The organism is Streptomyces sp. NBC_00433 (genome assembly GCA_036015235.1).
Taxonomy (GTDB): domain Bacteria; phylum Actinomycetota; class Actinomycetes; order Streptomycetales; family Streptomycetaceae; genus Actinacidiphila.
On the sequence record CP107926.1, the window covers coordinates 8,271,236 to 8,325,806 of the forward strand.

Below are 54,571 nucleotides of genomic sequence, written 5' to 3' on the forward strand. Positions count from 1 at the left end.
GGCCGTGGTCTCCGAGGCGGGCGCCTCGGTCTACTCCGCCTCGGCCTACGCCTCGGCGGAACTGCCCGAGCTCGACGTGTCGCTGCGCGGCGCGGTGTCGATCGCCCGCCGCCTCCAGGACCCGCTGGCCGAGCTGGTCAAGATCGACCCGCGGTCCATCGGAGTCGGGCAGTACCAGCACGACCTGTCCGAGGTGAAGCTGTCCCGCTCCCTCGACGCGGTGGTCGAGGACTGCGTCAACGGCGTCGGGGTCGACGTGAACACCGCGTCCGTGCCGCTGCTGCGCCGGGTCTCCGGCATCACCGAGGGCCTGGCCGCCAACATCGTCACCCACCGCGACGCCAACGGCCCCTTCCGCACCCGCAAGGACCTCAAGGACGTCGCCAGGCTCGGCCCGAAGGCGTACGAGCAGTGCGCGGGCTTCCTGCGCATCCTCGGCGGCGACGACCCGCTCGACGCCTCCGCGGTGCACCCCGAGGCCTACCCGGTGGTCCGCAGGATCGGGAAGACCGCGGGCACCGCCATCGCCGAGCTGATCGGCAACGGCACGGTGCTGCGCAATCTGCGCCCGCAGGACTTCGTGGACGACTCCTTCGGCCTGCCGACCGTCACCGACATCCTCGCCGAGCTGGAGAAGCCGGGCCGCGACCCGCGTCCCGCGTTCAAGACCGCGGCCTTCAAGGAGGGCGTGGAGGAGATGAAGGACCTGCGTCCGGGGATGCTGCTCGAAGGCGTCGTCACCAATGTGGCGGCCTTCGGCGCGTTCGTGGACGTCGGCGTCCACCAGGACGGTCTCGTGCACGTGTCGGCGCTGTCCCGCAGCTATGTGTCGGACCCGCGCGACGTGGTGAAGTCCGGCGACATCGTACGGGTCAAGGTGCTCGACGTGGACCTGCCCCGCAAGCGGATCTCGCTGACGCTGCGGCTGGACGACGAGCCCAAGGCGGCCGCCGGCGGCACCGAGAGCGGTGGCAGCGGAGGCGGCAACAGCGGAGGCGGCGGCGAGCGCCGCGGCAAGGCGCCGCGGCAGGGCGGCAGGTCCGGGCAGGGCGACCGGCGCGGCGGCGGCTCCGCGCCGCAGCAGGCCGGCGGCGCGATGGCCGACGCCCTGCGGCGTGCGGGCCTGACCGGCGGCAGGTGAAAGAGGGAACCAGAACGGTCTGGGGCGCGTTGAGGTGGGTAGGCGGTAGGCAATGATGGCGAGGCGCCCAGCCGCGGGACGCCGTGAACGGAGGCGGGGACAATGTCGGGTCGTACGAAGGTCGCCATCGGCGGTGTGGTGCTCGGGCTGATCCTGCTGCACTGGATCCCGCTGTGGCTGTTCTTCCTGATCATCGTCGGTATCCCGGTCGCCGGGTATCTGGCCCTCGACTCCTCGCAGCGCCGCAGGCTGCGCCGTGTGAGCCGCCGGCAAATCGGTCGCTGACCTGGTCATTCCCCCGATAGGGTGAGTCATCGGGTCAGGGCATCCGATCGAGGGGAAGACCATCCGATGAGTCATGCCACCGTCACGGCGGTCAGCAGCGACGCGGACCACCGGTTCAGCAAGTCCAACCGGCCCGGCATCCGGCTGCTCGCCGGCCTCGGCGTGGAGGGCGACGCCCATCTCGGCGCCACCGTCCAGCACCTGTCCCGTGTCGCCCAGGACCCGACGCAGCCCAACCTCCGCCAGGTCCACCTGATCCATGCCGAGCTGTTCGACGAGCTGCGCGAGGCGGGCTATGCGGTGGCCCCCGGCGACCTGGGTGAGAACGTCACGACCCGCGGCATCGACCTGCTCGCCCTGCCCGTCGGTACCCGGCTGCACCTCGGCCCCGAGGCGGTCGTGGAGGTCACCGGGCTGCGCAATCCCTGCCGGCAGATCGACCGCTTCCGCACCGGCCTGCTCAAGCAGGTCGTCGGTCGCGACACGTCAGGCGCCCTCGTCCGCAAGGCCGGCGTCATGGCCGTCGTGCTGACCCCGGGCACCCTCCACCCCGGCGACCCGGTCACCCCCGAGCTGCCCCCGCCCCCGCACCGCCCGCTGGAAAGGGTCTGACCCGCCATGCCCCGCCCCCCGTCCCCGCTGCGCTCCGTGGAGGCGCTGATCGCGTACGCCGCCGGCGGCCCCCGGGTGAAGTATCTGCACTTCTGGGGCCACCAGCCGCAGCGTGACGGCAGCATCGGCCCCGGCTGCCTCAGCCAATGGTGGCCCGCTCCCTTCACCGTCGACGGCGTCACCTATGCCACCGCCGAGCACTGGATGATGGCCGGCAAGGCGCGGCTTTTCGGCGACGCGGACGCCGAGCGGCGCGCTGTCGCCGCCACCCACCCCAAAGCGGCCAAGGACATCGGCCGCTCGGTGCGCGGCTTCGACGACGCCGTCTGGCGGCGGGAGCGGTTCGCCCTGGTCGCCGAGGGCAGCAGCCACAAGTTCGGGCAGCACCCCGACCTGCGGCGCTTCCTGCTGGCGACCGGCGGCCGGGTGCTGGTCGAGGCCAGCCCGCTGGACCGGGTGTGGGGCATCGGGCTGGCGGCCGACGACGAGCGGGCGGACGACCCGGCGCGCTGGAAGGGGCTCAACCTGCTCGGCTTCGCGCTGATGGACGCCAGGGACCGGCTCGCAGGCCAGGACGGCCCAGGGGCGTGACCGCGGGCCCGCCGGACGTGCCCGCGGTCACGCCCGGTCCTCCGCGTCGTGGGAGGACCGGGCGGGGCGGGCCGGGTGGTCACGGCCTACTTGAGGTAGGGGCCGTCCGTGCCGATCTTGCCCGGTGCGGCATTGGTGGCGACGGTTCCGAAGTCCGACGCGCTGACGGTGCCCTCCACCCGGTCGCCGTAGTAGGCGCGGCCGGTGGTCGCCAGCGGGCAGCGCCGTCCTTGACGGTGATGGTGCCGGTGCCAGTGCCCAGGGCCTAGTTCTCGCCGCCCTTGTTGTCCCAGGTGCCCTGGCCGTTGTTGAAGGTGGCCTGCCACCCGGTGCACATGTGAGTGACGCAAAGAGGTGCGTACGGGTCCGGTGCTCCGCCGCACGTAAGGTGCTGGAGGGTGCGGCGGTCGCATCCGATCCGCACCGGTCGCAGAGGAGTGGCACGGCACATGACAGAGCGTCTGGTGGTCATCGGCGGCGACGCGGCGGGCATGTCGGCCGCCTCCCAGGCGCGGCGCCGCAGGGCGGCCGACGACCTGGAGATCGTCGCCTTCGAACGCGGGCCCCACGCCTCGTACTCCGCCTGCGGCATCCCGTACTGGATCGGCGGCGCGGTGCAGGGCCCCGACGCGCTGGTGGCCAGGACCGCGGCGGAGCACCGCGCCCGCGACATCGACCTGCGGCTCGGCACCGAGGTCGTCGCGATCGACCTGGAGCGCGGCCGGGTCCGCAGCCGGGACGCCGACGGCGGCGAGCGGTGGACCGGCTACGACCACCTGGTCGTCGCCACCGGCGCGGTGCCCGTACGCCCGCGGCTGCCCGGCATCGACGCGCCCGGCGTCCACGGCGTGCAGACCCTGGAGGACGGCGAGGCGGTGCTGCGCGGCCTGGACCGCACGGAGGTTCGCCGCGCCGTGGTGATGGGCGGCGGCTACATCGGCGTGGAAATGGCCGAGGCGATGCTGCGGCACGGTCTCGACGTGACGCTGATCGACCGCAATGAGCAGCCGATGACGACCCTCGACCCGGACATGGGGCGGCTGGTGCGCGACGCCCTCGAAGGCCTCGGGGTGCTCGTGGTCTCCGGCGCCCCGGCCCGCGCGGTGCTCACCGGCGACGACGGCCGGGTCCGGGCCGTCGCCACCGACGACGCGGAATATCCCGCCGACCTGGTGGTCCTCGGCCTGGGCGTACGCCCGCAGACCGGCCTGGCCGCCGAGGCGGGGCTGCCGCTCGGCGCACACGGCGGCCTGCTCACCGACCTCTCCATGCGCGTGCGCGGCACCGAGCGCGTCTGGGCGGGCGGCGACTGCGTCGAGGTGCTCAACCTGGTCTCCGGCGCGCTCCAGCACATCGCGCTCGGCACCCACGCCAACAAGCACGGCAAGATCATCGGCACCAACATCGGCGGCGGCTACGCCACCTTCCCCGGCGTGGTCGGCACCGCGGTCAGCAAGGTCTGCGACGTCGAGATCGCCCGCACCGGCCTCAAGGAGTCCCAGGCACGCGACGCGGGACTGCGTTATGTGACCGCGGTCATCGAGTCCACCAGCCGCGCGGGCTACTACCCGGACGCCGCCCCGATGACGGTCAAGATGCTCGCGGAGCGCCGCACGGGGCGGCTGCTCGGCCTGCAGGTGGTCGGCGGTGAGGGCGCGGCCAAGCGCGTGGACGTCGGGGCGGTCGCACTGACCGCGGGCATGACCGTCGAGCAGATGGTCGGCCTTGACCTGGGCTATGCGCCGCCGTTCTCCCCGGTGTGGGACCCGGTGCTGGTCGCGGCGCGCAAGGCGGCCCACGCGGTGGCGGCGGACATCGCGGCGGGCTGACCGGTCAGGACGGCGCCGAGGCCAGCTTGTCGAGGGCTTCGAGCAGCGGCGGGAGTGCGGGACCGCGACCCACGGGCAGCACCTCGCCGGGCGCCTCGTCGAGCAGGACGAAGGCGACGTCGTCGGTCCTGGCGACCAGGCTCCAGCCCGGCCCGTCGGCCCGCAGCGAGCCGCCGGTGGTGCGCACGCGTCCCGGCGGCGGGGGAGTGCGGAGGTAGTCCTCCGCGCCTTGCAGAGCGCGGCGTACGCCGTCGCGGGAGATCGAGGGCGGGGGCGCCGCCTCCTCGGCCGCCGCGGGCGCTTCCGCCGGTGCGTCGTCTGACGATTCGGCGGGGGCATCCGGCGCGTCGGCCGAGGCCGGGTGTGTTTCGTGCTTCGCTGTGTCCGCGGGCGCTGCCGCCGCCTCGCGCACCTCCTGCACGAGTGCCGCCGCGGACTCGGCTTCCGGTTCCGTCTCCGGCCCGGCCGCCGGCATCAGCTGGTCGCGCCACTCGTACCACCGGATCGCGATCTCGTCGGCGCCCAGCCGCCGCTGCGGCGGTCCCCACACAGAGACGTCCGGCGGCGTGAGCGCGGGTCCCGCCTCCTCGTCCTCGGGATCGTGCGGCGCGGGGATCCCCGGTACGGAGACGGCGACCGGCAGCGGCCAACCGGGCAGTGACGCGGCCAGCGTGCCCTCGTCGGGGGCGAGTTCGTATTCGAGCCCGCAGTCCCAGGCGGCGAGCGCGCAGGCGACCATGGCGGCGTCGGTGGTCGCGACCGTCCAGCGCGCGCCGCTGCCGTCCTGACCGAACATCAGGCCGTAGCCGTCGGCCAGCGGGGTCAGGCCCAGGTGCGCGCACGCGGCGGGGTAGTCGTCGCCGAGCACCCCGGGAAAGCGCTCCGGCGTGAGCATCGCGGCCGTCAGCACGAACAGTTCGTCGTCTTCGTCCGTGTGGTCCGCCGCGGCCATGTGGCGCCCTCCCTCTGATTCCGGTCCGCGCACCTTAACCAGCGGGTAACGTCCGCGTCGAGGGGGGTGGGCACGCGCGCCCGGGGAACTGCCGGCGCCGGTCTGCCCGCCGCTCCACCGCCGGACTCCGCCCACCGCTCACGCGGCGGCGTCGAGCGCTGCCAGCGTGGTCCGCAGCCAGCCGAGTTCGGCCCTGCTGGTGGCGCGGGCGATGACCAGTACACCCTGCCGGAAGGGGTCGTCCACCTCTTCCGCGCTCACCGGTCGGTCGTCGGCGTAGAAGAAGCTCGACGGCTCCTCCAGGAAGGCCAGCCTGCGACGCAGCACCGCGGCCTGCGCGGCGGGGTCGGCGAGATGCCGCAGGAAGGCGAGCACGGTGAACCAGCGGTTCTCGTTGCTGATGTCCAGGGGCTCGGGCTCGGCGAGCCGGCGCATCAGCTCCGCCCTGCCCTCGTCGGTCAGGCTCAGCATGTGCCGCGGCGCGGCGACGGCGCCGGGCTGCGGGTCGCGCCGCAGCCAGCCCGCCTTCTCCAGCCGTTTGATCGCCGGATAGAGCGTGCTCTCCGCGATCGGCTTGATGTGCCCGGTCAGCGCGGCCACGCGTTTGCGCAGCTCGTAGCCGTGCAGCGGCGTCTCGTGGAGGAAGCCCAGGATCGAGAGTTCCAGCATTCCGTCATTCTGTCACCTTCCCGCTGTACATCGTTGACGTAATACATCGGAACCGATGTATAGTCCTGCTGTCGTGACGGCACGGCACCCGGTGAGAGAGGCGGCAGTGATGCGGCAGACGGAATTCGGCCCCGAAGGCGCGTACATCCGGTGGACCGAGGCGGAGGGGCCCGGCCCGGCCCGCGTCCATGTGCACGGCCTGGGCGCGGCGACGGGCCCCTACACGGCCCACCTGTCCGCGTATCCCGAACTCGCCGGGCGTCGCACGCTCTACGTCGACCTGCCGGGCTTCGGCATCAGCGACCGCCCCGCCGGCTTCGGCTACTCCCTGGAGGACCACGCGGCAGCGCTCGCGGCGGTCCTGGACGCCGCCGGGGCGCGCGGCGCCGAGGTGGTCGGGCACAGCATGGGCGGCTCGGTGGCGATCGTGCTGGCCTACCGCAGGCCCGACCTGGTCTCCAGGCTCGTGCTGGCGGAGGCCAACCTCGACCCGGGGCCCGTGCCGGGTGCCGCGAGCAGCGGTGTGGCCCGCTGGTCCGAGGAGGAGTTCGTGCACGGCGGCGGCTTCGCCGCCACCTTGGAGCGGGCCGGCTGGCTGTGGCGCTCCACCATGCGCCTCGCCGACCCGCTGGCCCTGCACCGCAGCGCGTGCGGTCTGCTCCGCGGCACGGAGCCGACCATGCGCGCCATGCTGACCGGCCTCGACATCCCGCGCACCTACCTGGTGGGCGAGGCGGGCGACGAGGTCGCCGACCAGGCGGGCCTGACCGCTTCGGGCGTCCGGGTGGTCGGGGTGCCGGGCTCGGGGCACTGCATCATGTTCGACAACCCGAGGGCCTATGCGGCGGCGATCAGTGCCGCTGCCTGACCGCGAGCGCGAGATAGCGCTCCTCGGAGTCGTCGAGCAGCGACAGCTCCCAGCCCGTCGCGGACAGCAGCGGGCCGAGCTGCGGCCGCGCCCTGATGTCGTCAGCACGCAGCCGGTGGCCGCGGCGGGCCGCGAGCGCGGCCCGCCCCAGCGGATGGAAGAGCGCCAGCCGGCCGCCCGGCCGCGTCACCCTGGCCAATTCCCGCAGGCCGGCGGCCGGGTCGGGCAGGTGGTGGACAAGGCCGGCCGCGAGGACCACGTCGAAGGCCCGAGCTCGCACCGGCAGCCGCGCGCTGTCCGCCTCGACCAGCGCGCCGTCCGTCTGCCTCCCGAGCCGGACGGCCTCGCGCAGCATCTCCGGCGTCAGGTCGACGCCCACGACCTCGCCCGCCGGGCCGACCGCCGCCCGCAGCAGCGGCAGAGCCCGCGCGCTGCCGCAGCCCGCGTCCAGGGCCCGGCCGCCGAGCGGTGGCTCCAGGGCCGCGACCGCCGCCGTATAGGCGGGTGTGTCGTCGGGATGGCGGGTCTCCCAGCCCTCGGCGCGCTCGGCGAAGAAGCGGCGCACCCGGTGTCGTTCGCTTCCGATACTGGCCATGCATCATGGTGGCATGATCACTCTGCGTTCCGTGGCCCTCTTCGTCCTCGCCGCCCTGCTGGAGATCGGCGGCGCGTGGCTGATCTGGCAGGGGGTGCGCGAGCACCGCGGCATCGGGTGGATAGGCGCGGGCGTTGTGGCCCTGGGCCTCTACGGATTCGTCGCGACCCTCCAGCCGGCCGCCGACTTCGGCCGCATCCTGGCCGCGTACGGCGGTGTCTTCGTGGCGGGCTCGCTCATCTGGGGCGTGGTCGCCGACGGTTACCGTCCGGACCGCTTCGACGTCGGCGGAGCGGTGATCTGCCTGGTCGGAGTGGGCGTCATCATGTACGCGCCGCGCGGCGGCTGAATTCCGCCCTTCCCGGTCGACTCCCGGCACTTCGAAGGGCGCGGCGCGCCGAGGCGGGGTTGCCGAAGCGGGCCCGGCGCGACAGGCTCTAGGGCAGGGGAGACGGGAGGCAGGGCGATGACGGTGAGCAACAGGCTCGCGTGGCTGCTCGACGATCTGACACAGCGCGTTCCGCACGTGCGGCACGCACTCGTCCTGTCCAACGACGGTCTGGTCACCGGCGTCAGCGGCGGCCTCGACCGCCCGGCCGCCGAGCATCTGGCCGCCGTCTCTTCGGGCTTCCACAGCCTCGCCAAGGGTGCGGGCCGGCAGTTCGGGACCGGCGGGGTCCGGCAGACGATGGTCGAGTTCGACGAGGGCTATCTCTTCGTGACCGCGGCGGGCGACGGCAGCTGCCTGTCGGTGCTCAGCGGCATGGAGGCCGATGTCGGCCGGGTCGCCTACGAGATGACGCTGCTGGTGCACCGGGTCGGCGAGCACCTCGGCGTCGCCGCCCGCGGGCCGGGCTCGCCTTACTGACCCGGTGGCCGCGGCCGTGGCTTCGGCCGTTGTGCGGGCGGGCTGAGCTGGGGAAACAGGAGTTATCCACAGGGTTGGGAACGGGTGTTCGCCGTACGCGCTAGAGTCGTCACTGTCAGTAGTTGAACAAGACGGGGAGTGACGACGGTGACGACGACGAAGACAGGTGCGGCCGGCAGGGCGACCTCCGCGAGCGGTATCGGCAGGGCGGGCGCGGCGGTGCCGCGTGGTCAGGGTCCGGGCGGCCCGCCGACCCTCGCCCTGGACCGGGCGCGCGAGAAACTGGACCTGGACCACGCGGAGTTCGAGCTGGCGCTGCTGCTCGGCGAGATCGCCACGGTCGGCGGCGGCACGGGCTGGCCGCGGGTGCCCGAGCAGGAGATCGCCCGGGTGCGGGCGGCCGAGGGCGGCACGGGGGCACTGCTGGCGAGGATCCAGCTGGTCCACACCACGGACGGCGCCGAGCTGCTGGGGATCAGCCGCGACCGGCTGCTCCGGCTGACCAGGGCCGGTTGCGTCCGGCCGGTGCGCTGGTATGTGAACCGCTACCGCGCGCTGGTCTGGCTCTATCTCGCCAGCGAGCTGCGGGACTTCGCGGCGGGCAGCCCCGCGCTGCTGTCCGGCCGGCTGCCCGCGGCGGTGCGCGAGTCGGCTGACGACGGCGAGGACCAGCGGCCGCGCGGCTGGCGGTCACGCCGGGTCGCCCAGCTGGTCAGGGACGCGCCGGGCCCCTGGGAGGAAGCAGCGGCGTGGGCGGCGCTCCTCGGGCCCGAGATGACCGAGTCCGCGGTGCCCGATCCGTACGAGCGGGCGCGGCTGCGCAGGATCCACCCGGCGCTGCCGCCGGGCCGTCCCGGGCCGCTGGCGGACGCGGCGCTGATCGGGCGGCTCACCACCGCCGACCACCCGGACGAGATCGCGCTCGGCCTGGTCGCGCTCGCCGACGCCCTGGGCCGGGCCCGGGACCGCGACCCGGTGCCGCGGCACCAGCCCCAGCCCCACCCCCACCCCCATGCCCAGTCGCCGTCGCGATCCCGGTCCGGGCGGCGGCCGTCCGGCGCGGTCCGCGCCGAGCTGCCCGCCATGCCCGAGGAGCCACCGGCGCCGGTGGCGGCTGCGGTATCGCCGGCGCCCTGGCTGGTCGAGGACCGGCCGCGGCGGAGTCTGCGCAGGCTGCTGCGGGGCCGCAGGCAGGTCACCGACGGGTGAGCGCCCCGTGCGGCCGGGCACCCGGCCGGGCACCCGGGGCGCCGACCGGCGGCGGGGCCGGGGCCCTCACAGCTCGCCGACGCCGGTGAGTCTGATCACCGCCCGGCCCTCCTCGTCGGAGGCCGCCAGGTCCACCTCGGCCGAAATGCCCCAGCCGTGGTCGCCGTTGGGATCGGCGAAGGTCTGGCGCACCCGCCACAACCCGTGCTCCGGCTGCTCCTCGATCTGCAGCAGCTTCGGGCCGCGGGCGTCGGGGCCCGTGCCCAGGTCGTCGTATTCGTCCCAGTAGGCGTCCATCGCCTCCGCCCACGTGTCGGCGTCCCAGCCGGACTCTGCGTCCAGCTCGCCGAGCTGGTGGTATTTCTCCAGCGCCGCAAGCTCCACCCGGCGGAAGAGCGCGTTGCGGACCAGCACCCGGAAGGCGCGGGCGTTCGCGGTGACCGGCTTGACCTGGTCGGCGCGCTCGGCGGCCTCCTCCGCGCTCTCCTCCTCGGGGTTGGCCAGCTGCTCCCACTCGTCCAGCAGGCTGGAGTCGACCTGCCGGACCAGCTCACCGAGCCAGGCGGTCAGATCCTGGAAGTCCTCGGACTTGAGGTCGTCGGGCACGGTGTGCTCCAGCGCCTTGTAGGCGCCGGCGAGATAGCGCAGCACGATGCCCTCGGTCCTGGCCAGCTCGTAGTACGAGGTGAATTCGGAGAACGTCATCGCGCGCTCGTACATGTCGCGCACCACGGATTTGGGGGACAGCGGATGATCACCGACCCACGGGTGGCTCTTGCGGTACACGCCGTAGGCGTGCAGCAGGATCTCCTCCATCGGCTTGGGGTAGGACACGTCCTGCAGGCGCTCCATGCGCTCCTCGTACTCGACGCCGTCGGCCTTCATCGCGGCCACCGCGTCGCCCCTGGCCTTGTTCTGCTGGGCGGCCAGGATCTGCCGCGGGTCGTCCAGCGTCGACTCCACGACCGACACCATGTCCAGCGCGTAGGAGGGCGAGTCGGGGTCGAGCAGTTCGAAGGAGGCCAGCGCGAAGGTCGACAGCGGCTGGTTCAGCGCGAAGTCCTGCTGCAGGTCCACGGTGAGCCGGACGATCCTGCCCTCCGCGTCCGGCTCGTCGAGCCGCTCCACCACACCGCCGGCCAGCAGCGAGCGGTAGATGGCGATGGCCCGCCGGATGTGCCGCAGCTGCGCGCGGCGTTCCTCGTGGTTGTCCTCCAGCAGGCTGCGCATCGCGTCGAAGGCGTTGCCCGGGCGGGCGATGACCGACAGCAGCATCGCGTGGGTGACCCGGAAGCGCGACGTCAGCGGTTCGGGGTCGGAGCCGATCAGCTTCTCGAAGGTCGCCTGCGACCAGCCGACGAAGCCCTCCGGCGCCTTCTTGCGCACCACCTTGCGGCGCTTCTTCGGGTCGTCGCCGGCCTTCGCGAGCGCCTTCTCGTTCTCGATGACGTACTCGGGCGCCTGCGCCTCCACGAAGCCCGCGGTGTCGAAGCCGGCCCGTCCGGCGCGGCCGGCGATCTGGTGGAATTCCCGGGCGCGCAGCACCCGCACCCGCTGCCCGTCGTATTTGGTGAGCGCGGTGAAGAGCACCGTGCGGATCGGCACGTTGACGCCCACGCCGAGCGTGTCCGTACCGCAGATCACCTTGAGCAGTCCCGCCTGCGCCAGCTTCTCGACCAGCCGGCGGTATTTCGGCAGCATCCCCGCGTGGTGCACCCCGATGCCGTGCCGGACGTAGCGGGACAGGTTGCGGCCGAAGGTGGTGGTGAAGCGGAAGTTGCCGATCAGATCGGCGATCGCGTCCTTCTCGGCCCTGGTGCACATGTTGATGCTCATCAGCGCCTGCGCCCGTTCGACGGCCGCGGCCTGGGTGAAGTGCACGATGTAGACCGGCGACTGACGGGTCTCCAGCAGTTCGGTCAGCGTCTCGGTCAGCGGGGTGCCGCGGTATTCGTAGCTCAGCGGCACCGGACGGGTCGCCGACCGCACCACGGTGGTGGGCCGCCCCGTGCGACGGGTCATGTCCTCCTCGAAGCGGGACATGTCACCGAGCGTGGCCGACATCAGCAGGAACTGCGCCTGCGGCAGCTCCAGCAGCGGGATCTGCCAGGCCCATCCGCGGTCCGGCTCGGCGTAGAAGTGGAATTCGTCCATGACCACCTGGCCGACGTCGGCGGCTCTGCCGTCCCGCAGCGCGATCGAGGCCAGCACCTCGGCGGTGCAGCAGATCACCGGCGCGTCGGGATTCACCGAGGCGTCGCCCGTCAGCATCCCGACGTTCTCGGTGCCGAAGAGCTTGCAGAGGTCGAAGAACTTCTCCGAGACCAGCGCCTTGATCGGCGCGGTGTAGAAGGTGACCTCGTCGCGGGCCAGCGCCGCGAAGTGCGCACCCGCCGCGACCAGGCTCTTTCCGGATCCGGTCGGGGTGGAGAGGATCACGTTCGCACCCGAGACCACTTCGATCAGCGCCTCCTCCTGGGCCGGGTAGAGCGAGATGCCCTCCCCCTCGGCCCACGTCGAGAACGCTTCGAAGAGGGCATCGGGGTCGGCATCGGACGGCAGCTGATCGATAAGGGTCACCCCACCATCTTGCCTGTCCCAGGCGTCACAGGCGGAACCGGAGGCGGCAGCCGTGATCATCGGCGATAAGGTGTGCCGTCAACTATGCGTCAAATCCGCCTGCGGGCGGCATTTCAGGGGGACGGAGCAGCACCATGATGGGACCTGCGCACTCACTGTCCGGAGCGGCGGCCTGGCTGGGCGTCGGGGCGATAGCGGCGGGTCTCGGCCACCCGATGCCCTGGCCGACAGTGCTGGTGGGCGCGCTGATCTGCGCGGGTGCGGCGCTGGCCCCCGACCTGGACCACCAGGCGGCGACGATCTCCCGGGCCTTCGGCCCGCTGTCCCGGGCGCTGTGCAAGATCGTGGACAGGCTGGCGCACGCCACGTACAAGGCGACCCGCAAGCAGGGCGACCCGCGGCGGGCCGGCGGGCACCGCACCCTGACCCACACCTGGCTGTGGGCGGTGCTGGTGGGCGCCGCCTTCTCGGCGGCGGCGGTCCTCGGCGGCCGCTGGGCGGTGCTGGTCATCCTCTTCATCCACATGGTGCTCGCCGTGGAGGGCCTGCTGTGGCGGCAGGCCAGGATGTCGAGCGACGTGCTGGTCTGGCTGCTCGGGGCGACCAGCGCCTGGATGCTCGCCGACGTGTTGGACAACCCGGGCAACGGCAAGGACTGGCTCTTCACCCAGCCCGGCCAGCACTACCTGTGGATCGGCCTGCCGATCGTGCTGGGCTCCCTGGTGCACTGCATCGGCGACGCGCTGACCGTGTCCGGCTGCCCGGTGCTGTGGCCGATCCCGATCGGCCGCCGCCGCTGGTATCCGGTCGGCCCGCCGCGCTTCATGCGCTTCCGGGCCGGCAGCTGGGTGGAGCTCAAGGTCCTCACCCCGGTCTTCTTCGTCGTCGGCGGTGGCTGCGCCCTGGGCGCCCTGGGCATCATCGGCTGACCTCCCGCCCGGCGGACCTGCCGGGCGGGAGGGAGGCAGGGGCGCGGTCAGCCGTGCCAGGACCGCCACAGGGCCGCGTAGGCGCCGTCCGCGGCGACCAGCTGGTGGTGGCTGCCCAGTTCGCTGATCCTGCCGTCCTCGACCACGGCGATCACGTCCGCGTCGTGCGCGGTGTGCAGCCGGTGCGCGATGGCGACCACCGTACGGCCGTCCAGGACCCGGGACAGCGAGCGCTCCAGGTGCCTGGCCGCCCGCGGGTCAAGCAGCGAGGTGGCCTCGTCGAGGACCAGGGTGTGCGGGTCGGCGAGCACCAGCCGGGCCAGCGCGAGCTGCTGGGCCTGGGCGGGTGTGAGGACGGCGCCGCCCGAGCCGACCTCGGTGTCCAGGCCGTCCGACAGCGCCCGCGCCCAGCCGTCGGCGTCCACCGCGCTCAGCGCCTCCCACAGCTCGCCGTCCACCGCGGAGGTCCGGGCGAGCTGCAGGTTGTCGCGGAGCGTGCCCACGAAGACGTGGTGCTCCTGGTTGACCAGGGCGACATGCTCGCGGACCCGCTCGGCGGGCATCCTGGCCAGCTCCGCGCCGCCGAGGGTGACCTCGCCGGTCCGCGGCGCGTAGATCCCCGCGAGCAGCCGGCCCAGCGTGGACTTGCCCGCGCCCGAAGGCCCTACCAGGGCCAGCCGGGTGCCTGGCGGCACCTGGAGGCTGATGCCGTGCAGGACGTCGCTGCCCTCGCGGTAGCCGAAGCGCACCCGGTCGGCGGCGACCTCGCGGCCCTGCGGGGAGATCCGGTCGTCGCCGGCCGACTCCTCGACCTCGCGCACCCCGACCAGCCGGGCCAGCGAGACCTGGGCGACCTGGAGTTCGTCGTACCAGCGCAGGATGAGGTTGACCGGGTCCACCAGCATCTGGGCGTAGAGCGCGCCGGTGGTCAGCTCGCCGACCGTCACCCACCCGTTCAGCGCGAAGGCACCGCCGATCATCAGCACCGAGGTCAGGATCAGCGTGTGGGTGGCGTTGATCACCGGGAAGAGGACGGTGCGCAGCCACAGCGTGTAGCGCTCCCACGCAACCCACTGGCCGATCCGCTGCCGCGACAGCGCCTCCCGGCGATCGCCCAGGCCGTGCGCCTCGATGGTGCGTCCCGCGTCGACGGACTCCGTGAGCACCGCGGCCACGGCGGCGTATCCGGCGGCCTCGGAGCGGTAGGCCTGCGGGGCGCGGCGGAAATACCAGCGGACACCCACCAGCAGCAGCGGCAGCGCGACCAGCACCGACAGCGCGAGCGGCGGCGAGGTCACGGCGAGCGCGCCCAGCAGCAGCCCCGCCCAGACCACGGCGATGGCCAGTTCCGGCACGGCCTCGCGCATCGCGTTGGCCAGCCGGTCGATGTCGGTCGTGATCCGGGAGAGCAGGTCGCCGGTGCCCGCCCGCTCCAGGACGCCGGGCGGCAGCGACACCGCCCGGACCAGGAAGTCCTCCCGCAGGTCGGCCAGCATCAGTTCACCCAAGACCGCCCCGCGCAGCCGGACCAGCCGGACGAAATACGCCTGCACGGCGAGCGCGGCCAGGAAGAAGGCCACCGCCCGGCCCAGGTGGACGTCCCGCCTGCCGTCCGACAGGTCCTGCACCAGGCCGCCGAGCAGATACGGGCCCACCATCGACGCCAGCACCGCCACCGTGTTCACGCCCACCAGCAGGGCGAAGGCGCCGCGGTGCCGCCGGGCCAGCTCGCGGACGTAGCCGCGTACGGTGGCCGGCGAGCCCACCGGCAGGGTGCTGCTCTGCTGCGGCGCGGCCGGATCGTGGTCCGGCGGTCGCACGCCGATCATGCGGACTCCTCCATCGTGGCGGTGGTGCGTGCGGCGCCCGCGGGCGCGGGGACCGGGCCGGTGCCGGGGTCGGCCTCCCGGGTGACGACGGCGCGGTAGCGCGGCTCGGTGCGCAGCAGGTCGTGGTGGCCGCCGGCGGCCACGGCGGTGCCGTCGTCGACGAAGACCACCCGGTCGGCGCGGTCGAGCACCAGCGGGCTCGACGTCAGGACGACGGTCGTGCGCCCGGCCCTGAGAGCGCCGAGGGCGCGGGCGATCCGCGCCTCGGTGTGGGCGTCGACCGCCGACGTCGGCTCGTCCAGCACCAGCACCTCGGGGTCGGCGACCAGCGAGCGGGCCAGCGCGAGGCGCTGCCGCTGCCCGCCGGACAGCGAGCGCCCGCGCTCGGTGATCCTGGCGCGCATCGGGTCCGCCGCCCCGGCTCCGCCGCCCGGGTCCACCAGCGACTGGGCCAGCGCGTCCAGCACGTCGCCGCACTGGGCCGCGGCCAGCGCCGCGTCCGGGGCGACACGGCCGGAGGAGGGCACCGCGAGCAGTTCGGCCAGCGTGCCGGACAGCAGCACCGGGTCCTTGTCCTGCACCAGCACCGCGGCCCTGACCGCCGCCAGCGGCAGCGCGTCGAGCGGGTGGCCGCCGAGCGTCGCCGAAGGGTCCGCGCCGACCCCCGAAGGGCTGTGGCCGCCCAGCCGGTCGGCCAGCCGCCCCGCGGCGTCCGGGTCGCCGCACACCACCGCGGTCAGCTGCCCCGGGGCTGCCCGCAGCCCGGTCAGCGGGTCGTGCAGTTCCCCGGCCAGCTCGGGAAGGGCGGCGGCAGGCACCGCGGGCGGGGCCGCGTCGTCCTGTCCGCGCCGCAGCGCCAGCACCCGGGCCGCGCGCTTGGCCGAGGGGCGGGAGAAGGACCACGCCATGGCGATCTCCTCGAAATTGCGCAGCGGCATCATCAGGAAGGCCACGGAGCCGTAGACGGTGACCAGCTCGCCCACCGTGATCCGGCCGTCGAGCGCGAGCCTGGCCCCGTACCAGGCGACGCCCACCAGCAGCAGGCCGGGCAGCAGCACCTGCACCGCGCTGATCAGCGCCCACATGCGGGCGCTGTGCACCGCGGCGGTCCGCACCTGCTGCGAGGCGCGGCGGTAGCGCTCCAGGAAGAGCTCCTCGCCGCCGATGCCGCGCAGCACCCGCAGCCCCGCGACCGTGTCCGAGGCCAATTCGGTGGCCTTGCCCGCCTTCTCCCGCTGGAGGTCGGCACGCCGGGTCGCCGCGGGCAGCAGCGGCAGCACCGCGAGCGCGAGCACCGGCACGGACGCGGCCACGATCACGCCGAGCGCGGGCTGGTAGACCACCAGGGCGACGGCCACCCCGACCGTGGCGAGCAGGGCCGAGGTGAAGCGGGCCAGGGCCTCGACGAACCAGCCGATCTTCTCGACGTCGCCGGTGCTGACGGCCACCACCTCGCCCGCCGCCACCCGCCGGGTCAGCACCGCGCCCAGCTCGACGGTCTTGCCCGCCAGCAGCTGCTGGACGCGGGCCGCGGCACTGATCCAGTTGGTCACGGCGGTGCGGTGCAGCATCGTGTCGCCGAGGGCGGTGAGCAGCCCGAGCAGCAGCATCAGCCCGCCGGCCAGGCCCAGCCGCTCACCCGAGCGGTCCACCACCGCCTGGACGGCGAGGCCCACGGCGGCGGGGAAGGACGCCACCGCGGCCATGTGCAGGGTGCCCCAGGCGGCGGCGAGCACCTGTCCGCGCCACTGCCTCGCCTCCAGCCAGAGCAGCAGGCGGAAGCCCGACCGGGCGTCGGGCACGCCCGGGTCGGACAGCGGAAGATCGCGTAGGGACGTCATGATGTCCTGGGGTTCGGAGCGGTGGATCGCGGAAACGGACGGACCTGCGGGGCGGATCGGGAGAATGCGCGCGAATGTGCCGTCCTGAACCGTGCAACTTTCGCGAAGTCGCCCACGCCGGGTCAAGCGGTTTTCCACCGCCGGCAACACGGCGGCAACAACTTGCAGTAAGGCGACGAAAGTTCTTCCGTCGGCGACCTTGACGTGTACGCATCGGCGGCGGGAGGCTCCTGGGCGGAACCCGAGGGACCGGAGTTCCGGTCGTTCCCCCCACCCGGCGGCCAGGCGCGTGGCTGCCTTCGCAGGGCACCGCTGTGCCCGCTCACCGAAGGAGCCGCCCATGAGATCCCGTGCCCTGAACGGTTCGCTGGCCGCCGCCGTCGCGGCAGCCGGACTGTTCGCCGTCTCCGTCCAGCAGGCGCACGCGACGCCGCCGGGAGCCAGGGACGTCACGGCGACGCTCTTCCAGTGGCGCTACGACTCGGTCGCCAAGGCCTGCACCGACCAGCTCGGCCCGGCCGGCTACGGCTACGTCGAGGTCTCGCCCGCCACCGAGAACATCCAGGGCGACCAGTGGTGGACCTCCTACCAGCCGGTCAGCTACAAGCTGCAGAACCGCCTCGGCAACGAGTCGTCGTTCGCGAGCATGGTGAACACCTGCCACGCCGCCGGCGTGAAGGTCGTCGCCGACGCGGTGATCAACCACATGTCGGCGGGCTCCGGTACCGGCACCGGCGGGACGAACTACAGCAAGTACAACTACCCCGGCTATTACCAGGACCAGGACTTCCACACCTGCCGGACGAACATCTCCAACTACCAGGACCGCTCCAACGTCCAGAACTGCGAGCTGGTCGGCCTGGCCGACCTCGACACCGGCAGCGACTACGTGCGCGGCACCGTCGCCGGCTATCTGAACCACCTGATCTCGCTCGGCGTGGACGGCTTCCGCATCGACGCCGCCAAGCACATGGCGGAGACCGACCTCGCGGCGATCAAGTCCGAGCTCAGCAACCCGAACGTCTACTGGGCGCAGGAGGCGATCTACGGCGCGGGCGAGGCCGTGCAGCCCGGCGAGTACGTCAACACCGGCGACGTGGACGCCTTCCAGGGCGCCTTCGACGTCAAGCGGATCTTCGGCGGGCAGCAGTTGGCGTCACTGAAGACCTGGGGCGCGTCCTGGGGCTCCGGCTATGTCGCGAGCGGCAAGGCCCGCACCTTCGTCGACAACTGGGACACCGAGCGCAACGGCTCGACGCTCAGCTACAAGGACAACGCCACCTACACCCTGGCCAACGTCTACGTGCTGGCCTGGCCCTACGGCTCGCCGAACGTCTTCTCCGGCTACGAGTTCTCCGACAACGACGCGGGCCCGCCGAACGGCGGCACCGTCAACGCCTGCTACAGCGACGGCTGGAAGTGCCAGCACGCGTGGCCGCAGATCTCCGGCATGGTCGGCTTCCGCAACGCCGTCGCCGGCACCGCGGTGACCAACTGGTGGGACAACGGCAACAACGCCATCGCCTTCGGCCGCGGCAGCAAGGGCTTCGTCGCGATCAACCACGAGGGCGGCGCGCTCACCCAGACCTTCACCACCTCGCTGCCCGCAGGCACCTACTGCGACGTCCAGCACTCCGGCGCCACCTACTCCGTCGGTTCCGACGGCAGGTTCACCGCCGCCATCGGCGCCAACGACGCGGTCGCCCTCTACGTCGGGGGGCCGTGCGGCACCACGGGCGGCACGACCGGCGGCTCCACCGACCCCGCGGCGGGAGCGTCCTTCGCGGTGAACGCCACCACCGTCTTCGGCCAGAACATCTACGTCGTCGGCGACAACTCCACCCTGGGCAACTGGAACACCGGCAGCGCCCTGCCGCTGTCCTCGGCGAGCTACCCGGTGTGGAAGCTGGACGTCGCCATGGCCGCGGGCACGTCCTTCCAGTACAAGTACATCCGGAAGGACGGCAGCGGGAACGTGACCTGGGAATCGGGTGCCAACCGGACGGCCACCGTGCCGGCCGGCGGGAAGGCCGTACTGAACGACACCTGGCGCAACTGACCGCGAAAGCGGCCCGAGCGCAGCCGATTCACCCCTCTGCGGCAGGACCCGGCACACTGTGGTCTTCCACTGATCTTGACCACAGAGGGGAACCCCCACTCATGAAGGGCTTCCGCACCTTCCTGCTTCGCGGCAACGTCGTAGACCTCGCTGTCGGCATCGTCATCGGCGCCGCCTTCACCGCCCTGGTGAACGGCTTCGTCAAGGCGTTCCTGACCCCGATCGTCGGCCTCGTCAGCGGCGCCACCGGTGACTTCAGCGCCAGGACCTTCCACGCCTCGGGAGTCACCTTCCCGTACGGCACCTTCATCGACGCGACGATCAGCTTCGTGATCGTCGCTGCGGTGATCTACTTCCTGGTCGTGCTGCCGATGAACCGGATGCAGGAGAAGTTCTTCCCGAAGGCCGCGAGTGCCCCGATGCGCGAGTGCCCGGAGTGCCTGACGGCGATCCCGGCGGCGGCCAAGCGGTGCAGCGCCTGCACCGTGCCGCTGTCGCCGGGCGTGGGCGTCCAGGGCGGGCCGGTCGACCTCCAGAAGTAACCGCCCGCCCCAGCAGGAACCAGGAGCCGCGGCGCTGCCTCAGCAGTGCCGCGGCTCCGCAGTCTCGTCCCGGTCGAGCGCCGCGAGCAGCTCGGTCAGCGCCGCACGGCTCGCGTCGTCCAGCGGCGCCAGGATCTCGGCGGCCGCCGTACGCCTGGCGTGCCTCAGATCGGCCAGCGCGCGGCGGCCGCCGTCGCACAGCTCGATCCTGATCACCCTGCGGTTGTGCGGATCGGGCACCCGGCGCAGCAGCTCCTGCTCCTCCAGCGCGTCCACCAGCGTTGTCACCGCCCGCGGCACCACGTCGAGGCGCTGGGCGAGATCAGCCATCCGCGGCGGCTCCTCGCAGTGCGCGAGCGTCCGCAGCAGCCGGGCCTGCGCGGGTGTGATGCCCAGCGGTTCGAGCAGCCGGCGCTGGGCCCTGTGCAGCCGGCGGCTCAGCCGCAGCAGCTGGTCGGCGAGCCGCCCGGTGACCTCGTCCGCGGCTGCTTGCGCGGGCACGGCGACCGGCGGCGCGGCCTCGGTGGTGCGGGTGTCCATGGAATACAGCGTAGCAGGACTTAGTTCATTGTGAGCATAGGTAACAATGACCTACACTCTTTGTCGAGAGTTCCGTAGGCACGACCCTGCCGTCACGTCCCGAGGAGTCCTTTGCGCCCCGAAAACGATCTCGCATCCCGGTGGACGCCACCGAAGAAGAAACCCACCGAGCCCACCGACGTCCGCCGCATCACGCGGCTCTTCCGCCCCTACCGCGGCCGGCTGGCCGTCGTGGGCGTGCTGGTCGGCCTGTCCTCCCTGGTCTCCGTCGCCTCGCCGTTCCTGCTGCGGGCGATCCTGGACACCGCGATCCCGCAGGGCCGCACCGGCCTGCTGAGCCTGCTGGTGCTGGGCATGATCGGCACCGCGGTCGCCACCGGCGTCTTCGGCGTCCTGCAGACCCTGATCTCCACCACCGTCGGCCAGCGCGTCATGCACGACCTGCGGACCGCCGTCTACGAGCGGCTGCAGCGCATGTCGCTGGCCTTCTTCACCCGCACCCGCACCGGCGAGGTGCAGTCCCGGATCGCCAACGACATCGGCGGCATGCAGGCCACCGTCACGTCCACCGCGACCTCGCTGGTCTCCAACGCCACCGCCGTGATCGCCTCGGTCGTGGCGATGGCCGCGCTGGACTGGCGGCTGACCATCGTCTCCCTGCTGCTGCTCCCGCTGTTCGTCTGGATCGCCCGCCGAGTCGGGCGCGAGCGCAAGAAGATCGCCACCGAGCGGCAGAAGCAGATGGCCTCGATGTCCGCGATCGTCACCGAGTCGCTGTCGGTCAGCGGCATCCTGCTCGGCCGCACCATGGGCCGCGCCGACTCGCTCACCCGCGACTTCTCCACCGAGTCCGAGCGCCTGGTGGACCTCGAAGTGCGCTCCAACATGCAGGGCCGCTGGCGCATGGCCATCATCGGCATCGTGATGTCCGCGATGCCCGCGCTGCTGTACTGGACGGCCGGGCTGACCACCGGGCACGGCGGTCCCGCCATCTCCATCGGCACCCTGGTCGCCTTCGTCTCGCTCCAGCAGGGCCTCTTCCGGCCCACCGTCTCGCTGCTGGCCACCGGTGTGCAGGTGCAGACGTCGCTGGCGCTCTTCCAGCGCATTTTCGAATACCTCGACCTGCCGCTCGACATCACCGAGCGCCCCGGCGCGCGGGACCTGGGGACCGTGCACGGCGACGTCGCCTTCGAGGGCGTGGACTTCGCCTATGACCCCGAGTCCGGCTCCCCGACGCTGACCGGCATCGACGTGAGCGTGCCCGCGGGCGGCAGCCTGGCCGTCGTCGGCGCGACCGGCTCCGGCAAGAGCACCCTGAGCTACCTGGTGCCGCGGCTCTACGACGTCTCGGCGGGCCGGGTCACGATCGACGGCACCGACGTCCGCGACCTGACCTTCGACACGCTGGCCGCCGCGGTCGGCGTGGTCTCCCAGGAGACCTACCTCTTCCACGCCTCGGTCGCCGAGAACCTGCGCTTCGCCAAGCCGGACGCGACCGACGAGGAGATCCACGCCGCCGCACGGGCCGCGCAGATCCACGACCACATCACCGGACTGCCCGACGGCTACGACACCTTGGTCGGCGAGCGCGGCTACCGCTTCTCCGGCGGTGAGAAGCAGCGCCTGGCCATCGCCCGTACGATCCTGCGCAATCCGCCGGTGCTGATCCTCGACGAGGCCACCAGCGCCCTGGACACCAGGACCGAGCAGGCCGTCCAGGACGCCATCGACACCCTGTCGGCCGGCCGCACCACCATCACCATCGCCCACCGGCTGTCCACCATCCGCGACGCCGACCAGATCGTCGTCCTCGACGCCGGGCGGATCATCGAGCGCGGCACCCACGACGAACTCCTCGCGGCGGGCGGGCGCTACGCCGCGCTGGTCCGGCGCGACACGCAGATGGCCGTCAGCGCGCCCTGACCGGGGCGCCGCGGGCCGTTCGTCAACGGGGGCCGGACGGCGGCCCCACCAGGATGACGTCGAGGGTGCGGGGGCCGTGGACGCCTTCGACGCGGTCCAGTTCGATGTCGCTGGTCGCGGAGGGGCCGGAGATCCAGGTCAGGGGGTGGGCCGGGGTCAGGCGGGGGAGGGCTTGGGGGAGTGAGTCGACCACTTGGTCCGGGGTGTTCACCACGCAGATGTGGTGGTCGGGGACGAGGGTCAGGATGCGGCGGCCCTGGTCGGGTGAGGTGTCCAGGACGATCGTGCCGGTCTCGGCGATGGCCAGGGCGCAGCCGGTGATGACGGTGTCGACGGTGTCGAGCGTGCGGGCGGTCAGTTCGCCGTGGTCGTGGTGGATCTCGACACCGGCGGTGGCGCTGAGCCAGTCGGCCGGGACGCCCGGTGGGACGACGGCGTTTCGGGTGCCGTGGTCGGCCAGCAGGTGGGCGATGGTGGCGGGCAGGCCCGCGGCGTGGGTGCGGTGGACGTGGGCGCGGTAGTCCGCGAGGTTGTCCGCCAGCAGGTCGGCGGACTGCTCGGGGGTGCGGTCGGCGTGGGTGGTGAGGTAGGTCCGGGGGATGGTGCCGGGGTCGGGCGTGCTGCCGGGCCGGTCGCCGAGGGCTTGGCGGACGCGGCGCAGGACCTCGTCCCGACTGGTGTTCGCGGTCACTGCTGGGAGTCCTTCGGGTCGGGTTCGCGGTGTTGCCACCAGTCGCGGAAGGTACGGGCGGGGACGGTGGGCAGATCCCGGGTGGCGGTCCAGGCGCTGGCTGTCCTGCCGGGCACGCGCCGCGGGTGGAGGGCCCTGGTGCGGGTGGCGAGGCGCTGGGTGGCGGTCCACGCGGCGGGGTGGTCCAGTGTCCAGGCGGCGGCGCGCATTGCGGCGCGTTCGGTGGCGTGTCCTTTGGCGGGTTTGATGGTGGCTTTGGTGCCGTGGCGGGTGGTGGGTCCGCCTTGGGCGATGCGTTCGCGGAGGTGGACGAGGACTTCGGGGATGTCGATGGCGACGGGGCAGACGTCGTAGCAGGCGCCGCAGAGGGTGGAGGCGTAGGGGAGTGAGGCGTCCAGGGCTGTTGTGGTGCCGCGTAGTTGGGGGGTGAGGATGGCGCCGATGGGGCCGGGGTAGGGGGAGCCGTAGGCGTGGCCGCCGGCGCGTTCGTAGACGGGGCAGACGTTGAGGCAGGCTGAGCAGCGGATGCAGCGGAGGGTTTGGCGGCCGGTGGTGTCGGCGAGGGTGTCGGTGCGGCCGTTGTCGAGGAGGACGAGGTGGAAGGTGCGGGGTCCGTCGCCGTGGGTGGTGCCGGTCCAGGTGGTGGTGTAGGGGTTCATGCGCTCGGCGGTGGAGGAGCGGGGCAGGGTCTGGAGGAAGACTTCCAGGTCGCGCCAGGTGGGGATGGTCTTCTCGATGCCGACGACGGAGATGAGTGTTTCGGGGAGGGTCAGGCACATGCGTCCGTTGCCTTCGGATTCCAGGACGACCATGGTGCCGGTTTCGGCGATCATGAAGTTCGCGCCGGAGACGGCGACTTTGGCGCGGAGGAATTTCTCGCGCAGGTGGAGGCGGGCGGCTTCGGCGAGGTCTCGTGGCTCGTCGGTGAGGTCGTCGGGTGCGGGTCGGCCCCAGGCGGCCATGTGGGTGTGGAAGATGTCGCGGATCTCGGTGCGGTTCTTGTGGATCGCGGGGACGAGGATGTGGGAGGGCCTGTCGTTGCCGAGTTGGACGATGAGTTCGGCGAGGTCGGTCTCGTAGGCGTTGATGCCGGCCTCTGCGAGGGCTTCGTTGAGGCCGATCTCCTGGGTGGCCATGGATTTGACCTTGACGACTTCGGTCTCGCCGGTGGCGTGGATCAGGTCGGTGACGATGCGGTTGGCGTCGTCGGCGTCGATGGCCCAGTGGACGGTGCCGCCTGCTGCGGTGACGGCGGTTTCCAGTTGTTCCAGGTAGTGGTCGAGGTGGTGCAGGGTGTGGTCTTTGATCGCCGTGCCTGCGGCCCGCAGCTCGGGCCAGTCGGAGAGTTCGGCGATGGCGGTGGCGCGTTTGGCGCGGATGGTGTGGGTGGCGTGCCGCAGGTTGGCCCGCAGTTGCTCGTCGCGTGTCGACAGGCGTGCGGCTTGCGGGAAGGCGGGCAGCCCCAGGTAGGTTCCGCTCATCGGAGGTTTCCCGTCTTTTCCGGTGCGGTGTAGGGGTGTTCTTCGGTGGAGGCGAGGATGTCGGCGAGGTGGACGGTCCGGAGTGGGGTGTGGTGCCGGCGGAGGAGGCCGTCGATGTGCATGAGGCAGGAGTTGTCGGCGCCGCAGAGTATCGGGGCGCCGGTGGTGAGGGCGTTGTGGATCTTGTCGTGGCCCATGGCGGTGGAGACGTGGGGGTTCTTGACGGCGAAGGTGCCGCCGAAGCCGCAGCATTCTTCCGCGCCGGGGAGTTCGCGCAGTTCGAGGCCGCGTACGGCTTGGAGGAGTCGGCGTGGGCGGTCGCGTAGGCCGAGGGTGCGTAGGCCGTGGCAGGAGGGGTGGTAGGTGACGGTGTGGGGGAAGTACGCGCCGACGTCGGTGACGCCGAGGATGTCGACGAGGAATTCGGTGAGTTCGTAGGTTCTGGGTGCGGTGGTTGCCGCGGCTCGGGTCAGGCCGTTGTCGCGGCCTTCGGTGGTGGCGCGTCGGGCGATGCGGGGGTAGTTCTCGCGGACCATGGCGGCGCAGGAGCCGGAGGGGGTGACGATGTAGTCGTAGCCGTCGAAGGCGGCGGCGTAGCGGTGTACGAGGGGTTCGGTCTGGTGGCGGTAGCCGGTGTTGAACTGGGGTTGGCCGCAGCAGGTCTGGGCGGTGGGGAAGTCGACGTCCACGCCGAGGCGTTCGAGCAGCGTGACGACCGCCCGCCCGGTGTCCGGGTAGAGCAAATCGTTCACACAGGTCACGAAAAGCGCTACGCGCATGGGTCCTCCGCGCCGCCCCGGCGCAAGCCGGGCTGATCTCGATCACGCATGCGCCCATACTGCCGCAATCCCCTTCCGCAGGGAAGGAGACATCCGATGTTTGTTGACGCGGGCGCGGCGAAGGCCACGTCGTTGGGCTCAGCGCACGCCTTCGAGCGGGCGAGTCGCGGCGGGCTCGGCGGCACGGTCCTGCTCCGAGAGCAGGGCCCGGATGTCGCGTACGGCGGTACGCCCGGCGCGGTTGGCGCCGATGGTGCTGGCCGACGGCCCGTAGCCCACCAGATGGATCCGCGGGTCCTTGACCACCCGGGTGCCGTCCACCGCGATGCCGCCGCCTTGCTCGCGCAGCCGCAGGGGGGCGAGATGGTCCAGGGCGGCGCGGAATCCCGTCGCCCACAAGATGACGTCGGCGTCCAGGGTGCGGCCGTCACTCCAGGCGACGCCCTGCGGCGTGATCCGGTCGAACATCTCCTGCCGCCGCAATATGCCGAGGTCCACGGCCTGCCGGACGGCGTCGGTCGCGGCAAGGCCGGTCACGCTCACCACGCTCTGCGGCGGGAGCCCCTGGCGTACCCGCCGCTCGACCGTCGCGACCGCCTCACGCCCCCAGTCCTCGGTGAAGGGCGCGCTGCGGAAGACCGGTGGCCGCCGGGTCACCCAGGTGGTGCGCGCCACCTCGGCCAGCTCCATCAGCAGCTGCACCGCCGAGGTGCCGCCGCCGACCACGATCACGTGCAGGCCCGCGAAGTCCGCCGCGCCCCGGTAGCCCGCGGTGTGCAGCTGACGGCCGAGAAAGGTCTCCTGGCCCGGGTAGTACGGCAGAAAGGGCCGGTCCCAGGTGCCGGTCGCGTTGATCAGCGCCCGCGCCGACCAGGTCCCGGCGTCGGTCTCGAGCCGCAGCCGCCCGCCGCCCCCCTCACGCACCGCCGCCACGTCCACCGGGCGGTGCACCCGCAGGTCGAACTCCCGCTCGTAGCGGCCGAAGTAGTCGCCCACCACCTCCGCCGACGGCCGGTCGGGGTCCGCGTCGCCCAACGGCATGCCGGGCAGTTCGTGCACCCAGTGCGCCTTGCCGTACGTCAGCGACGGCCAGCGGTACTGCCAGGCGCCGCCCGAGCCGGGGGAGTGGTCGAGCACGACGAAGCCGGTGTCCGGGGCGAGGCCCGAGCGGCGCAGGAAATACCCCGCCGACAGGCCGGCCTGCCCCGCGCCGACCACCGCCACCTCGACCTCGCGCACCGCGTCGTTCATGACTGTGCCAACCGTGGCACCAGGGGAAAGCTTCCCGCCCGCCCCGCGGCAGGTGCCGTCAGCCCGTGCCGGCGGTCCGTGCGGGCTCCGCGGCCGGCATCCGCGGCTCCGAGGCCCAGCGCCGCAGCCGGGCGACGCGCTCCGCGGCCTCCTCCAGCCGCCGCTGCGGCAGGTCGCCGTCGGCCACCGCACGGGCCGCGGCGGCGTGGATCGCGTCCCGCACGCCCGCGCCGCTCGACGGGCCGAGCCGTACGAGGTCCACGCCGGCGATCCACGCCAGCACCGCGGCGCCGGGTACGCCCCAGCCGTCGACGATCGCCGGCGCGTCGATCGTGTCGCTCAGCACGACCCCGCCGTATCCGAGGTCCCCGCGCAACACCCCGGTCACCGCCCGGGCGCTGAGCATCGCGGGCAACTGCTCGTCGTCCGGCACCGGGGTGTGCCCCGCGGTGATCGCCCGTACGCCCGCGGCGGCGCCCTCGGCGAAGGGCCGCAGGCTGCCTCCGGCGGTGAAGGGGCCGAGCGCGGCGGCCACACCGTGCGTCTGGAGGTCGGTGACGAAGACGCGGGTCTCGTCGGCGCGAAGTCCTGGGCGGACGGCCAGGTGGAGGTTGGCGCCCGCCGCGACGAGGTCGGCCGCCGCCGCGTCGCCGCCGTCCCGCCGGGCCGGGCCCGGATGCCCGGTGAGCGCGTCGGGCAGCGCGGCCCGCAACGCGTCGGCCGTCGCGCGCGCCGCAGCGCCCTGCGCGTCCACGGCCGCACCCGGGGTGCCGTTCTCCAGCCCCCGCAGAATCCACTCGGGCAACCGGCCGTGCCGGCCGCGCACGGTGGGCAGCAGGCAGGAGTCGACGAGCGCGGTGAGCCGGCGCAACGCGTTCACCCCCTCCGGGCTGCGGCAAGGACGAGACGCCGTCCAGGCCCGCTGAATGGTACAGACCAATCGCCCCCCGCGGCAATGACCCCCACCGCCGTGGGGGCGGGTACAGCCGCGGACTCCACACCTGCGCTGTGCGGGGGCTTGTCGCGCAGTTCTGGGGGAGAACTGCGCGACCAGCCACAGTGGACCGCAACTGTGAACGCGACAGAACGAGGCTGCCACCCAGGGGTGCGGGAACTGCGCGCGCAACCCCGCACCGGGCGGCGGCCCAGGGACGCACCGCAAGGGGCAACCACCCAGGGGCTCGGGGAACTGCGAGCCGAGCCACGGCGCCGCCGAAGACGCCACGCCACAGCAGGTGGCACTCCCCTGGCCCACCCGGGAGGAGAATGGCGGCATGGCCAACCGCAACCGCTCGCGCCTGATCGACGTCTCCACCGGCTCGGTGGAACGCGTGTACGACCTCACCGCCGATTGCGCGGACTTCCTCCGCGAGGAGGCGAACGGCGGCGACGGCCTGCTGAACGTCTTCGTGCCGCACGCGACCGCGGGGGTCGCCGTCATCGAGACGGGCGCGGGCAGCGACGACGATCTGCTGACCGCCCTGCGGGAGTTGCTGCCCGCCGACGACCGGTGGCAGCACCGGCACGGGAGCCCGGGGCACGGCCGCGACCATGTGCTGCCGGCGCTCGTGCCGCCGCACGCCACGCTACCGGTGATCGGCGGCCGGCTGGAGCTGGGCACCTGGCAGTCGGTGGTGCTGGTGGACACCAACCGGGACAACCCCCGCCGCCAGGTGCGGCTCACCTTTCTCGGCTAGGGCCTGTCGTTCGGACCTCCGTGGGGGAAGGAGCGGTGTCCGGTGCGTGCGGCTGCAAGGCGGAGGAAGGAGGCGACGCGGTGGGAGCGCCCTCCCGGCCGTCAGGACAGGGGGAGTCGTCGACCGACGACAACGCTGGGGGCACCTCCCGGCCGACGGCAGGCGGAAGATGTGCGTGCCGGACACCGCGACGCCGCGGAGATCCGAACGACAGGCCCTAGCCCTCCCCGGACAGGAAGTCCGCCAGGTCGTATCCGACCGGCTCCTCCAGTTGCGCGTAAGTGCACTGCTCGGGTTCGCGGTCCGGCCGCCAGCGGCGGAATTGCGCGGTGTGGCGGAAGCGGTCGCCCTGCATGTGGTCGTAGGCGACCTCGACGACCCTTTCCGGGCGCAGCGGCAGCCAGGACAGGTCCTTCTTGCCGGTCCACCGGCTGGGGCCGCCCGGCAGGCGGTCGGCGGCCTGGGCCTCCTCGCTGGCCCACCCCTGCCAGGGGTGGCCGGCCACCGACTCCATCCGCAGCGGGGCGAGTTCCTCCATCAGTTCGGCGCGGCGCCGCATCGGGAAGGAGGCGCAGACGCCGACGTGCTGGAGGCGGCCCTCGCCGTCGTACAGGCCGAGCAGCAGGGAGCCGACCACCGGCCCGCTCTTGTGCAGCCGCAGGCCCGCGACGACGCAGTCGGCGGTGCGCTCGTGCTTGACCTTGACCAGGACGCGTTCGCCCGGCCGGTAGGCCAGGTCCGGGGGCTTGGCGACGACCCCGTCGAGGCCCGCGCCCTCGAAGCGGTTGAACCAGTCCGCGGCGAGCGCCAGGTCGTCGGTGGCGGGCGCGAGGTGGACCGGCGCCGTGGCGCCGCTCAGGGCGGCCGCCAGCGCCGTCCTGCGGTCCCGCTGGGACTCCGCCATCAGCGACCTGTCGCCGAGCGCGAGCAGGTCGAAGGCGACGAAACCCGCGGGCGTCACCTCGGCCAGATGGCGTACCCGCGAGTCCGCCGGGTGGATCCGTTCGAGCAGCGCGTCGAAGTCCAGCCGCCCGTCGCGCGCGATGACGATCTCGCCGTCCAGCACGCAGCGCGGCGGGACACGGGTCCGCAGCGCCTCGACGACCTCGGGGAAGTAGCGGGTGAGCGGCTTGGTGGAGCGGCTGCCCAGCTCGATCTCGTCGCCGTCGCGGAAGACGATCGCGCGGAAGCCGTCCCACTTGGCCTCGTACTGCATGCCCGCCGGGATGGCCTTCGCGGCCTTGGCCAGCATCGGCTGCACTGGGGGCATCACCGGCAAGTCCATGCTCCGATTGTGCGCGCCCCTGCCGCACAGGGCGCGCGGGCCGACCGTCCGCTCTAGCGTGGGGGCATGGCAGAGACGCTGGAGCTGACCGTCGGCGACCGGACCGTGCGGGTGTCGCATCCGGACAAGGTCTACTTCCCGCAGCGCGGACTGACCAAGGCCGACCTGGTGCGCTACTACCTGAGCGTCGGCGACGGGATCCTGCGGGCGCTCAGGGACCGGCCCACCACGCTGGAGCGCTACATCAGCGGGGTGGAGGGCGACTCGTTCTTCCAGAAGCGCGCGCCGAAGAACCTGCCGGACTGGATCCCGACCGGCCGCATCGCCTTCCCCAGCGGCCGCTATGCCGACGAGATCTGCCCGACGGAGACCGCGGCCGTGCTGTGGGCGGCGAATCTCGGCACCTTCACCTTCCACCCCTGGCCGGTCCGGCGGGGCGACACCGACCACCCCGACGAGCTGCGGATCGACCTCGACCCGCAGCCGGGCACCGACTTCTCCGACGCGGTGCGCGCCGCGCAGGAGTTGCGCGACGTCCTGGACGGGCTGGGCCTGGCCGGCTGGCCGAAGACCTCCGGCGGCCGGGGCCTGCACGTCTTCGTGCCGATTGCGCCCGAGTGGACCTTCCCCCAGGTGCGGCGCTCGGCCATCGCGGTGGCCCGCGAGCTGGAGCGGCGGGCGCCCGAGCGGATCACCACGGCCTGGTGGAAGGAGGAGCGCGGCGAGAAGATCTTCGTGGACTACAACCAGACCGCGCGCGACCGTACGATCGCCAGCGCCTACTCCGTGCGCCCCTTCCCGCACGCGCCGGTCTCGGCCCCGCTGCGCTGGGAGGAGCTGACCGAGGTGGCGCCCGCCGACTTCGACCTGGTCACCATGCCCGCCCGGTTCGCCGAGTACGGTGACCTGCACGCCGACATGGACGAGCACGCCTTCCGGCTCGACGCGGCCCTCGAACTGGCCGACCGCGACGAGCGCGAGCACGGCCTCGGCGACCTGCCGTACCCCCCGGAGCACCCGAAGGTGAAGGGCGAGCCGAAGCGGGTCCAGCCGAGCAGGGCGAAGAAGACCGACGGGGGCTGAGCGGGGCGCGGCTCAGCCGAAGGTCTCGACGTAGTCCTCCGGCGGTCCCGGCTCGGGACGGTCGCGCAGCTCGATCCGGCGCGGCCCGATCCGCACCCCGTGCATCGCCCGTCCGCGGGGCCCGAGCCGCCCGCCGAGCCGCACGGGGCCGGTTCCCCGGCCCTCCATGGCGGGAATCGTCACAAGGCTGTCCTTGCCGCCATCACGGCCCGCGCCGACGATGAGGGCATGACCAGCCGCCGTATCGTCTTCGCCGTCTTCCCCGGCTTCCAACTGCTCGACCTCGCGGGTCCGAACGAGGTCTTCGTGCAGGCCGGTCGGCTGACGGCGCGGCCGGGGGAGGGGAATCCGGTGGTCGTGGACACGGTGGCCGCGGCCCCCGGGCCCGTCGTCAGCAGCGGCGGCCTCGCGGTCTCGCCGACCCTGACGACCGGCGAGGCCACGGGACCGGTCGACACCCTTGTCGCCGTCGGCGGCGGTGGCGTCCACCAGGCCTGCCAGGACGCCGCCTTCGTGGACTGGTTCGCCCGCATGTCCCGGCTCGCCCGCCGCACCGCCTCGGTGTGCAGCGGCGCCTTCCTGCTCGGCGCGGCCGGGCTGCTCGACGGACGGCGGGCGGTCACCCACTGGTCGATGTGCGAGCGGCTCGCCGCGCGCCATCCCGGGGCCGCTGTCGACCCCGACCCGATCTTCGTCCGCGACGGCGACCTGTGGACCTCGGCGGGCGTCACCGCGGGAATGGACCTCGCCCTGGCGATGGTCGAGGCGGACCACGGCCCCGAGGTGTCGAGGGCCGTCGCCAGGCAGCTGGTGATGTTCGTCCAGCGCCCCGGCGGCCAGGCGCAGTTCAGCGCCCAGCTGGCCGCACAGCGCCCCGAGCGGCAGTCCCTGCGCGACGTCGTCGACTGGGTCGCCGACCACCTGGCCGACGACCTCGGGGTGCCGGCGCTCGCGGCCAGGGCAGGCATGAGCGAGCGCCACTTCACCCGGGTCTTCCGCGCCGAGACCGGCCGCACCCCGGCGGCCTACGTCGACAGCGCCCGGGTGGAGGCCGCCCGCCGCCTGCTGGAGTCCACCGGCACCACCGTGGACGCCGTGGCCCGCGCCTGCGGCTACCGCAATCCCGAGACCCTCCAGCGCAGTTTCAAACGCTCGGTGCAGGTCACGCCGGGCGAATACCGCAGGCGTTTCGCCCCGCACTCCGCGGTGCACTGAGCCGAGCACCCCGTTTCCCGGCCGGGACGTCCCCGGCCAGAAAGGCCACCCCATGCTCATCGTCTTCCCGGTCTTCGAGGGCCTCACCGCACTCGACGCCGTCGGCCCGTACGAGGTCCTGCGCATGCTGCCGGACGCCGACGTCGTCTTCGCCGCCGCGGAGCCCGGACCGGTCACCGACGGGGCAGGACACCTCACCCTGACAGCCCCCGCGGCCCTCGCCGACGTCACCGAGGCCGACGTCCTGGTCGTCCCCGGCGGCCCCGGCGCCCGCGCGAACGTCGGCAACGAGGCGCTCCTCGACTGGATCCGGCGGATCGACGCCACCACCACCTGGACCACGTCGGTCTGCACCGGCTCGCTGCTGCTGGGCGCGGCGGGTCTGCTCAAGGACCTCAGGGCGACCAGCCACTGGAGCGCCGTCGGGCTCCTGGAGTCCTACGGCGCCACCTACACCGAGCAGCGCGTCGTGGAGCAGGGCAGGATCATCACGGCCGCCGGGGTGTCCTCAGGGATCGACATGGCGCTGCGGCTGGCCGAGCTGACCGCCGGGCCCGTCGTGGCGCAGGCCCTCCAACTGGCCATCGAGTACGACCCGCAGCCGCCCTTCGACGCCGGGTCGTACGCCAAGGCGCCGCAGGCCGCGAAGGACTACCTGGCGTCGCGCTGAGCGCCGTCCGCCGGGTCCTGGACTTCGGGCTCGGGGCCGGGTCCCTGCTCGGGGCCCTGATCCGGGCTCAGCGACTCGACCAGCGGCAGGACCCGGTGCGGTACGCGCTCGCTCAGCGCTATCTCGGTGCGGGTGCGCACCACACCGGACAGCCTGCCCAGCCGCTGGATGACGCCCTCCAGGTGCCCGTTGTCCCTGGCGACGACCCGGGTCAGCAGGTCGCCGCCGCTGCCGGTGATGGAGAAGGCCTCGACGATCTCGGGCACCGCGGCGAGCGCGTCGGCCACGTCGTCCAGGTGGCCCCTGGCGACCTCGATCCGCACGAAGGCCAGCACCGGGTGCCCCAGGGCGGCGGGGGAGACCCTGGGGCCCGCCATCACGATCACCCCGTCGCGTTCCAGCCGTTCGAGACGGGCCTGCAGGGTGCCGCGGGCGACGCCCAGGATGCGGGCGTACTCGCGGACGCTGGTGCGCGGCCGGTCGAGCAGCAGTCGCAGTATGCGGGCGTCCAGGGCGTCGAAGGGCATGGGCCCGCGGTCTCCTCACCATCGTCGCGATGTCATGATCACCGTACTGATGGCCCGGACGGGACCGGCTACTTTGAGCCATCACCGCAGCAAGCGCCCGCCTGCGGCCCCCAACGGCCCCGGCGGACCGCCGCATCGGCGGGCCACTGGCGGCCCCGGGGGCGACGTGCCCGACGCCAGGTACTACTCTCAGCCGCCGTAAAGACATCAGGCGGAAGAGGTACGGCAGTGGCCGGGCACGTTTACATCGGGTCGTTCACTTCGGCGGGTGGGCGCGGGCTCACCACGGCCACGGTCGACCCGGACACGGGAGCGCTGACGGCGCTCGGGGACACCGCCGACGTGCCCAACCCGTCGTTCCTGGCCGCGTCCCCCGACGGCAGGACGCTCTACACCGTCAGCGAGACGGAACCCGAGGGCGCGGCGGCGGCCTTCTCGCTCGCCGACCCCGCGGCGCCCAAGCTGCTCGGCGCCCCCGTTGCGGTGCACGGCGGGTCGCCCACCCACCTCGCCGTCCACCGCGGCCACCTGCTGACCGCCAACTACGCCGAGCCCGGCAGCGTCAGCGTGCTGGCGATCGAGGCCGACGGCAGCCTCGGCGCGATCCGCTCGCTGCTGGAGCACGAGGGCGACGGACCGCACCCGGATCGCCAGCGGGGCCCGCACGCGCACGCGGTGCTGTCCGACCCCACCGGCCGCTGGGCGGTCAGTGTGGACCTGGGCACCGACTCGGTGCGGGTCTGTGAACTCGACGAGGCCACCGGCGAGCTGGAGATCGAACGCGAACTCGGCCTGCGCTCCGGCATCGGCCCGCGCCATCTGGCCTTCCACCCGGCGGGTGGCCACGCCTATGTGATGAACGAACTGGACTCCGTGGTCACCGCCTGCTCGTGGGACCCCGAGCGCGGCAGCCTGCGCCCGGTCGCCGAGACCCGGGTGCTGCCCGCGGGCGCGGAAGGCGAGAACTACCCCTCGGAGCTGGTCGTCTCGCACGACGGCCGGTTCGCGTGGGCGGCCAACCGCGGCCACAACAGCATCGCGGTGCTCGGCCTGGACGACACCGGCGAGAACCTGGAACTGCTGGACACCGTCGGCTGCGGCGGCGACTGGCCGCGACACCTGACCCTCGACCCGTCGGGCACCCGGCTCTACGCGGCCAACGAGCGCTCCGGCGACGTCACCTGGTTCGACGTCGACCCGGCCACCGGCATCCCCAAGCAGGCCGGCTCGATCGACGTGCCCGCCGCGTCCTGCGTGCTCTTCGTCTGACAGCCGGGGCCCGCGCCCCTACGACGACGCGGCGGCGGGCGGCCCCTCCAGGAGGGGCCGCCCGCCGCCGCGTCGTCGTAGGGGCGCGGGCCGGGCGTCAGTGGATCGGCGCGCCGTGCGGCTGCTGCATCGCGAGGCCCAGCGCGGCCGCGTACTGCGTGACCACCAGCTTGCCCACCGCCGGGTAGGGGCCCAGGGCGTCCGCGCCCGAGCAGCCCGCCTCGGCGGCGGCCGTGTGGAGCAGCTGAGGGGCGATCTCCGGGCCGATCAGGCAGGGCGCGAGCGCCAGCGTGCCGGACCCGGAGGACCGCAGCTGCTCGGCGGCCTGCGCGATGGCGCCGTCCTCGTCCAGCGCCGCGGCCAGCACCGGCACCGCGAGCCTGGCGGCCAGCAGCAGCCCGGTCACGCCCGCCGCCTGGGCGGCCTCCTCGCCGCCGACCGTGGCCAGGATGATGCCGTCTGCCGCGGTCGCCACCGTGAACAGCCGCGCCCGGTCGGCGCGGGCCAGGCCCGCCTCGGAAAGCCGCACGTGCAGCGCCTCGGCGAGCAGCGGGTGCGGGCCGAGCACCTCGGTCAGCTCCACCTGCGCCTTGCTGTCGGCGATCGCCTGCCGGATCCGGCGCAGCACCGACGCCTCGGGCCCCGCCAGCAGCGGCACCACGACCGCCGAGGTGTCCTCGCCGGCCCGCTCGCCCGCGACCTGGTCGAGCACGCTGCGCAGCGACGGGAATTCGCCGTCCTGGTCGCCCTCGCCGTCCACGAAGCCGATCCGCGGGTCGAGCCCGGACAGCTCGGAGCGGGCGATGCTGACGACCTCCTCCGCCAGGCTCAGCGCGGCGGAGGAAGGAGTGCCGGGGACCGCGAGAACCAGCACCGGGGCGCCCTCGGGGGCGGCCAGCGCCTCCGGTCGGCGGTGGCGTCCGGTCTGGCGCGGGCGCGGCATGCGAACGGGAAGGCCGGAGGCGGGGCCGCCTGTGGTAGTGCTCATGGCGACGCATGTTAACGCCTTGCGGCGCCGTCACGCTCAGCCGGGTGCGAGACAGGCCAGGCCTGTCCAGAAGTGTCCGTTTCCCCGGTGACGTTCGGTCACCCGTCCATCATCGTACGCGTCTGAGCAGCAGCTATCGCCGTACGACGTGGAGCAGGGCGCCGTCCCGCGGCAGCGTCAGCCCATCGCGGTGCAGCGCCCGCGCGATCAGCAGCGCGCCGTCCAGCGGGTCGCCGGCCGCGGGCACCAGGACCGCGTCGGGCAGCAGCCACTCCGCCTGGTCGCGCAGCGGCCCGAGCAGCGGCTCGCCCATCTTGAACAGCCCGCCGGCCAGGCCCACCTCGGTCTCGCCGGGCTGTGCGGGACGGGCGGCCGCGGCCGACTCCAGGATGTGCTGGGCCGCATGACGCAGGATCTCCGAGGCCACCGGGTCCTGCGCGGCACACCGCGCCACGTCGGGGGCGAAGGACGCCAGCACCGCCGGCCGGTCGGTGCGCGGGTAGACCGCGCCCGGCATCGAGCCCGCCGGGCCGAACCGCTCCTGCGCGCAGGCCAGCAGCGCGGCCGAGCCGCCCGCCCTCCCGTCGTACGCGCGCATCGCGGCGTCCAGGCCGGCCCGGCCGATCCAGGCGCCGCCGCCTGCGTCGCCGAGCAGATGGCCCCAGCCGTCGGCTCGCCGCCAGCCGTCGCCCGAGGTGCCCAGCGCGATCAGGCCGGTGCCGGCCGCGACCACCACGCCGGGGCGCAGCCCCAGCGCACCCGCATAGGCGGTGACGGCGTCACCGGCCAGCGCCAGCGCCCGTACGCCGAAGGCGTCCTCCAGCGCGGCGGGCAGCGCCGCGCGCAGGTCGTCGCCGAGCGTCGCCATGCCGGCGGCGCCGACGCAGGCCGCTGTCAGCGAGCCGGCCGACACCTCGCGCAGCAGTCCCGCCACCCGCGGCAGCACCCGCTCCAGCAGGCTCGCCGCGTCGATGCCGCGCTCACCGGTCGGCACCGGTCGGTCGTCGGCGACCGCGCCGGGCCCGCCCGACCCGTCGGCCCGGGTGATCGCCACCCGCACCCCGGAACCGCCGGAGTCGACGCCCAGCACCCAGTGCGTTGTGCCCGGCACGGGTCAGCCGAGCCCGCGGGAGTCCTGCTTGAGTGCGGTGTCCACGGTCAGGGCGGAGGCGACGACCATGCTCAGCAGCGGATCCGCGAGCTGCCGGTGGATCTGCAGCACGTAGTTGTCCGCCGTGGTGAACATCGTCTTGGCCAGGCCCTCCCAGGTCTTGGTGATCCGGGCGATCTCGGTGTCGGTGTGGTCGACGATGGCGAAATTCCAGGCCCGCCAGTTCTCCGCCTTGATCGCACCGATCTGCTGGCCGTTGTACATGAAGCCGAACTTGATCTTGCCGAAGGCGTTCTGCTGGACGATCTCGCCCAGCGGCTCACCGTTCGCCCGGTGCACGAGCACCTTGGACTTGATGAACTTCGCCGGCCGGGTCAGCACCAGGTGCGGCTGCCCCTGGGCGTCCCTGACCTCCAGCTTGTGGGTCAGGAACTGGTCGACGCTGGAGACGAAGCGCAGCACCTTCTTCGCGGTGCTCTGCCCGACCTCGACGACCGAGCCGAGGGTGCGGCCCTGCTGGTCGAAGACGGTGTACTCGTTGACCAGCTCGATGAGCTTGGCCTTCTGGTTGACCACCAGGACCGGCTCGGTGAACAGCGTGCCGCCGCCGTACGCCTCCGGTGCCACGCCTGCCTGCTGCTGTACCTGCTGCTGCACCTTCGACGGGTCGGGCGTGCGGCTGACGTTCAGCTCCCAGGCGCTGCCCCCGCCTTGCTGCTGCTGGGGCACCTGACCGGGGTTGGTGTGCTCGGTCCACTGGGAGCCGTCCCAGTAGCGGAGCAGGTTCGGAGTGCCTTGCGGGTCCGCGTACCAGCCCGCCGGGGTATTCGAATGCGTTGTCACCCGGGCAGGGTACCGTCAAGCACCGGCCGGGGGAGGTTCCGTTTCACCGGCCGTACGCGCGCTCCGCCGGCGCCCGCTCGCGGTCGTGGGCGCATGCGGTGGGCCAGTAGAGTGATCGGCCGTGGCAGCACGAGAGTTGAGCGAACTTGTCGAGCCGGGATGGGCGCAGGCGCTGCGTCCGGTGGCCGGGCGGATCGCGGAGATGGGCGACTTCCTGCGCGCGGAGATCGCGGCCGGCCGCACCTATCTGCCGGCGGGCGCGAACGTGCTGCGCGCGTTCCAGCAGCCCTTCGACGAGGTGAGGGTGCTGATCGTCGGCCAGGACCCGTATCCGACGCCGGGCATGGCCGTCGGGCTCAGCTTCTCGGTGGCGCCCGAGGTGCGCCAGCTGCCCGGCAGCCTGGAGAACATCTTCCGCGAGCTGGCCACCGACCTCGGCCTGCCGCGGCCGTCCAGCGGCGACCTCACCCCGTGGACCCGGCAGGGCGTGCTGCTGCTGAACCGGGCGCTGACCACCGCGCCGCGCAAGCCCGCCGCGCACCGCGGCAAGGGCTGGGAGGAGGTCACCGAGCAGGCGATCCGCGCGCTGGCCGGGCGGGGCAAGCCGCTGGTGTCCGTGTTGTGGGGCCGCGACGCCCGCAATCTGCGGCCGTTCCTCGACGGCTTCCCCGCGATCGAGTCGGCGCACCCGTCGCCGATGTCCGCGGACCGCGGCTTCTTCGGCTCCCGCCCCTTCAGCCGGACCAACGACCTGCTGATCCGCCAGGGCGCCCAACCGGTCGACTGGCGCCTGCCGTAGGCGCCAGTCCGGCCACCGGGTCGAAGTCCTCGGCGCCCGGCGGCGGCGACCCCGACTCCCAGGGGAGCCCGTAGCGCTGGAAGAGCTCGGCGCGCAGCGGGTGGATCGGCATCGGCGCCCCCGGCAGCAGCATGGCCACCGAGGCGCCCATCAGCAGCGCCCGCAGCAGCCGGTATTCCTCCTCCGGGTCGGCCGCGCCCCAGCAGACCACCGTGTCCCGCAGCAGCTGCGCGAGCCGCTGCTGCTCGGGGCACTGGATGAAGCCCTCCTCCTGGAGGATCGAGGCCATGTGCGTGCGCATCAGGGTGGTGTGCCCCATGCTCACGCCGAGCATCGCGTCGATGGCCCTGGCCAGCAGCTCCTGGCCGTCGTCGGTCCGCGGCTCGCGCTCCAGCGCCGCGGCCAGCTCACCGGCCATCAGGCGGTGCACGGCGGACTGCAGCAGCGCCCGCTTGCCGGAGAAGTAGTACGACACCAGGCCGCGGGCGGAACCGGCGCGCCGCGAGATGTCGGCCAGCGTGGTGGCCTCGTAACCGCGCTCCTCGATCAGTTCGACGGTGGCCTGCAGCAGCCGTTCCCGGGAACGCCTGCGCATCGCTTCATTGACCGAAGCGCTCCGAGGGGACATGCTTTACTCCTGCGTTGACTGGCTCCGGGCCAATATACTCAGCGCACCCCGCCGGGCCAGTGTCCGTGCGGGTTACGGGGACGGGCGCCGGTCCCGGCGACGCGGGGGATCGCCGGGACCGGCGCCCGCCGCATCGCGGCGGTGCCGGTCAGCCCAGCAGGTCGAGGACACCGCGCAGCCCGTCGGGTCTGCGGTCCGCGGGCAGGTGGTCGACGAAGTGCACCGGGCAGCCCAGCGCCGCGGCGCCGCCGTCGGCCCTCCGGTCGTCACCCACCATCAGGGTCTCCCGCGGCGGCAGCCCCAGTTCGGCGCAGGCCGCGCTGAAGATCGCCGGATCGGGTTTCTGCCGGCCGACCTCGTAGCTCAGCACGAAGGCGTCGACCAGGTCCGCGAGGCCGTGCGCGGCGAAGACCGGCCGCAGGTCCCAGCCGATGTTGCTGACCACCGCCACCGGCACACCCCGCGCCCGCAGCGCGGCCAGCACCTCGGCGGCGTCCGGGTACGGCTGCCAGGCCGTCGGGGCCATGTGCCGGTCGTAGAGCACGTCGTGGATGTCCCAGGGCAGACCGCTGGACCTGGACTGCGCGGTATACGCCCGCCGGTGCAGCTCGGCGCTCAGATCGCGCCGGGCCCAGTCCTGCGCGGAGTCCGGTCGCCAACCGGCGGGCGTCGCCCCACCGGGCTGGGCGCCCGACCGCTCCAGGCGTGCGGTCCAGTGCGCGATCTCGTCGTCGGGCGCCTTGACGCCCACCGCGTCCAGCGCCCCGCGCAGCCAGTCGGCGCAGGGCTCGATGCGGAAGACGGTGCCGGAGAAGTCGAACATGCAGCCTTTGGCCTTCATCGCCTCGCCTGTTCAGTCGGGGAGCCGGCCCGCCGCCGGCGGTCTGCGAGCCGGGTGGCGCGTCCTGCGCCCGACCCGTGCGGCCCTGTCGGTCACCGGCTCAGCGCGCCCAGGCCCGGACCGAACGCGATCAGCAGCGGCACCGCGGGCACCAGCAGGGCGCAGGCGCTCATCCGCACCCGGCGGCCAAGCGGCAGCCGCGGCGCCGGGTCGAGCAGCCGGTGCACCCGGCCGGGAAGCGCGGCGAGCGGTGCGGGCGCCGGCCCGAAGACGCCGCGCTCCTCGTTCAGCTCCACCAGTGCCAGGGCCGTGGTGAGCCGGCCGAAGCGGCGCGAGGCGGTGTCGTCGGCGGCCAGCTCGACCAGGTGGTGCACCTGGTCGCGGAAGGCGGCGAAGACCGGCACCTGCGGGAAACCGCCGGCGAGCGCGCCCGCGCAGTGCAGCAGCACATCGTGCCTGGCCCGCATGTGCCCCTGCTCGTGCGCGAGCACCGCGTCGAGCTGGCGGCCCTTGAGGCGGCCGAGCGCCGCGGTGGTGATCACCAGCTGCGGCTCCGCCCCCGACAGCCACCAGGCGTCGGACCTCGGGTCCTCCAGCACGACCAGCCGCTCGCCCGCGGGCAGCTCCTCGCCCGGCAGCCGCGGCGAGCGCAGCCGCAGCTCGGCCCGGCGCCGCCGGCGCCTGCCGCGGGCGGTGCGGACCTCGCGGGTGAGCATCGCCGCCGTCCACAGCCCGCCCAGCGCGAGCATCGCCGCCAGGGTGCCCGCGCCGCGGCCGTATCCCGACAGGCCGTACGCGTCGACCACGCCGTGCGGTGCGAAGGCGAACACATGCCAGCGCACCGCTCCCCACGCGGCCGAGGCGGTGAGGGCCAGCGCCGAGAGGCAGCACAGCAGCACGGCGGCGACCACGCACTGCCAGACCCACAGGGCCAGCACCGGCTCGCGGTCCGGCCAGTCGGCACGGGACAGCAGACGCGGCGCGATCGCCGCCGTCAGTGCGCCCAGGATCAGCAGCACGAACGGGACCGTCATGCCGATCACCCTAGGAGCGCGCGGTGAGCGGCGGGTGCGCCCGGCACCCGATGTGACGCATGACTCACAGGAGCCGCCCGATCGCAGGCGCCGCAAGGGCTGCGCCCCGCCCGGTCACAGGGTCAGCAGCATCGCGAACATCGCCAGGGCCATCGCCACCCGGCAGGCCGCCGCCACCTCGGGGGCGTGCCGCAGCCGTATCGCACCCCCCGGGGCCACCGCTACGGCCAGCCGGGCCCCGTGCGGGCCGGTCGGCATCGCCAGCCGGCTGCCGGCGCGGAGCACGTAGCCGGCGAAATACACCAGCAGCAGGCCGGTCAGCGGCGGGACGCCCGCCGAGGTGTGTGCGGCATGTCCGGCGTGCCCGGGGCCGGCGCCCGCCATCGCCGCCGACATGTAGACCATCGCCCCGGCGCACAGCGAGTGGTGCATCCGGTGGGACGCCCGGTGCCGGGACGGCCGCAGGGCGTGCACGGCGACGCCGGCGAAGACGACCGCGAGCGTCGCCGTACTCCAGCGGGGCGGCTCGAAGACGGACAGAGGCACGGCCATCACCGCCATCCCCAGGCCCAGCAGCGCCTCGCCGCGCGCCTCCCTGCGCAGCACGCACGAGACCGCCGCGGCGGCGCTGAGCGCCACGAGCAGCCAGGCCACCAGCGGCGGTCCGTGCATCGCCCCTCCCCCCTCGGGCTTGCGGACCGCCCAGGTGCGACGGCGGTCCGAGGACAACCTGCCCGGCCGCGGCGGCGCACACGCGAGCGCACTGAGGTGGACGGGGGAGCGCGCTTCCGCCGCGCACGCCGGAAGGCCCCGGGCGCGTACCGGCGCCCGCGGCGGCTCCGCGGGCGCCGCCGGACGCCTCCCCCGCGGCGGCCGAACCGGCTCGGTTAGCCTGTCCGCCATGGACACCGCCGCCCGCCCCGCCTTCCGACCCGCCACCGCAGAGGACGTCCCCGCGCTCGTCGCGCTGATCGAGTCCGCCTACCGCGGTGACGCGAGCCGCGCCGGGTGGACGACGGAGGCGGACATCCTCCAGGGGCAGCGCACCGACCCCGAGGGTGTCCTCGCCGTCATCGAGCGGGCCGACAGCCGGCTGGTCGCGGTCGAGAGCGGTGGCCGGCTGGTGGCCTGCTGCCAGTTGGAGCACCGCGGCGACCACGCCTACTTCGGGATGTTCGCGGTGCGCCCCACCCTCCAGGGCGCCGGGCTCGGCAAGGTCATCATCGCGGAGGCGGAGCGCTTCGCCCGCGACGAGTGGGGCGTCGCCGAGATGCACATGACGGTGATCTCGGTCCGCGAGGACCTGATCGCCTGGTACGAGCGGCGCGGCTACGCCAGGACCGGGCAGACCAGTGCCTTCCCCTACGGCAACGAGCGCTTCGGGCAGCCGACCCGCGACGACCTGGAGTTCGAGCTGCTGACCAAGAAGCTCGGCTGACACCTCCCGGTCTTCCAGGGCGCGGGCGGGAAGCCGCCGACGCCCGGCCGGGCGGGATCGCCGGGCGGGCCCTCAGACCGCGGACTCGGCGGGCAGGTCGGTCGCGGCGCCGTCCAGCCGCAGCGCCCGGGCCAGCGCCCAGTCCTGCGCCGTGTTCACGGTCCAGGCCATGACCGCGATGCCCGCGGCCTGGCAGCGGCGGACCACGTCCAGGTTGAGCCGGGTGAGGTCCAGGCTGACCAGCCGCGCGCCGACCGCCTGGGCGCGGGGCACGATATCCGGGCCGAGGTCGCTCGCCACCAGCACCGTGCGGACGTCCGGCAGCAGCGTGTGGATCTCGGCGAGCGCCTCGTCGTGGAAGGACAGCACGCTGACCCGCTCGGTCGCGCCGCGCTCGCGCAGCACCTCGGCCAGCACGCGGGCCGCCGCGGCGTCCTTGATCTCGGCCTGGATCGGGCGGTCGACCGTGTCGAGCACCTCCTCGAAGACCGGCACCCGCTCGCCGAGACCGGCGTCCAGGGTGCGGATCTCGGCCAGTGTGAGGTCGCGGATCAGCCCGCTGCCGTCCGTGGTGCGGTCCACCGCGGCGTCGTGCATCACCACGAGCGCGCCGTCCTTGCTCAGGTGCAGGTCCAGCTCGACCTGGTCGAGGCCGGCCTGCTCGGCAGCGCGGAAGGACCGCAGGGTGTTCTCCGGCTCGACGCCCATGACGCCGCGGTGACCGACGGTGAGGAAGCTCATACCGGCACCATAAGCCGCCCGGACGACATGCAGCCGAACACTCCGTGACGAGTCGGCGCCGCCGTACCAAAGGCTGAATCCCATGCCTCATATCGGACAACGGCCGCAAGAACAGCAGTGGAAGGGCTGTTCGGCGGGATGATCCGCTTCGGCCGCTCTTGAAGCGGGAACAATGTCATGGATACGGTGTGGCTACGGCAAATTTTTCAGTGGAGGATCGGTCATGGGTGAAGTTCTTTCGTCGGCGGCGGCTCGCGCCGACCGGATATCCGGTGACGACGTGGCTGGTCACCCCGCGTGGTCGGCGCTCAAGCAGGCCGTCGAGACCGTCAGGCCATGGCAGCTCAAGGACGGCTCGATCGACTTCGACGCCGAGGGCGCGCCCTCCCGCGAGGAGGCCGGGCGCGCGGTCGGCCGGGTGGTGGACGCGGTCGGGCAGCTGACCGAACTGCTGCCGCACGACGCCGCCTATCACGATGCCCTGGCCGCGGACCTGCGCCGCTGGGCAGACGACGGCTTCGCCGTGCCCGACTTCCTCGACTCGCTGCTGGCCTTCCAGCCGTCCGCCGACCGCCGCGACGGCCGCCGCCATGTCGTCGTCTTCCCGATGTACACGCAGAACGGCAACCCGGACCGGAATCTGGAAGCCGTCGCCCTGCGCGTGACATGGCCGGACTGGCTGGCCGAGCTGGAGCGCACCAGGTACGACAACCCGCAGTTCGTACCGATCACCTTCGAGGACTTCACCCCCGGCTACGACACCAACTCCGCGGTGCTCTTCCCCGAGACCGTCGCCGTGCGCAAACCCCCGGAGCGCTGGACCTGGGGCGCGATCTTCTGCGACCGCGAGGCCGCCCGCTTCCGCGCGGTGACCGCCGCCGCCGTGGACACCCTCGGCCTGGAGCTGCCGCCGGAGGCCGCGCGCCTGGTGGCCGACCAGGAGCTGGCCCAGCAGACGTACGTGCTCTGGGACATGATCCACGACCGGACCCACAGCCACGGCGACCTGCCGTTCGACCCGTTCATGATCAAGCAGCGGGCCCCGTTCTGGATGTACGGCCTGGAAGAGCTGCGCTGCGACCTCACCACCTTCCGCGAGGCCGTCGAGCTCCAGGCCGAGGGCCACCCCATGGGGCTCGGCGTGCAGTACGCCATCCTCTTCGACCGGCTCTTCCGCTTCCCGGTCACCGGCGAGCGGGTCCGCAACTACGACGGACTGGGCGGTCAGCTGCTGTTCTCGTACCTGCACAAGCACGACGCCGTACGCTGGACTGACAACACCCTGCACATCGACTGGGAGCGCGCACCGCAGGTCACCAACCAGCTCTGCGCCGAGATCGAGACGCTGTACAGGGACGGTATCGACCGCCCCAAGCTTGTGCACTGGTTCGCCGCCTACGACCTGGTCGCAAGCTATCTGTCGCCGCATCCCGGCTCGGTCTGGGCCAAGGGGCCGGACGCCCTCGACCTGACGCTGCCCCCGCGCAAGCTCGTCGACGACGTGCTGCCGGACGAGTTTCCGCTCAGCATGTTCTACGAAGCCCTTGCCAAGAAGCTCCGTGAGGTGATCGCCTCCACCAAGGGGATCACGGGCGAGCGCCCGGTACGGAGCGCCGCGTGACCGGTGCGGCCGAGGAGGCGGACATGACGACCGACACGTATTCCGGCGGTCTTGACGGAGCGGTGATCGCGGTGGCCGGAGCCGGCGGACCCGCCGGCCGGGCGGTCCTGCAGCGGCTGGCCCGCGAGGGCGGCCATGTGATCGCGGCGGACGCCGACCCCGAGCGCCTGGCGGAGGCCGTCGACGCGGCCCGCTACGACGCCGGCGGCGCGGACATCACCGGTGAGATCGTCGACCTGCTCGACCTGGAGGCCACCCAGGACTGGGCGGCCCGGATCGAGAAGGACCAGGGCCGGGTCGACGGCCTGGTCCACCTGGTCGGCGGCTGGCGCGGTTCCGCGTCCTTCCCCGAGACCGAACTCGCCGACTGGGACGTGCTGCACAAGCTGCTGATCCAGACGGTGCAGAACACCTCGCTCGGCTTCCACGACGGCCTGATGCGCAGCCCCGGCGGCCGCTACGTGCTGATCAGCGCCTCCGGCGCGAGCCGACCCACCGCGGGGAACGCGGCCTATGCCGCGGCGAAGGCCGCCGCCGAGGCCTGGACGCTCGCCCTCGGCGACTCCTTCGCCAAGCTCAGCGGCGCGCAAGGGCCCACCGCGGCGGCCACCGTCCTGGTGATCAAGGCGCTGGTGCACGATGGGATGCGGGCCGAGCGCCCGCAGTCCAAATTCGCCGGTTTCACCGATGTACGCGATCTCGCCGACGCGATCGCCAGCGTGTGGGACCGCCCCGCCGACGATGTGAACGGGACCCGCCAGTGGCTGACGCCCCAACCGTGACCGATCCGACCGACCAGGCCGCAGCCCTCGGCCCCGCCGATCCGGCCGTGCCGCCGACCGACGCCGTACGGCGCCACGACCCGGCCTCGCGCGGCTTCGCCAGCGACAACTACGCCGGGGTCCACCCCGAGGTCCTTGCCGCCCTGGCGCTGGCCAACGGCGGCCACCAGGTCGCCTACGGCGACGACGCCTACACCGCCCATCTGCAGGAGGTCTTCCGGCGGCACTTCGGCCCCGCCGCCGAGGTCTTCCCGGTCTTCAACGGCACCGGTGCCAACGTGACGGCGCTGCAGGCCGTGACCGAGCGCTGGGGCGCGGTGATCTGCGCCGAGTCCGCGCACATCAACGTGGACGAGTGCGGGGCGCCGGAGCGCGTCGGCGGCCTGAAGCTGCTCACCGTGCCGACCGCCGACGGCAAGCTCACCCCCGAGCTGATCGACCGGCAGGCGTACGGCTTCACCGACGAGCACCGGGCGCAGCCGCAGGTCGTCTCGATCACCCAGACCACCGAGCTGGGCACCTGCTACACGCCCGAGGAGATCAAGGCGGTCTGCGACCACGCCCACGAGCTGGGCATGGCCGTGCACCTGGACGGCGCCCGGCTGGCCAACGCGGCGGCGAGCCTCGGGGTGCCGCCGGCCCGCTTCACCACCGACGCCGGCGTCGACATCCTGTCCTTCGGCGGCACCAAGAACGGCCTGCTGCTCGGCGAGTGCGTGGTCGTGCTCAGCCCGGAGCGGGTGCGCGCGCTGCCCTATCTGCGCAAGCTGTCGATGCAGCTGGCGTCGAAGATGCGCTTCGTGTCGGTGCAGTTCGAGGCGCTGCTGGCCGGCGACCTGTGGCTGCGCAGCGCCGCGCACGCCAACGCGATGGCCCGCAGGCTGGACGCGGCGGTGCGCGGCATCGACGGTGTGCGGGTGCTGCGGCCCGTGCAGTCCAACGCGGTCTTCGCGATGCTGCCGCGGGAGGTCAGCGAGCGGCTCCAGAAGCGCTACCGCTTCTACTTCTGGGACGAGTCGACCGGCGAGGTCCGCTGGATGTGCGCCTTCGACACGACCGAGGACGACGTGGACGGCTTCGCCGCGGCAATCGCCGAGGAGATGGCTGCGTCCGGCTCATGAGGACCGCGGCGGCCGCCGCATACGGGACACCTGAATACATATACGAAGTACGGTAATTCGATTGATCAAGAGGTCGGTGGTTCCCTAGGGTTCGGTTCCATGGAACCGACTCCGGAGAACCCCGACCTCTCGGCGTACCTCGTGGCCGACGACGTCATCGACCACCATGACCCGCTGGTGCGGGAGACGGCGGCGCTACTGGCGGAAGGCACCGCAGGCCCGCATGAATATGCGGAGGTGGCCTTCGAATACGTCCGCGACGAGATCCCGCACTCCTTCGACTCCGGAGATCCGCGGGTCAGCTGGCGGGCGTCCGACGTGCTGGAGCAGCGCAACGGCATCTGTTATGCCAAGTCGCACGCCCTGACCGCGCTGCTGCGGGCCCGCGGCATCCCCGCCGGGCTCTGCTACCAGCGGCTGACCCAGGACGACGGCTCCGACCCCGCGCTGCACGGCCTGATCGCCCTGCTGCTGCCGGGCACCTACCGCTGGAGCCGGCTGGACGCCAGGGGCAACAAGCCGGGCGTCGACGCACACTTCAGCCTGGCGACCGAACGGCTGGCCTTCCCGGTGCGCCCCGAACTGGGCGAGTGCGACTACCCGCTGGTCTACGCGGCCCCGCCGCCGCCCGTGGTGGCCTGCCTGCGGGCCGCGCGGAGCAGCACCGGGATATCGCTGCCCTCCGCGCTGCCCGAGGCCTGCTGAGGCCGGCCAGGCGGGATGTGCCAGGCCCTAGCCCGCCTTCTGCTGTTCGCGGTCCCGCTCCGCCGCCGCCTCGGGCGTCGGGGCGGTGCCGCCCAGGTGCGAGGGCAGCCACCACCGGTCGTCGGGACCCGACGGGCGGCCCGGGTACGTACGCTGCGCGTCGTCCAGCAGCTCCTGCACCCGCAGCCGGAGCCGCCGGGTCAGGGCGCCGGCCTTCTCCTCGGCGTGCGGCCACATCTGCTCGCCGATCCGCATCGAGATCGGGAAGCGGGTCCTGCCAAGGCTGCGCGGCCGTCCCTTGGTCCACAGCCGCTGGGTGCCCCACAGCGCCATCGGCAGCAGCGGCACCCCGGCCTCCATCGCCAGCCGGGCGGCGCCGGACTTGAAGGACTTGAGGGTGAAGGACTGCGAGATGGTCGCCTCGGGGAAGACCCCGATGATCTCGCCCCTGCGCAGCGCCTCCAGCGCGTGCGCGTAGGCGTGCATGCCCTCGGAGCGGTCCACCGGGATGTGCTTCATCGCGCGCATCAGCGGACCCGACACCTTGTGCCGGAAAACCGACTCCTTGGCCATGAAGCGCACCAGCCTCTTGTGGGGCAGGGTCGTCAGGCCGCAGAACACGAAGTCCAGATAGCCGATGTGATTGCTCACCAGGAGGGCGCCGCCCTCGCGCGGGACGTTCTCGGTGCCCCGGATGTCGAACCGCAGGCCCTGCACCTTGAACATGCTGCGGGCGAAACCGATCACCGGCGGGTAGACGAGTTCGGCCATGTCAGGGCACCTGCTCTCTCCGGGGCGGCGCTCCCGGCGGAAGTTACGCGCCCGTAGGTTGTCCGGCCGCTGAGCGATGGTGCCCCGGCGGCGGGGCCGCTGTCACCCCGGGCGACCTCACCTCGGGGAGATTCTTCTCACGTCATGCCGATGTCACCCTCGCGCCCTTTCCGCGTCGGAGGCCGACCGTCCGGTCAGCCGAGCGTACGCCTCAGGGTCAGGTACATCTCGCAGCCGAGGCAGTAGGCGAAGGCCGCGTTCAGGAATGCGGCGGCCAGCGCGCAGCCGGTGGCCGCCATGCCCAGCCACTGTGGCCCGGCCAGATAGCCCACCACCCCGACGACGGCGAAGGCAAGACCCACAGCCTGGGCGAAACGCGGCGGCGCCGCGTCCTCGGTGGCCGTCGGCGGGCCGATCCTGGGGCGTATCAGGGTGCGGAAGACCCAGCCGTAGGGCGAGCGCTGCACACCGGCCGCGGCTCCCACCGCGAAGAGCGCGGCCTGCACCGCGAGCAGCGGGCCGCTGCCGGTGATCAGGACCACCGCGAGCACCGCGGTGGTGAGGGCCGCGCCGAACCGGGGGCCGCGTACGTCGATGTCCATGACGGGAATGATGACCCAGCCGCGGGCGGCCGTGCCCGCGGGAATCATTGCGGTCGCATGAACGCTGACGTGCGGGAATAGAGTGCGGTTCGGGTGCGGGCGACAATGCGGCGCAGTGGCGGCGGAGGAGGGCGGCGATGACGGGTCTGGTGGTCTGCCTCGCGGTGCTCGCGGCCGCGAGCGCCTTCGGCGTGCTGCACCGGCGGCGGGACGGGAGGGTCCGGGTGGGTGCCAGGGACGGCGGCGAGCGGCTGACGGCGGACGACCTCGGCGGGCCGCTGGGGGAGCGGGCCACGCTGGTGCAGTTCTCCAGCGCCTTCTGCGCGCCCTGCCGCGCCACCCGGCGGGTGCTCTCCGAGGTCACCGGCATGGTCGAGGGGGTGCGTCATGTGGAGATCGACGCCGAGGCGCGGCTCAGCCTCGTCCGGCGGCTGCACATACTCAAGACGCCCACCGTGCTGGTGCTCGACGCGGACGGCTCCGTGGTCCGCCGGGCGTCCGGGCAGCCCCGGCGCGCCGACGTGATCGCCGCGCTGGGCTCCGTGCTCTGACGGTGCGGGAGTACGGCCGCCCGGGGACGTAGGGCAGGTCACAGTGGAGGAAGCTTGCCAACTGGCGCCGCTCTCTGTGTACTGACGAGTAATATATTCGCCGGGTACTCGCCGCGACGCGTGCTGCGTTCCGGCGGGGAGCCGCGACCGCAGGCGCCTATGCTGCCAATTCCGGGGCACTTGCCAGGGCGCTGCCGGGGCAGTTGACGAAGACGTGCAGGACGAAGCAGTAGGAGAGCAGGCGTGAGCTTGAGGATCGTAGTCGCTGTGAAGTACGTGCCCGACGCCACCGGCGACCGTCACTTCGCCGATGACCTGACCACCGACCGCGACGCGGTCGACGGCCTGCTGTCGGAGCTGGACGAATACGCCGTCGAGCAGGCGCTGCAGATCGCCGATGCCGCCGACGACGCGGAGATCACCGTGCTGACGGTCGGTCCCGAGGACGCCAAGGACGCGCTGCGCAAGGCACTGTCCATGGGCGCGGACAAGGCCATCCACGTCGAGGACGACGCGCTGCACGGCACCGACGTCATCGGTACGTCGCTGGTGCTGGCCAAGGCCATCGAGCACGCCGGCTACGACCTCGTCGTCACCGGCATGGCCTCCACCGACGGCACCGCAGGCGTGGTGCCCGCGCTGCTCGCCGAGCGGCTCGGCATCCCGCAGGTCACCCTGCTGTCCGAGGTCGCGGTGGCCGACGGCAAGGTGACCGGGCGCCGCGACGGCGACGCGGCCAGCGAGCAGCTCGAGGCGTCGCTGCCCGCGCTGGTGTCGGTCACCGACCAGTCGGGCGAGGCGCGCTACCCGTCCTTCAAGGGCATCATGGCCGCCAAGAAGAAGCCTGTGGAGTCCCTCGACCTGTCCGACCTCGGCATCGACGAGGCCGAGGTCGGCCTCGGCGGCGCGTGGACCGCCGTGCAGGACGTCACCGCCCGCCCGCCGCGCACCGCGGGCACGATCGTCAAGGACGAGGGCGAGGGCGGCAAGCAGCTCGCCGCCTACCTCGCGGAGCAGAAGTTCATCTGATGAACGGCCCCGCCCGGTGCCGCGCGCCCCGGGCCGGGCAGCGACCGCAGGCCCGCCCCCGCCCCTCACTTTCCGCAGGAGAACGATTCCCATGGCTGAAGTCCTCGTCCTCGTCGACCACGTGGACGGTGCCGTCCGCAAGCCGACCCTCGAACTGCTGACCCTGGCCCGCCGGATCGGCGACCCGGTCGCCGTCCACCTCGGCCCCGGCGCCGAGGCGGCCGCCCCGGTGCTGGCGGAGCACGGCGCCGTCAAGGTGCTCACCGCCGACGCGCCGGAGTTCGCCGACTACCTGGTCGTGCCCAAGGTGGACGCGCTGCAGGCCGCGGCCGCCGCCGTGTCGCCCGTCGCCGTCCTGGTGGCGTCCTCCGCCGAGGGCAAGGAGGTCGCGGCCCGCCTCGCGCTGCGGCTCGGCTCCGGCATCATCACCGACGCCACCGACCTGGTGGCCGGCGACGAAGGCCCCGTCGCCACCCAGTCCGCCTTCGCGGCCGCCTTCACCACCACGTCGCGGGTCAGCCGCGGTGTGCCGGTGATCACCGTCAAGCCGAACTCGGCGCCGGTCGAGCCGGCCGCCGCGGCCGGCACGGTGGAGCCGCTCGCGGTCACCTTCGGCGAGCTGGCCACCGGCACCAAGGTCGTCTCGCGCACCCCGCGCCAGTCGACCGGGCGCCCCGAGCTGACCGAGGCCGCGATCGTGGTCTCCGGCGGCCGCGGCGTCAACGGCGCCGAGAACTTCTCGGTCATCGAGGACCTGGCCGACTCGCTCGGCGCGGCCGTCGGCGCCTCGCGCGCCGCGGTGGACGCCGGCTGGTACCCGCACACGAACCAGGTCGGCCAGACCGGCAAGTCGGTCTCGCCGCAGCTCTACATCGCCAACGGCATCTCCGGCGCCATCCAGCACCGGGCCGGCATGCAGACCTCCAAGACCATCGTGGCGGTCAACAAGGACGCCGAGGCGCCGATCTTCGACCTGGTCGACTACGGCGTGGTGGGCGACCTCTTCCAGGTCGTCCCGCAGCTCACCGAGGAGATCAAGGCCCGCAAGGGCTGACCTCCGCCCCCGCGGCAGCGCCGGCCGGCCCCCGTACGCAGCGCGTACGGGGGCCGGCCATGCGCGGCTTGCGGGTGTTGACCCGCCGGAACGGGCCGGGCTAGCGTCCCTTCAACGGTTTGTTGAATTCGGGAGGGTGGCCCATGCCGCAACCGGCCGGTACGACACTTGCGGACGCCTACGTCGCCGGAATCGGCGCGTCACTGGCCGCCACGGACGCCGAACTGGCCCGCCGCTACCCCGGCGACCCCGGTACCCGGCAGCCGGTGCACACCGTCTACGTGCCCGCCGACGCGTTCACCGCCGGGACCGTGCGGGAGTGGGGCGACCGGGCGCTCGCCGCGCTCGACGAGCACGCGCCCGACGCCGCGGCGCTCGCGTCCGTGCTCGGCCTGTCCGGCGCGCTCGCCGCGGAGGTCCACGACCGGGTGCGGGACAAACTGCGGCGCGAACCCGTGGAGGACCTGCGGATCGACTTCGAGGACGGCTACGGTGCCAGGCCCGACGCCGAGGAGGACGCCGCCGCGGTGGCCGCCGCGCGCACCGTCACCGCGCTGACCGCGGACGGCGCGGCGCCGCCCTGGATCGGCATCCGCATGAAGTGCATGGAGGCGGCGGTCCGCGACCGCGGCATCCGCACCCTCGACCTCTTCCTGACCGCGCTGCTCGACGGCGGCGGGCTGCCCGGCGGGCTGGTGCTCACCCTGCCGAAGGTGACCTTCCCCGCCCAGGTGGCCGCCATGGCAGCGCTCTGCGGGCAGTTCGAGCAGGCCGCGGGGCTGCCCGAGGGCCGCATCGGGTTCGAGATCCAGATCGAGACCACCCAGGCGATCCTCGGCCCCGACGGCGCCGCCACCGTGCCCCGGCTCATCGACGCGGCGGCGGGCCGCGCCACCTCCCTGCACTACGGCACCTTCGACTACAGCGCCGCCTGCGGGGTCAGCGCCGCCCACCAGGCCCCCGACCACCCGGCCGCCGACCACGCCAAAGCCGTGATGCAGGTGGCCGCCGCGGGCACCGGGGTGCGGCTCAGCGACGGCTCCACCAACGTGCTGCCGGTCGGCACGACGCAGGCCGTGCACGACGCCTGGCGGCTGCACTACGGGCTCGTACGCCGCTCGCTGGCCCGCGCCTACTACCAGGGCTGGGACATGCACCCGGCGCAGCTCCCGACCCGATACGCGGCCGCCTACGCCTTCTACCGGGAGGGCCTGGACACCGCGTCCGCGCGGCTGGCCGGCTACGTGGCAAGGACGGCCGGCGCCGTGCTCGACGAACCGGCCACGGCCCGCGCCCTCAGCGGATACCTGCTCCGCGGCCTGGACTGCGGCGCCGTGGACCCGGCGGAGGTCGCGGAACGCACCGGGCTGACCCGCGCCGGACTGGACGCGCTGGCCGGCCGCTGAGGGCCCGCGCGGGTCAGGAGGCCGGCGGGATCTCGCCCGAGCCGCGCGGGATCAGCCGGGCCGGCAGCTCGATGCGGCTGGCCTCCTCCGAGGTCGCGCCGTCCAGCCGGCGGAAGAGCAGCTGCGCGGCGCTGCGGCCGAGACCGGGGGCATCCTGTGCCACCACGGTGACCGGCGGGTCGAGCAGGTCGGCCAGTTCGAAGTCGTCGAAGCCGACGAGCGCGACCGGCTGCGGGCGGCCGGACAGGACGCGTACGGCTGACACGGTGACGCGGTTGTTGCCCGCGAAGAGCGCGGTGACCGGTTCGGGCCCGGTGAGCATGGTGGCAAGCGCCGCCCTGACCCGTTCGGGCGTGGTGGGGCCCATCGCGTACCAGTCGGGGCGCACCGGCAGACCCGCGTCGGCCATCGCCTCGCGGTAGCCGCGCAGCCGCTCCGCTGCGGTGTGGATGCCGGGCTGGTCGCCGATGAAGCCGATCCTGCGGTGGCCGTGCGCGATCAGGTGCGCCACGCCGGTGCGGGTGCCGCCCGCATTGTCGGTGAGGACGACGTCCGCGTCGATGCGGCCGGCCGGCCGGTCCACGAACACCGTGGCCACACCCGCGTCGATCTCCGGGGTGAGATAGCGGTGGTCGTCGCCCGCCGGCACCACGACCAGGCCGTCGACCCGGCGGGCGCAGAAAGCCAGCACGAGCTCCTGCTCGCGGCGCGGGTTCTCGGTGCTCGACCCGGTGAAGAGCAGCGCGCCGTGCGCGCGGGCCACGTCTTCCACGGCTCGGCTGAGGGAGGCGTAGAACGGGTCGGCGAGGTCTTCGAGCACCAGCCCGACGCTCGCGGTCCTACGGGTGCGCAGCAGCCGCGCGCTGTCGTTGCGCCGGAATCCGAGCGCGTCGATGGCCGACTGGACGCGCGCCACGGTGTCGGGCGTCACGCCCGGTTCCTCGTTCACCACGCGGGAAACGGTCTTGAGTCCGACGCCCGCCCGAGCGGCGACATCCTTCATGGTGGGCCGGGGGACACGTCCAGGAGTATGGGTCACGGTCGTAGTATTCCCTGCGGCAAGAGATGGACAACGTTGTCACGGTCAGGCGAGACTACCCCTGGGGCCGCCGTCGCGGAACCCGGGCGACACAACGATGAAGGAGACCCCCGAACGATGCACCCCCACGGCGCGACCGGTCCACTCGTGGCCGCACTGGACATCGGCGGTACGAAGATCGCCGGGGCGCTCATCGACACCGAGGGCCGCCCCGTGGCACGGTCCCTTCGGCCGACGCCCCCCGGCGGGGACGGCGAGACGGTGATGCGGGCCGTCGCCGAGGTCGTCGCGGAGCTGTGCGCCGCCCCGCAGTGGTCCGCGGCGGTCGCCGTGGGCATCGGCAGCGCCGGTCCCGTGGACGCCCCGCACGGCACCGTCAGCCCGGTCAACGTGCCCGGCTGGCGCGACTTCCCGCTGGTCCCGCGGGTCGGCGAGGCGGCCGGCGGCCTGCCGGTGGTGCTCACCGGCGACGGCGTCGCGATGACCGCGGCGGAGCACTGGCAGGGCGCCGCCCGTGGCTACGACAACGCGCTGTGCATGGTGGTGTCCACCGGGGTCGGCGGCGGACTGGTGCTCGGCGGCGTCCTGCTGCCCGGCCCGACCGGCAATGCCGGGCACATCGGACACATCAGCGTCGACCTCGACGGCGACCTGTGCCCGTGCGGCTCGCGCGGCTGCGTCGAGCGCATCGCCAGCGGCCCCAACATCGCCCGCCGCGCCCTGGAGTCCGGCTGGCTGCCGCCGGTCGGCACCGAGCCCACCGCGGCCGCCGTCGCCGAGTCCGCGCGGGCCGGCGACCCGCTCGCGGTGGCGTCCTTCGACCGCGCCGCCCAGGCGCTCGCCGCAGGCATCGCCGCCACCGCGACGCTGGTCGAGATCAACGTCGCCGTGATCGGCGGCGGCGTCGCGGGCGCGGGCCCGGTGCTCTTCGACCCGCTGCGCGACCACCTGACCCGCTACGCCACCCTTTCCTTCGCCGCGGGTGTGGACGTCGTCCCGGCCAAACTCGGCACGGACGCCGGCCTGGTGGGCGCGGCCGCCGCGGCGGCGCAGGGCCTCGGGCTCTCGGGTTTCGTGGCCGGCTGACCCTACGCGGCGCGCGGAGCCGGGCCGGCCGCTCCGGCTCGCAGCGCGGTCGGCGCGCGCCTGTCGCCCTGCCGTGGCGGCCCCCGACGCGGCGGGCGGCCTGCGGGCACGGCGGCACCCGCCACGCCCCGCAGGACCCGGCCGGCCAGGAAGACGGTGCCGGGGGTGGCGGCCGACACCGCGGTGGCGAGCAGCAGCAGGACCATGCCCGCGGCGAACGTCGCCCGACGCGCGCGGGTGTCGGCGACGCTGTCCATGGCGAGCAGCAGGGCGGCGAGCCCCACCGTGTGCCGGTCGGCATCCGGGTCTGGGCGACCGCGCCCGAGTGCGGCCCTTGCGAGGAGGCGGCCAGCGTGGTGGCGGGGGCGGTGAAGGCCGTCAGCGTGACCGGGGTGGCCAGCCGACGGTCAGCAGGGTCACGGCGGCGCCCGGCGCCGCGGGCCTGTCGGCCCGGTCGGGGTGGCCGGGCGTGGCGGTGTCCGGAGCCGCGGCGCTCCGTGCCGCCTGGGCGTTCATCAGATCCCTCCGCTGGGGCCGTCGGGTAGGGACGTGTCCATGGACGGTGAGT

Annotated in this window: 57 protein-coding genes (1 of these 57 only partly in view); 29 read left to right on the forward strand and 28 right to left on the reverse strand. The window is 73.3% G+C overall.

Going from position 1 to position 54,571, the window contains the following annotated elements; all coding sequences use genetic code 11:
* The 5 genes from OG900_35720 to OG900_35740 all read left to right on the forward strand — a co-directional run.
* On the forward strand, nucleotides 1-1,141 hold the end of the coding sequence (locus OG900_35720; GenBank protein ID WUH94975.1) for an RNA-binding transcriptional accessory protein. It extends 1,280 nt beyond the left edge of the window; only the last 1,141 of its 2,421 coding nucleotides appear in the window; its start codon lies beyond the left edge, outside the window; the stop codon is at nucleotides 1,139-1,141.
* Nucleotides 1,142-1,243: 102 nt separating this feature from the next.
* Nucleotides 1,244-1,426: a hypothetical protein gene (locus tag OG900_35725; GenBank protein WUH94976.1), complete on the forward strand. Its 183-nt coding sequence runs from the start codon at nucleotides 1,244-1,246 to the stop codon at nucleotides 1,424-1,426.
* 66 nt (nucleotides 1,427-1,492) lie between these two features.
* On the forward strand, nucleotides 1,493-2,038 hold the full coding sequence (locus OG900_35730) for an MOSC domain-containing protein (GenBank protein ID WUH94977.1): 546 nt from the start codon (nucleotides 1,493-1,495) through the stop codon (nucleotides 2,036-2,038).
* A 6-nt stretch (nucleotides 2,039-2,044) separates the two neighbouring features.
* Entirely contained in the window at nucleotides 2,045-2,629 is a 585-nt protein-coding gene (locus OG900_35735; GenBank protein WUH94978.1) for an NADAR family protein, read from the forward strand.
* A 449-nt stretch (nucleotides 2,630-3,078) separates the two neighbouring features.
* Nucleotides 3,079-4,458, forward strand: a complete 1,380-nt coding sequence (locus OG900_35740) for an FAD-dependent oxidoreductase (protein WUH94979.1) — start codon at nucleotides 3,079-3,081, stop codon at nucleotides 4,456-4,458.
* 4 nt (nucleotides 4,459-4,462) lie between these two features.
* Here the strand turns inward: OG900_35740 and OG900_35745 are convergent, their stop codons facing one another.
* Nucleotides 4,463-5,410, reverse strand: coding sequence for a hypothetical protein (locus OG900_35745; GenBank protein ID WUH94980.1), 948 nt, complete (start codon nucleotides 5,408-5,410; stop codon nucleotides 4,463-4,465).
* A 138-nt stretch (nucleotides 5,411-5,548) separates the two neighbouring features.
* Nucleotides 5,549-6,079, reverse strand: a complete 531-nt coding sequence (locus tag OG900_35750) for a PadR family transcriptional regulator (protein ID WUH94981.1) — start codon at nucleotides 6,077-6,079, stop codon at nucleotides 5,549-5,551.
* 109 nt (nucleotides 6,080-6,188) lie between these two features.
* On the opposite strand from OG900_35750, the gene OG900_35755 reads away from it, so the two are divergent.
* Complete coding sequence (locus OG900_35755) at nucleotides 6,189-6,947, forward strand: alpha/beta hydrolase (protein WUH94982.1); 759 nt, start codon at nucleotides 6,189-6,191, stop codon at nucleotides 6,945-6,947.
* Here the strand turns inward: OG900_35755 and OG900_35760 are convergent.
* Nucleotides 6,931-7,542 (reverse strand): class I SAM-dependent methyltransferase, encoded by a 612-nt coding sequence (locus tag OG900_35760; GenBank protein ID WUH94983.1) that lies wholly within the window; start codon nucleotides 7,540-7,542, stop codon nucleotides 6,931-6,933. The genes OG900_35755 and OG900_35760 overlap by 17 nt on opposite strands.
* Nucleotides 7,543-7,555: 13 nt before the next feature.
* Here OG900_35760 and OG900_35765 point away from each other — a divergent pair, with 13 nt between their 5' ends.
* From OG900_35765 to OG900_35775, 3 genes are all read left to right on the forward strand, one after another.
* Nucleotides 7,556-7,891 (forward strand): YnfA family protein, encoded by a 336-nt coding sequence (locus tag OG900_35765; GenBank protein WUH94984.1) that lies wholly within the window; start codon nucleotides 7,556-7,558, stop codon nucleotides 7,889-7,891.
* A gap of 117 nt (nucleotides 7,892-8,008) precedes the next feature.
* A complete protein-coding gene (locus OG900_35770; protein WUH94985.1) occupies nucleotides 8,009-8,410 on the forward strand; it encodes a roadblock/LC7 domain-containing protein in 402 nt (133 codons plus the stop codon).
* 147 nt (nucleotides 8,411-8,557) lie between these two features.
* Nucleotides 8,558-9,619: a DUF6397 family protein gene (locus OG900_35775; GenBank protein WUH94986.1), complete on the forward strand. Its 1,062-nt coding sequence runs from the start codon at nucleotides 8,558-8,560 to the stop codon at nucleotides 9,617-9,619.
* A gap of 66 nt (nucleotides 9,620-9,685) precedes the next feature.
* On the opposite strand, the gene OG900_35780 is transcribed toward OG900_35775, so the two are convergent.
* Nucleotides 9,686-12,199 (reverse strand): DUF3516 domain-containing protein, encoded by a 2,514-nt coding sequence (locus tag OG900_35780; GenBank protein WUH94987.1) that lies wholly within the window; start codon nucleotides 12,197-12,199, stop codon nucleotides 9,686-9,688.
* Between the two features lie 134 nt (nucleotides 12,200-12,333).
* Here OG900_35780 and OG900_35785 point away from each other — a divergent pair, with 134 nt between their 5' ends.
* On the forward strand, nucleotides 12,334-13,128 hold the full coding sequence (locus tag OG900_35785) for a metal-dependent hydrolase (protein ID WUH94988.1): 795 nt from the start codon (nucleotides 12,334-12,336) through the stop codon (nucleotides 13,126-13,128).
* Between the two features lie 47 nt (nucleotides 13,129-13,175).
* On the opposite strand, the gene OG900_35790 is transcribed toward OG900_35785, so the two are convergent.
* Nucleotides 13,176-14,957 (reverse strand): ABC transporter ATP-binding protein/permease, encoded by a 1,782-nt coding sequence (locus OG900_35790; protein ID WUH94989.1) that lies wholly within the window; start codon nucleotides 14,955-14,957, stop codon nucleotides 13,176-13,178.
* Nucleotides 14,954-16,798: an ABC transporter ATP-binding protein/permease gene (locus OG900_35795; GenBank protein ID WUH94990.1), complete on the reverse strand. Its 1,845-nt coding sequence runs from the start codon at nucleotides 16,796-16,798 to the stop codon at nucleotides 14,954-14,956. The genes OG900_35790 and OG900_35795 overlap by 4 nt, the downstream gene beginning before the upstream one ends.
* Before the next feature lie 340 nt (nucleotides 16,799-17,138).
* Here OG900_35795 and OG900_35800 point away from each other — a divergent pair, with 340 nt between their 5' ends.
* Nucleotides 17,139-18,857: an alpha-amylase family glycosyl hydrolase gene (locus OG900_35800; protein WUH94991.1), complete on the forward strand. Its 1,719-nt coding sequence runs from the start codon at nucleotides 17,139-17,141 to the stop codon at nucleotides 18,855-18,857.
* A gap of 101 nt (nucleotides 18,858-18,958) precedes the next feature.
* Complete coding sequence (gene mscL, locus OG900_35805) at nucleotides 18,959-19,399, forward strand: large conductance mechanosensitive channel protein MscL (protein WUH94992.1); 441 nt, start codon at nucleotides 18,959-18,961, stop codon at nucleotides 19,397-19,399.
* A 39-nt stretch (nucleotides 19,400-19,438) separates the two neighbouring features.
* Here mscL and OG900_35810 read toward each other — a convergent pair whose 3' ends face one another.
* Nucleotides 19,439-19,939 carry a MarR family transcriptional regulator gene (locus tag OG900_35810; protein WUH94993.1) on the reverse strand — a complete coding sequence of 167 codons (501 nt, stop codon included), beginning with the start codon at nucleotides 19,937-19,939 and terminating at the stop codon, nucleotides 19,439-19,441.
* 189 nt (nucleotides 19,940-20,128) lie between these two features.
* Between OG900_35810 and OG900_35815 the strand changes: the two genes are divergently transcribed.
* On the forward strand, nucleotides 20,129-21,865 hold the full coding sequence (locus OG900_35815) for an ABC transporter ATP-binding protein/permease (protein ID WUH96045.1): 1,737 nt from the start codon (nucleotides 20,129-20,131) through the stop codon (nucleotides 21,863-21,865).
* Between the two features lie 22 nt (nucleotides 21,866-21,887).
* On the opposite strand, the gene OG900_35820 is transcribed toward OG900_35815, so the two are convergent.
* From OG900_35820 to OG900_35840, 5 genes are all read right to left on the reverse strand, one after another.
* The gene (locus OG900_35820; protein ID WUH94994.1) at nucleotides 21,888-22,556 is read right to left on the reverse strand and encodes an LUD domain-containing protein; all 669 of its coding nucleotides are present in this window, start codon (nucleotides 22,554-22,556) and stop codon (nucleotides 21,888-21,890) included.
* On the reverse strand, nucleotides 22,553-24,037 hold the full coding sequence (locus tag OG900_35825; GenBank protein WUH94995.1) for a lactate utilization protein: 1,485 nt from the start codon (nucleotides 24,035-24,037) through the stop codon (nucleotides 22,553-22,555). The genes OG900_35820 and OG900_35825 overlap by 4 nt, the downstream gene beginning before the upstream one ends.
* A complete protein-coding gene (locus tag OG900_35830; GenBank protein ID WUH94996.1) occupies nucleotides 24,034-24,816 on the reverse strand; it encodes a (Fe-S)-binding protein in 783 nt (260 codons plus the stop codon). The genes OG900_35825 and OG900_35830 overlap by 4 nt, the downstream gene beginning before the upstream one ends.
* A 138-nt stretch (nucleotides 24,817-24,954) precedes the next feature.
* On the reverse strand, nucleotides 24,955-26,067 hold the full coding sequence (locus OG900_35835; GenBank protein ID WUH94997.1) for an NAD(P)/FAD-dependent oxidoreductase: 1,113 nt from the start codon (nucleotides 26,065-26,067) through the stop codon (nucleotides 24,955-24,957).
* 58 nt (nucleotides 26,068-26,125) lie between these two features.
* Nucleotides 26,126-26,947 (reverse strand): hypothetical protein, encoded by an 822-nt coding sequence (locus OG900_35840; protein WUH94998.1) that lies wholly within the window; start codon nucleotides 26,945-26,947, stop codon nucleotides 26,126-26,128.
* Nucleotides 26,948-27,341: 394 nt separating this feature from the next.
* Here OG900_35840 and OG900_35845 point away from each other — a divergent pair, with 394 nt between their 5' ends.
* Nucleotides 27,342-27,764, forward strand: coding sequence for a YjbQ family protein (locus OG900_35845; GenBank protein WUH94999.1), 423 nt, complete (start codon nucleotides 27,342-27,344; stop codon nucleotides 27,762-27,764).
* Between the two features lie 217 nt (nucleotides 27,765-27,981).
* Here OG900_35845 and OG900_35850 read toward each other — a convergent pair whose 3' ends face one another.
* Nucleotides 27,982-29,049: an ATP-dependent DNA ligase gene (locus OG900_35850; GenBank protein ID WUH95000.1), complete on the reverse strand. Its 1,068-nt coding sequence runs from the start codon at nucleotides 29,047-29,049 to the stop codon at nucleotides 27,982-27,984.
* A gap of 66 nt (nucleotides 29,050-29,115) precedes the next feature.
* On the opposite strand from OG900_35850, the gene ligD reads away from it, so the two are divergent.
* Nucleotides 29,116-30,132 (forward strand): non-homologous end-joining DNA ligase, encoded by a 1,017-nt coding sequence (ligD, locus tag OG900_35855; GenBank protein ID WUH95001.1) that lies wholly within the window; start codon nucleotides 29,116-29,118, stop codon nucleotides 30,130-30,132.
* 12 nt (nucleotides 30,133-30,144) lie between these two features.
* On the opposite strand, the gene OG900_35860 is transcribed toward ligD, so the two are convergent.
* A complete protein-coding gene (locus OG900_35860) occupies nucleotides 30,145-30,315 on the reverse strand; it encodes a hypothetical protein (protein WUH95002.1) in 171 nt (56 codons plus the stop codon).
* A 45-nt stretch (nucleotides 30,316-30,360) separates the two neighbouring features.
* On the opposite strand from OG900_35860, the gene OG900_35865 reads away from it, so the two are divergent.
* Together OG900_35865 and OG900_35870 are read left to right on the forward strand one after the other, a co-directional pair.
* Nucleotides 30,361-31,347 (forward strand): GlxA family transcriptional regulator, encoded by a 987-nt coding sequence (locus OG900_35865; protein ID WUH95003.1) that lies wholly within the window; start codon nucleotides 30,361-30,363, stop codon nucleotides 31,345-31,347.
* A gap of 52 nt (nucleotides 31,348-31,399) precedes the next feature.
* The gene (locus OG900_35870) at nucleotides 31,400-32,017 is read left to right on the forward strand and encodes a DJ-1/PfpI family protein (GenBank protein ID WUH95004.1); all 618 of its coding nucleotides are present in this window, start codon (nucleotides 31,400-31,402) and stop codon (nucleotides 32,015-32,017) included.
* On the opposite strand, the gene OG900_35875 is transcribed toward OG900_35870, so the two are convergent.
* Nucleotides 31,999-32,544 carry an Lrp/AsnC family transcriptional regulator gene (locus OG900_35875; GenBank protein WUH95005.1) on the reverse strand — a complete coding sequence of 182 codons (546 nt, stop codon included), beginning with the start codon at nucleotides 32,542-32,544 and terminating at the stop codon, nucleotides 31,999-32,001. The two genes, OG900_35870 and OG900_35875, sit on opposite strands and share 19 nt — an antisense overlap.
* A gap of 228 nt (nucleotides 32,545-32,772) precedes the next feature.
* Between OG900_35875 and OG900_35880 the strand changes: the two genes are divergently transcribed.
* Complete coding sequence (locus tag OG900_35880; GenBank protein ID WUH95006.1) at nucleotides 32,773-33,813, forward strand: lactonase family protein; 1,041 nt, start codon at nucleotides 32,773-32,775, stop codon at nucleotides 33,811-33,813.
* Nucleotides 33,814-33,910: 97 nt separating this feature from the next.
* Here the strand turns inward: OG900_35880 and OG900_35885 are convergent, their stop codons facing one another.
* From OG900_35885 to OG900_35895, 3 genes are all read right to left on the reverse strand, one after another.
* Nucleotides 33,911-34,801 (reverse strand): hypothetical protein, encoded by an 891-nt coding sequence (locus OG900_35885; protein ID WUH95007.1) that lies wholly within the window; start codon nucleotides 34,799-34,801, stop codon nucleotides 33,911-33,913.
* Between the two features lie 133 nt (nucleotides 34,802-34,934).
* Nucleotides 34,935-35,912 carry an ATPase gene (locus OG900_35890; GenBank protein ID WUH95008.1) on the reverse strand — a complete coding sequence of 326 codons (978 nt, stop codon included), beginning with the start codon at nucleotides 35,910-35,912 and terminating at the stop codon, nucleotides 34,935-34,937.
* Between the two features lie 3 nt (nucleotides 35,913-35,915).
* Nucleotides 35,916-36,755, reverse strand: a complete 840-nt coding sequence (locus OG900_35895) for a phospholipid scramblase-related protein (protein WUH95009.1) — start codon at nucleotides 36,753-36,755, stop codon at nucleotides 35,916-35,918.
* 121 nt (nucleotides 36,756-36,876) lie between these two features.
* Between OG900_35895 and OG900_35900 the strand changes: the two genes are divergently transcribed.
* Complete coding sequence (locus OG900_35900; protein WUH95010.1) at nucleotides 36,877-37,554, forward strand: uracil-DNA glycosylase; 678 nt, start codon at nucleotides 36,877-36,879, stop codon at nucleotides 37,552-37,554.
* On the opposite strand, the gene OG900_35905 is transcribed toward OG900_35900, so the two are convergent.
* The 4 genes from OG900_35905 to OG900_35920 all read right to left on the reverse strand — a co-directional run bounded on the left by OG900_35905 (nucleotide 37,490) and on the right by OG900_35920 (nucleotide 40,729).
* Nucleotides 37,490-38,182 carry a TetR/AcrR family transcriptional regulator gene (locus OG900_35905; protein ID WUH95011.1) on the reverse strand — a complete coding sequence of 231 codons (693 nt, stop codon included), beginning with the start codon at nucleotides 38,180-38,182 and terminating at the stop codon, nucleotides 37,490-37,492. The genes OG900_35900 and OG900_35905 overlap by 65 nt on opposite strands.
* 148 nt (nucleotides 38,183-38,330) lie before the next feature.
* The gene (locus tag OG900_35910) at nucleotides 38,331-39,023 is read right to left on the reverse strand and encodes an HAD-IA family hydrolase (GenBank protein WUH95012.1); all 693 of its coding nucleotides are present in this window, start codon (nucleotides 39,021-39,023) and stop codon (nucleotides 38,331-38,333) included.
* A 92-nt stretch (nucleotides 39,024-39,115) separates the two neighbouring features.
* A complete protein-coding gene (locus tag OG900_35915) occupies nucleotides 39,116-40,057 on the reverse strand; it encodes a M56 family metallopeptidase (GenBank protein ID WUH95013.1) in 942 nt (313 codons plus the stop codon).
* A gap of 114 nt (nucleotides 40,058-40,171) precedes the next feature.
* Entirely contained in the window at nucleotides 40,172-40,729 is a 558-nt protein-coding gene (locus OG900_35920; GenBank protein ID WUH95014.1) for a DUF5134 domain-containing protein, read from the reverse strand.
* Between the two features lie 229 nt (nucleotides 40,730-40,958).
* Between OG900_35920 and OG900_35925 the strand changes: the two genes are divergently transcribed.
* Entirely contained in the window at nucleotides 40,959-41,495 is a 537-nt protein-coding gene (locus OG900_35925; GenBank protein WUH95015.1) for a GNAT family N-acetyltransferase, read from the forward strand.
* A 72-nt stretch (nucleotides 41,496-41,567) separates the two neighbouring features.
* Here OG900_35925 and OG900_35930 read toward each other — a convergent pair whose 3' ends face one another.
* Nucleotides 41,568-42,236, reverse strand: a complete 669-nt coding sequence (locus OG900_35930) for a glycerophosphodiester phosphodiesterase family protein (protein ID WUH95016.1) — start codon at nucleotides 42,234-42,236, stop codon at nucleotides 41,568-41,570.
* A gap of 223 nt (nucleotides 42,237-42,459) precedes the next feature.
* Here OG900_35930 and OG900_35935 point away from each other — a divergent pair, with 223 nt between their 5' ends.
* The 4 genes from OG900_35935 to OG900_35950 all read left to right on the forward strand — a co-directional run bounded on the left by OG900_35935 (nucleotide 42,460) and on the right by OG900_35950 (nucleotide 46,465).
* A complete protein-coding gene (locus OG900_35935; protein ID WUH95017.1) occupies nucleotides 42,460-43,857 on the forward strand; it encodes a DUF6421 family protein in 1,398 nt (465 codons plus the stop codon).
* A gap of 23 nt (nucleotides 43,858-43,880) precedes the next feature.
* Nucleotides 43,881-44,639: an SDR family oxidoreductase gene (locus OG900_35940; GenBank protein ID WUH95018.1), complete on the forward strand. Its 759-nt coding sequence runs from the start codon at nucleotides 43,881-43,883 to the stop codon at nucleotides 44,637-44,639.
* Entirely contained in the window at nucleotides 44,636-45,760 is a 1,125-nt protein-coding gene (locus OG900_35945) for a low specificity L-threonine aldolase (GenBank protein WUH95019.1), read from the forward strand. The genes OG900_35940 and OG900_35945 overlap by 4 nt, the downstream gene beginning before the upstream one ends.
* Nucleotides 45,761-45,859: 99 nt before the next feature.
* Entirely contained in the window at nucleotides 45,860-46,465 is a 606-nt protein-coding gene (locus tag OG900_35950; GenBank protein ID WUH95020.1) for a transglutaminase family protein, read from the forward strand.
* 27 nt (nucleotides 46,466-46,492) lie between these two features.
* Here the strand turns inward: OG900_35950 and OG900_35955 are convergent, their stop codons facing one another.
* Together OG900_35955 and OG900_35960 are read right to left on the reverse strand one after the other, a co-directional pair.
* The gene (locus OG900_35955) at nucleotides 46,493-47,236 is read right to left on the reverse strand and encodes a 1-acyl-sn-glycerol-3-phosphate acyltransferase (protein ID WUH95021.1); all 744 of its coding nucleotides are present in this window, start codon (nucleotides 47,234-47,236) and stop codon (nucleotides 46,493-46,495) included.
* A gap of 194 nt (nucleotides 47,237-47,430) precedes the next feature.
* The gene (locus OG900_35960) at nucleotides 47,431-47,838 is read right to left on the reverse strand and encodes a DUF4395 domain-containing protein (protein WUH95022.1); all 408 of its coding nucleotides are present in this window, start codon (nucleotides 47,836-47,838) and stop codon (nucleotides 47,431-47,433) included.
* A 137-nt stretch (nucleotides 47,839-47,975) separates the two neighbouring features.
* On the opposite strand from OG900_35960, the gene OG900_35965 reads away from it, so the two are divergent.
* The 4 genes from OG900_35965 to OG900_35980 all read left to right on the forward strand — a co-directional run bounded on the left by OG900_35965 (nucleotide 47,976) and on the right by OG900_35980 (nucleotide 51,878).
* A complete protein-coding gene (locus OG900_35965; protein WUH95023.1) occupies nucleotides 47,976-48,389 on the forward strand; it encodes a thioredoxin family protein in 414 nt (137 codons plus the stop codon).
* Between the two features lie 243 nt (nucleotides 48,390-48,632).
* Entirely contained in the window at nucleotides 48,633-49,418 is a 786-nt protein-coding gene (locus OG900_35970; GenBank protein WUH95024.1) for an electron transfer flavoprotein subunit beta/FixA family protein, read from the forward strand.
* A gap of 91 nt (nucleotides 49,419-49,509) precedes the next feature.
* A complete protein-coding gene (locus tag OG900_35975) occupies nucleotides 49,510-50,472 on the forward strand; it encodes an electron transfer flavoprotein subunit alpha/FixB family protein (protein WUH95025.1) in 963 nt (320 codons plus the stop codon).
* A 143-nt stretch (nucleotides 50,473-50,615) separates the two neighbouring features.
* Complete coding sequence (locus OG900_35980; protein WUH95026.1) at nucleotides 50,616-51,878, forward strand: HpcH/HpaI aldolase/citrate lyase family protein; 1,263 nt, start codon at nucleotides 50,616-50,618, stop codon at nucleotides 51,876-51,878.
* A gap of 13 nt (nucleotides 51,879-51,891) precedes the next feature.
* Here OG900_35980 and OG900_35985 read toward each other — a convergent pair whose 3' ends face one another.
* A complete protein-coding gene (locus OG900_35985) occupies nucleotides 51,892-52,881 on the reverse strand; it encodes a LacI family transcriptional regulator (protein ID WUH96046.1) in 990 nt (329 codons plus the stop codon).
* Nucleotides 52,882-53,034: 153 nt separating this feature from the next.
* Here OG900_35985 and OG900_35990 point away from each other — a divergent pair, with 153 nt between their 5' ends.
* Nucleotides 53,035-54,003 (forward strand): ROK family protein, encoded by a 969-nt coding sequence (locus OG900_35990; GenBank protein WUH95027.1) that lies wholly within the window; start codon nucleotides 53,035-53,037, stop codon nucleotides 54,001-54,003.
* Between the two features lie 2 nt (nucleotides 54,004-54,005).
* Here the strand turns inward: OG900_35990 and OG900_35995 are convergent, their stop codons facing one another.
* On the reverse strand, nucleotides 54,006-54,287 hold the full coding sequence (locus OG900_35995) for a hypothetical protein (protein ID WUH95028.1): 282 nt from the start codon (nucleotides 54,285-54,287) through the stop codon (nucleotides 54,006-54,008).
* Between the two features lie 94 nt (nucleotides 54,288-54,381).
* On the reverse strand, nucleotides 54,382-54,519 hold the full coding sequence (locus tag OG900_36000) for a hypothetical protein (protein WUH95029.1): 138 nt from the start codon (nucleotides 54,517-54,519) through the stop codon (nucleotides 54,382-54,384).
* Nucleotides 54,520-54,571 lie beyond the last annotated feature (52 nt).

Coding starts and splice junctions, on each gene's coding strand:
- OG900_35725 (WUH94976.1), top strand. CDS start 1,244: ATGTCGGGTCGTACGAAGGTCGCCATCGGCGGTGTGGTGCTCGGGCTG.
- OG900_35730 (WUH94977.1), top strand. CDS start 1,493: ATGAGTCATGCCACCGTCACGGCGGTCAGCAGCGACGCGGACCACCGG.
- OG900_35735 (WUH94978.1), top strand. CDS start 2,045: ATGCCCCGCCCCCCGTCCCCGCTGCGCTCCGTGGAGGCGCTGATCGCG.
- OG900_35740 (WUH94979.1), top strand. CDS start 3,079: ATGACAGAGCGTCTGGTGGTCATCGGCGGCGACGCGGCGGGCATGTCG.
- OG900_35745 (WUH94980.1), bottom strand. CDS start 5,410: ATGGCCGCGGCGGACCACACGGACGAAGACGACGAACTGTTCGTGCTG.
- OG900_35750 (WUH94981.1), bottom strand. CDS start 6,079: ATGCTGGAACTCTCGATCCTGGGCTTCCTCCACGAGACGCCGCTGCAC.
- OG900_35755 (WUH94982.1), top strand. CDS start 6,189: ATGCGGCAGACGGAATTCGGCCCCGAAGGCGCGTACATCCGGTGGACC.
- OG900_35760 (WUH94983.1), bottom strand. CDS start 7,542: ATGGCCAGTATCGGAAGCGAACGACACCGGGTGCGCCGCTTCTTCGCC.
- OG900_35765 (WUH94984.1), top strand. CDS start 7,556: ATGATCACTCTGCGTTCCGTGGCCCTCTTCGTCCTCGCCGCCCTGCTG.
- OG900_35770 (WUH94985.1), top strand. CDS start 8,009: ATGACGGTGAGCAACAGGCTCGCGTGGCTGCTCGACGATCTGACACAG.
- OG900_35785 (WUH94988.1), top strand. CDS start 12,334: ATGATGGGACCTGCGCACTCACTGTCCGGAGCGGCGGCCTGGCTGGGC.
- OG900_35790 (WUH94989.1), bottom strand. CDS start 14,957: ATGATCGGCGTGCGACCGCCGGACCACGATCCGGCCGCGCCGCAGCAG.
- OG900_35795 (WUH94990.1), bottom strand. CDS start 16,798: ATGACGTCCCTACGCGATCTTCCGCTGTCCGACCCGGGCGTGCCCGAC.
- OG900_35800 (WUH94991.1), top strand. CDS start 17,139: ATGAGATCCCGTGCCCTGAACGGTTCGCTGGCCGCCGCCGTCGCGGCA.
- mscL (WUH94992.1), top strand. CDS start 18,959: ATGAAGGGCTTCCGCACCTTCCTGCTTCGCGGCAACGTCGTAGACCTC.
- OG900_35810 (WUH94993.1), bottom strand. CDS start 19,939: ATGGACACCCGCACCACCGAGGCCGCGCCGCCGGTCGCCGTGCCCGCG.
- OG900_35825 (WUH94995.1), bottom strand. CDS start 24,037: ATGAGCGGAACCTACCTGGGGCTGCCCGCCTTCCCGCAAGCCGCACGC.
- OG900_35830 (WUH94996.1), bottom strand. CDS start 24,816: ATGCGCGTAGCGCTTTTCGTGACCTGTGTGAACGATTTGCTCTACCCG.
- OG900_35835 (WUH94997.1), bottom strand. CDS start 26,067: ATGAACGACGCGGTGCGCGAGGTCGAGGTGGCGGTGGTCGGCGCGGGG.
- OG900_35845 (WUH94999.1), top strand. CDS start 27,342: ATGGCCAACCGCAACCGCTCGCGCCTGATCGACGTCTCCACCGGCTCG.
- OG900_35850 (WUH95000.1), bottom strand. CDS start 29,049: ATGGACTTGCCGGTGATGCCCCCAGTGCAGCCGATGCTGGCCAAGGCC.
- ligD (WUH95001.1), top strand. CDS start 29,116: ATGGCAGAGACGCTGGAGCTGACCGTCGGCGACCGGACCGTGCGGGTG.
- OG900_35865 (WUH95003.1), top strand. CDS start 30,361: ATGACCAGCCGCCGTATCGTCTTCGCCGTCTTCCCCGGCTTCCAACTG.
- OG900_35870 (WUH95004.1), top strand. CDS start 31,400: ATGCTCATCGTCTTCCCGGTCTTCGAGGGCCTCACCGCACTCGACGCC.
- OG900_35875 (WUH95005.1), bottom strand. CDS start 32,544: ATGCCCTTCGACGCCCTGGACGCCCGCATACTGCGACTGCTGCTCGAC.
- OG900_35885 (WUH95007.1), bottom strand. CDS start 34,801: ATGAGCACTACCACAGGCGGCCCCGCCTCCGGCCTTCCCGTTCGCATG.
- OG900_35905 (WUH95011.1), bottom strand. CDS start 38,182: ATGTCCCCTCGGAGCGCTTCGGTCAATGAAGCGATGCGCAGGCGTTCC.
- OG900_35910 (WUH95012.1), bottom strand. CDS start 39,023: ATGAAGGCCAAAGGCTGCATGTTCGACTTCTCCGGCACCGTCTTCCGC.
- OG900_35915 (WUH95013.1), bottom strand. CDS start 40,057: ATGACGGTCCCGTTCGTGCTGCTGATCCTGGGCGCACTGACGGCGGCG.
- OG900_35920 (WUH95014.1), bottom strand. CDS start 40,729: ATGCACGGACCGCCGCTGGTGGCCTGGCTGCTCGTGGCGCTCAGCGCC.
- OG900_35925 (WUH95015.1), top strand. CDS start 40,959: ATGGACACCGCCGCCCGCCCCGCCTTCCGACCCGCCACCGCAGAGGAC.
- OG900_35930 (WUH95016.1), bottom strand. CDS start 42,236: ATGAGCTTCCTCACCGTCGGTCACCGCGGCGTCATGGGCGTCGAGCCG.
- OG900_35935 (WUH95017.1), top strand. CDS start 42,460: ATGGGTGAAGTTCTTTCGTCGGCGGCGGCTCGCGCCGACCGGATATCC.
- OG900_35940 (WUH95018.1), top strand. CDS start 43,881: ATGACGACCGACACGTATTCCGGCGGTCTTGACGGAGCGGTGATCGCG.
- OG900_35950 (WUH95020.1), top strand. CDS start 45,860: ATGGAACCGACTCCGGAGAACCCCGACCTCTCGGCGTACCTCGTGGCC.
- OG900_35955 (WUH95021.1), bottom strand. CDS start 47,236: ATGGCCGAACTCGTCTACCCGCCGGTGATCGGTTTCGCCCGCAGCATG.
- OG900_35960 (WUH95022.1), bottom strand. CDS start 47,838: ATGGACATCGACGTACGCGGCCCCCGGTTCGGCGCGGCCCTCACCACC.
- OG900_35965 (WUH95023.1), top strand. CDS start 47,976: ATGACGGGTCTGGTGGTCTGCCTCGCGGTGCTCGCGGCCGCGAGCGCC.
- OG900_35975 (WUH95025.1), top strand. CDS start 49,510: ATGGCTGAAGTCCTCGTCCTCGTCGACCACGTGGACGGTGCCGTCCGC.
- OG900_35980 (WUH95026.1), top strand. CDS start 50,616: ATGCCGCAACCGGCCGGTACGACACTTGCGGACGCCTACGTCGCCGGA.
- OG900_35985 (WUH96046.1), bottom strand. CDS start 52,881: ATGAAGGATGTCGCCGCTCGGGCGGGCGTCGGACTCAAGACCGTTTCC.
- OG900_35990 (WUH95027.1), top strand. CDS start 53,035: ATGCACCCCCACGGCGCGACCGGTCCACTCGTGGCCGCACTGGACATC.
- OG900_36000 (WUH95029.1), bottom strand. CDS start 54,519: ATGAACGCCCAGGCGGCACGGAGCGCCGCGGCTCCGGACACCGCCACG.